General features: G+C 61.1%; 57 protein-coding genes and 1 pseudogene (1 of these 58 only partly in view). 20 read left to right on the top strand and 38 right to left on the bottom strand.

All coding sequences use genetic code 11. The annotated features are described in order from the left end of the window. On the top strand, positions 1-368 hold the end of the coding sequence (locus ACGYLX_RS07020) for a diacylglycerol/lipid kinase family protein (RefSeq protein ID WP_394448206.1). 550 nt of this gene lie to the left of the window's left edge; the window shows 368 of its 918 coding nt (coding positions 551-918); its start codon lies beyond the left edge, outside the window; the stop codon is at positions 366-368. Further along, positions 365-1,171: a metallophosphoesterase family protein gene (locus ACGYLX_RS07015; protein ID WP_394448204.1), complete on the top strand. Its 807-nt coding sequence runs from the start codon at positions 365-367 to the stop codon at positions 1,169-1,171. The genes ACGYLX_RS07020 and ACGYLX_RS07015 overlap by 4 nt, the downstream gene beginning before the upstream one ends. 9 nt (positions 1,172-1,180) lie before the next feature. Here the strand turns inward: ACGYLX_RS07015 and infB are convergent, their stop codons facing one another. The 6 genes from infB to pip all read right to left on the bottom strand — a co-directional run bounded on the left by infB (position 1,181) and on the right by pip (position 8,474). Next, on the bottom strand, positions 1,181-3,649 hold the full coding sequence (gene infB, locus ACGYLX_RS07010) for a translation initiation factor IF-2 (RefSeq protein WP_394448202.1): 2,469 nt from the start codon (positions 3,647-3,649) through the stop codon (positions 1,181-1,183). A 9-nt stretch (positions 3,650-3,658) separates the two neighbouring features. Further along, complete coding sequence (locus tag ACGYLX_RS07005) at positions 3,659-4,279, bottom strand: RNA-binding protein (RefSeq protein WP_394448200.1); 621 nt, start codon at positions 4,277-4,279, stop codon at positions 3,659-3,661. 20 nt (positions 4,280-4,299) lie between these two features. Then, positions 4,300-5,928, bottom strand: a complete 1,629-nt coding sequence (nusA, locus tag ACGYLX_RS07000) for a transcription termination factor NusA (protein WP_067265353.1) — start codon at positions 5,926-5,928, stop codon at positions 4,300-4,302. Then, complete coding sequence (rimP, locus tag ACGYLX_RS06995; RefSeq protein ID WP_067265355.1) at positions 5,928-6,506, bottom strand: ribosome maturation factor RimP; 579 nt, start codon at positions 6,504-6,506, stop codon at positions 5,928-5,930. The genes nusA and rimP overlap by 1 nt, the downstream gene beginning before the upstream one ends. A gap of 136 nt (positions 6,507-6,642) precedes the next feature. Next, positions 6,643-7,506, bottom strand: a complete 864-nt coding sequence (locus tag ACGYLX_RS06990; RefSeq protein ID WP_394448198.1) for an ABC transporter substrate-binding protein — start codon at positions 7,504-7,506, stop codon at positions 6,643-6,645. Then, positions 7,503-8,474 (bottom strand): prolyl aminopeptidase, encoded by a 972-nt coding sequence (gene pip / locus ACGYLX_RS06985; RefSeq protein WP_394448196.1) that lies wholly within the window; start codon positions 8,472-8,474, stop codon positions 7,503-7,505. Before pip ends, ACGYLX_RS06990 begins: the two co-directional genes overlap by 4 nt. 48 nt (positions 8,475-8,522) lie before the next feature. Between pip and ubiG the strand changes: the two genes are divergently transcribed. Continuing rightward, positions 8,523-9,293, top strand: coding sequence for a bifunctional 2-polyprenyl-6-hydroxyphenol methylase/3-demethylubiquinol 3-O-methyltransferase UbiG (gene ubiG / locus ACGYLX_RS06980; RefSeq protein WP_394448194.1), 771 nt, complete (start codon positions 8,523-8,525; stop codon positions 9,291-9,293). Here ubiG and ACGYLX_RS06975 read toward each other — a convergent pair. From ACGYLX_RS06975 to ACGYLX_RS06960, 4 genes are read right to left on the bottom strand one after another with little or no spacing between them, the layout of a single operon-like run. Beyond that, positions 9,268-9,708 carry a MarR family winged helix-turn-helix transcriptional regulator gene (locus tag ACGYLX_RS06975; RefSeq protein ID WP_067265366.1) on the bottom strand — a complete coding sequence of 147 codons (441 nt, stop codon included), beginning with the start codon at positions 9,706-9,708 and terminating at the stop codon, positions 9,268-9,270. The genes ubiG and ACGYLX_RS06975 overlap by 26 nt on opposite strands. 11 nt (positions 9,709-9,719) lie before the next feature. Next, positions 9,720-10,550 (bottom strand): carbon-nitrogen hydrolase family protein, encoded by an 831-nt coding sequence (locus ACGYLX_RS06970; RefSeq protein WP_394448192.1) that lies wholly within the window; start codon positions 10,548-10,550, stop codon positions 9,720-9,722. After that, positions 10,547-10,807 carry a glutaredoxin 3 gene (gene grxC / locus ACGYLX_RS06965; RefSeq protein WP_394448190.1) on the bottom strand — a complete coding sequence of 87 codons (261 nt, stop codon included), beginning with the start codon at positions 10,805-10,807 and terminating at the stop codon, positions 10,547-10,549. The genes ACGYLX_RS06970 and grxC overlap by 4 nt, the downstream gene beginning before the upstream one ends. Before the next feature lie 37 nt (positions 10,808-10,844). After that, positions 10,845-11,576 (bottom strand): ComF family protein, encoded by a 732-nt coding sequence (locus tag ACGYLX_RS06960; protein WP_394448188.1) that lies wholly within the window; start codon positions 11,574-11,576, stop codon positions 10,845-10,847. A gap of 14 nt (positions 11,577-11,590) precedes the next feature. On the opposite strand from ACGYLX_RS06960, the gene ACGYLX_RS06955 reads away from it, so the two are divergent. Both ACGYLX_RS06955 and hemH read left to right on the top strand, forming a co-directional pair. Further along, a complete protein-coding gene (locus ACGYLX_RS06955; RefSeq protein WP_394448186.1) occupies positions 11,591-12,409 on the top strand; it encodes a methyltransferase domain-containing protein in 819 nt (272 codons plus the stop codon). Between the two features lie 54 nt (positions 12,410-12,463). Beyond that, entirely contained in the window at positions 12,464-13,540 is a 1,077-nt protein-coding gene (hemH, locus tag ACGYLX_RS06950) for a ferrochelatase (protein ID WP_394448184.1), read from the top strand. 103 nt (positions 13,541-13,643) lie between these two features. On the opposite strand, the gene ACGYLX_RS06945 is transcribed toward hemH, so the two are convergent. Next, positions 13,644-13,826 carry a hypothetical protein gene (locus ACGYLX_RS06945; RefSeq protein ID WP_067261136.1) on the bottom strand — a complete coding sequence of 61 codons (183 nt, stop codon included), beginning with the start codon at positions 13,824-13,826 and terminating at the stop codon, positions 13,644-13,646. Positions 13,827-13,967: 141 nt separating this feature from the next. Then, positions 13,968-14,579: a L,D-transpeptidase gene (locus ACGYLX_RS06940; RefSeq protein ID WP_067261126.1), complete on the bottom strand. Its 612-nt coding sequence runs from the start codon at positions 14,577-14,579 to the stop codon at positions 13,968-13,970. 168 nt (positions 14,580-14,747) lie between these two features. On the opposite strand from ACGYLX_RS06940, the gene ACGYLX_RS06935 reads away from it, so the two are divergent. Continuing rightward, positions 14,748-15,245 carry a CAP domain-containing protein gene (locus ACGYLX_RS06935; RefSeq protein WP_394448182.1) on the top strand — a complete coding sequence of 166 codons (498 nt, stop codon included), beginning with the start codon at positions 14,748-14,750 and terminating at the stop codon, positions 15,243-15,245. Positions 15,246-15,307: 62 nt separating this feature from the next. Here ACGYLX_RS06935 and ACGYLX_RS06930 read toward each other — a convergent pair whose 3' ends face one another. From ACGYLX_RS06930 to ACGYLX_RS06900, 7 genes are all read right to left on the bottom strand, one after another. Continuing rightward, a complete protein-coding gene (locus ACGYLX_RS06930) occupies positions 15,308-15,805 on the bottom strand; it encodes a murein L,D-transpeptidase family protein (RefSeq protein WP_067261130.1) in 498 nt (165 codons plus the stop codon). A gap of 112 nt (positions 15,806-15,917) precedes the next feature. Continuing rightward, complete coding sequence (locus ACGYLX_RS06925; RefSeq protein ID WP_394448180.1) at positions 15,918-17,141, bottom strand: class I SAM-dependent RNA methyltransferase; 1,224 nt, start codon at positions 17,139-17,141, stop codon at positions 15,918-15,920. A gap of 37 nt (positions 17,142-17,178) precedes the next feature. Then, a complete protein-coding gene (locus ACGYLX_RS06920) occupies positions 17,179-19,011 on the bottom strand; it encodes an ABC transporter ATP-binding protein (protein ID WP_394448178.1) in 1,833 nt (610 codons plus the stop codon). After that, the gene (locus tag ACGYLX_RS06915) at positions 19,008-20,846 is read right to left on the bottom strand and encodes an ABC transporter ATP-binding protein (protein WP_394448176.1); all 1,839 of its coding nucleotides are present in this window, start codon (positions 20,844-20,846) and stop codon (positions 19,008-19,010) included. The genes ACGYLX_RS06920 and ACGYLX_RS06915 overlap by 4 nt, the downstream gene beginning before the upstream one ends. Before the next feature lie 166 nt (positions 20,847-21,012). Beyond that, positions 21,013-22,173 (bottom strand): CCA tRNA nucleotidyltransferase, encoded by a 1,161-nt coding sequence (locus tag ACGYLX_RS06910; RefSeq protein ID WP_394448649.1) that lies wholly within the window; start codon positions 22,171-22,173, stop codon positions 21,013-21,015. Continuing rightward, the gene (locus tag ACGYLX_RS06905; RefSeq protein WP_394448174.1) at positions 22,170-22,766 is read right to left on the bottom strand and encodes a CoA pyrophosphatase; all 597 of its coding nucleotides are present in this window, start codon (positions 22,764-22,766) and stop codon (positions 22,170-22,172) included. Before ACGYLX_RS06905 ends, ACGYLX_RS06910 begins: the two co-directional genes overlap by 4 nt. A gap of 1 nt (position 22,767) precedes the next feature. Then, on the bottom strand, positions 22,768-23,742 hold the full coding sequence (locus tag ACGYLX_RS06900) for an Hsp33 family molecular chaperone HslO (protein ID WP_394448172.1): 975 nt from the start codon (positions 23,740-23,742) through the stop codon (positions 22,768-22,770). A gap of 76 nt (positions 23,743-23,818) precedes the next feature. On the opposite strand from ACGYLX_RS06900, the gene ACGYLX_RS06895 reads away from it, so the two are divergent. Continuing rightward, positions 23,819-24,256, top strand: a complete 438-nt coding sequence (locus ACGYLX_RS06895) for an NUDIX domain-containing protein (protein ID WP_394448170.1) — start codon at positions 23,819-23,821, stop codon at positions 24,254-24,256. Here ACGYLX_RS06895 and ACGYLX_RS06890 read toward each other — a convergent pair. Continuing rightward, the gene (locus ACGYLX_RS06890; protein WP_394448168.1) at positions 24,253-25,509 is read right to left on the bottom strand and encodes a SpoIIE family protein phosphatase; all 1,257 of its coding nucleotides are present in this window, start codon (positions 25,507-25,509) and stop codon (positions 24,253-24,255) included. The genes ACGYLX_RS06895 and ACGYLX_RS06890 overlap by 4 nt on opposite strands. Positions 25,510-25,586: 77 nt before the next feature. Next, positions 25,587-26,819, bottom strand: a complete 1,233-nt coding sequence (ilvA, locus tag ACGYLX_RS06885; RefSeq protein ID WP_394448166.1) for a threonine ammonia-lyase IlvA — start codon at positions 26,817-26,819, stop codon at positions 25,587-25,589. A 124-nt stretch (positions 26,820-26,943) separates the two neighbouring features. On the opposite strand from ilvA, the gene ACGYLX_RS06880 reads away from it, so the two are divergent. Further along, the gene (locus ACGYLX_RS06880) at positions 26,944-28,170 is read left to right on the top strand and encodes an argininosuccinate synthase (RefSeq protein ID WP_394398224.1); all 1,227 of its coding nucleotides are present in this window, start codon (positions 26,944-26,946) and stop codon (positions 28,168-28,170) included. Positions 28,171-28,311: 141 nt separating this feature from the next. On the opposite strand, the gene ACGYLX_RS06875 is transcribed toward ACGYLX_RS06880, so the two are convergent. Together ACGYLX_RS06875 and ACGYLX_RS06870 are read right to left on the bottom strand one after the other, a co-directional pair. After that, positions 28,312-28,725, bottom strand: a complete 414-nt coding sequence (locus ACGYLX_RS06875; RefSeq protein ID WP_067267884.1) for a hypothetical protein — start codon at positions 28,723-28,725, stop codon at positions 28,312-28,314. A gap of 66 nt (positions 28,726-28,791) precedes the next feature. Next, entirely contained in the window at positions 28,792-29,490 is a 699-nt protein-coding gene (locus tag ACGYLX_RS06870) for an HAD family hydrolase (protein ID WP_394448164.1), read from the bottom strand. A gap of 155 nt (positions 29,491-29,645) precedes the next feature. On the opposite strand from ACGYLX_RS06870, the gene msrA reads away from it, so the two are divergent. Further along, entirely contained in the window at positions 29,646-30,311 is a 666-nt protein-coding gene (gene msrA, locus ACGYLX_RS06865) for a peptide-methionine (S)-S-oxide reductase MsrA (RefSeq protein WP_394430326.1), read from the top strand. Positions 30,312-30,326: 15 nt separating this feature from the next. Here the strand turns inward: msrA and ACGYLX_RS06860 are convergent, their stop codons facing one another. Next, positions 30,327-31,202, bottom strand: coding sequence for a ribokinase (locus tag ACGYLX_RS06860; RefSeq protein WP_394448162.1), 876 nt, complete (start codon positions 31,200-31,202; stop codon positions 30,327-30,329). Then, positions 31,202-33,460 (bottom strand): NADP-dependent malic enzyme, encoded by a 2,259-nt coding sequence (locus tag ACGYLX_RS06855; protein WP_394448160.1) that lies wholly within the window; start codon positions 33,458-33,460, stop codon positions 31,202-31,204. The genes ACGYLX_RS06860 and ACGYLX_RS06855 overlap by 1 nt, the downstream gene beginning before the upstream one ends. Before the next feature lie 192 nt (positions 33,461-33,652). Between ACGYLX_RS06855 and mutS the strand changes: the two genes are divergently transcribed. Next, entirely contained in the window at positions 33,653-36,274 is a 2,622-nt protein-coding gene (gene mutS, locus ACGYLX_RS06850) for a DNA mismatch repair protein MutS (protein WP_394448646.1), read from the top strand. Between the two features lie 31 nt (positions 36,275-36,305). On the opposite strand, the gene ACGYLX_RS06845 is transcribed toward mutS, so the two are convergent. Together ACGYLX_RS06845 and hrcA are read right to left on the bottom strand one after the other, a co-directional pair. Further along, positions 36,306-36,869, bottom strand: a complete 564-nt coding sequence (locus ACGYLX_RS06845; protein ID WP_067267873.1) for a nucleotide exchange factor GrpE — start codon at positions 36,867-36,869, stop codon at positions 36,306-36,308. Positions 36,870-36,878: 9 nt separating this feature from the next. Next, the gene (hrcA, locus tag ACGYLX_RS06840; protein ID WP_271688629.1) at positions 36,879-37,943 is read right to left on the bottom strand and encodes a heat-inducible transcriptional repressor HrcA; all 1,065 of its coding nucleotides are present in this window, start codon (positions 37,941-37,943) and stop codon (positions 36,879-36,881) included. Between the two features lie 110 nt (positions 37,944-38,053). On the opposite strand from hrcA, the gene rph reads away from it, so the two are divergent. The 3 genes from rph to hemW are packed head-to-tail and all read left to right on the top strand — an operon-like array spanning position 38,054 to position 40,522. Next, on the top strand, positions 38,054-38,767 hold the full coding sequence (rph, locus tag ACGYLX_RS06835) for a ribonuclease PH (protein WP_394448158.1): 714 nt from the start codon (positions 38,054-38,056) through the stop codon (positions 38,765-38,767). Then, a complete protein-coding gene (rdgB, locus tag ACGYLX_RS06830) occupies positions 38,764-39,375 on the top strand; it encodes an RdgB/HAM1 family non-canonical purine NTP pyrophosphatase (RefSeq protein ID WP_394448156.1) in 612 nt (203 codons plus the stop codon). The genes rph and rdgB overlap by 4 nt, the downstream gene beginning before the upstream one ends. Continuing rightward, positions 39,368-40,522 carry a radical SAM family heme chaperone HemW gene (hemW, locus tag ACGYLX_RS06825; protein WP_394448154.1) on the top strand — a complete coding sequence of 385 codons (1,155 nt, stop codon included), beginning with the start codon at positions 39,368-39,370 and terminating at the stop codon, positions 40,520-40,522. The genes rdgB and hemW overlap by 8 nt, the downstream gene beginning before the upstream one ends. Here the strand turns inward: hemW and ACGYLX_RS06820 are convergent. From ACGYLX_RS06820 to ACGYLX_RS06790, 7 genes are all read right to left on the bottom strand, one after another. Further along, positions 40,519-41,418 carry a ParB/RepB/Spo0J family partition protein gene (locus ACGYLX_RS06820; protein WP_394448153.1) on the bottom strand — a complete coding sequence of 300 codons (900 nt, stop codon included), beginning with the start codon at positions 41,416-41,418 and terminating at the stop codon, positions 40,519-40,521. The two genes, hemW and ACGYLX_RS06820, sit on opposite strands and share 4 nt — an antisense overlap. A gap of 12 nt (positions 41,419-41,430) precedes the next feature. Next, positions 41,431-42,228, bottom strand: coding sequence for a ParA family protein (locus ACGYLX_RS06815; RefSeq protein ID WP_394448151.1), 798 nt, complete (start codon positions 42,226-42,228; stop codon positions 41,431-41,433). Further along, on the bottom strand, positions 42,221-42,826 hold the full coding sequence (gene rsmG, locus ACGYLX_RS06810) for a 16S rRNA (guanine(527)-N(7))-methyltransferase RsmG (RefSeq protein ID WP_394448149.1): 606 nt from the start codon (positions 42,824-42,826) through the stop codon (positions 42,221-42,223). The genes ACGYLX_RS06815 and rsmG overlap by 8 nt, the downstream gene beginning before the upstream one ends. Then, on the bottom strand, positions 42,823-44,685 hold the full coding sequence (gene mnmG, locus ACGYLX_RS06805) for a tRNA uridine-5-carboxymethylaminomethyl(34) synthesis enzyme MnmG (RefSeq protein ID WP_394448147.1): 1,863 nt from the start codon (positions 44,683-44,685) through the stop codon (positions 42,823-42,825). Before mnmG ends, rsmG begins: the two co-directional genes overlap by 4 nt. A gap of 13 nt (positions 44,686-44,698) precedes the next feature. Further along, the gene (mnmE, locus tag ACGYLX_RS06800) at positions 44,699-45,985 is read right to left on the bottom strand and encodes a tRNA uridine-5-carboxymethylaminomethyl(34) synthesis GTPase MnmE (protein WP_394448145.1); all 1,287 of its coding nucleotides are present in this window, start codon (positions 45,983-45,985) and stop codon (positions 44,699-44,701) included. 32 nt (positions 45,986-46,017) lie between these two features. After that, entirely contained in the window at positions 46,018-47,289 is a 1,272-nt protein-coding gene (gene rho / locus ACGYLX_RS06795; RefSeq protein WP_067267859.1) for a transcription termination factor Rho, read from the bottom strand. A gap of 124 nt (positions 47,290-47,413) precedes the next feature. Next, entirely contained in the window at positions 47,414-47,863 is a 450-nt protein-coding gene (locus tag ACGYLX_RS06790; RefSeq protein WP_394448143.1) for a CopD family protein, read from the bottom strand. A 406-nt stretch (positions 47,864-48,269) separates the two neighbouring features. Here ACGYLX_RS06790 and ACGYLX_RS06785 point away from each other — a divergent pair, with 406 nt between their 5' ends. From ACGYLX_RS06785 to dnaQ, 4 genes are read left to right on the top strand one after another with little or no spacing between them, the layout of a single operon-like run. After that, complete coding sequence (locus ACGYLX_RS06785) at positions 48,270-48,869, top strand: Maf family protein (RefSeq protein WP_394448141.1); 600 nt, start codon at positions 48,270-48,272, stop codon at positions 48,867-48,869. After that, positions 48,866-49,699 carry a shikimate dehydrogenase gene (locus ACGYLX_RS06780; protein ID WP_394448139.1) on the top strand — a complete coding sequence of 278 codons (834 nt, stop codon included), beginning with the start codon at positions 48,866-48,868 and terminating at the stop codon, positions 49,697-49,699. Before ACGYLX_RS06785 ends, ACGYLX_RS06780 begins: the two co-directional genes overlap by 4 nt. Next, positions 49,696-50,289 carry a dephospho-CoA kinase gene (gene coaE / locus ACGYLX_RS06775; protein ID WP_394448642.1) on the top strand — a complete coding sequence of 198 codons (594 nt, stop codon included), beginning with the start codon at positions 49,696-49,698 and terminating at the stop codon, positions 50,287-50,289. Before ACGYLX_RS06780 ends, coaE begins: the two co-directional genes overlap by 4 nt. Further along, positions 50,282-50,971 (top strand): DNA polymerase III subunit epsilon, encoded by a 690-nt coding sequence (dnaQ, locus tag ACGYLX_RS06770; protein WP_394448137.1) that lies wholly within the window; start codon positions 50,282-50,284, stop codon positions 50,969-50,971. The genes coaE and dnaQ overlap by 8 nt, the downstream gene beginning before the upstream one ends. 3 nt (positions 50,972-50,974) lie before the next feature. On the opposite strand, the gene secB is transcribed toward dnaQ, so the two are convergent. Both secB and ACGYLX_RS06760 read right to left on the bottom strand, forming a co-directional pair. Further along, entirely contained in the window at positions 50,975-51,457 is a 483-nt protein-coding gene (secB, locus tag ACGYLX_RS06765; RefSeq protein ID WP_394448135.1) for a protein-export chaperone SecB, read from the bottom strand. Between the two features lie 65 nt (positions 51,458-51,522). Then, positions 51,523-52,020 carry an FxsA family protein gene (locus ACGYLX_RS06760; RefSeq protein WP_394448133.1) on the bottom strand — a complete coding sequence of 166 codons (498 nt, stop codon included), beginning with the start codon at positions 52,018-52,020 and terminating at the stop codon, positions 51,523-51,525. 104 nt (positions 52,021-52,124) lie between these two features. Between ACGYLX_RS06760 and ACGYLX_RS06755 the strand changes: the two genes are divergently transcribed. From ACGYLX_RS06755 to ACGYLX_RS06745, 3 genes are read left to right on the top strand one after another with little or no spacing between them, the layout of a single operon-like run. Further along, positions 52,125-52,784 (top strand): Tim44/TimA family putative adaptor protein, encoded by a 660-nt coding sequence (locus ACGYLX_RS06755; protein WP_394448132.1) that lies wholly within the window; start codon positions 52,125-52,127, stop codon positions 52,782-52,784. A gap of 41 nt (positions 52,785-52,825) precedes the next feature. Next, positions 52,826-53,818 (top strand): murein transglycosylase A, encoded by a 993-nt coding sequence (locus ACGYLX_RS06750; protein ID WP_209216913.1) that lies wholly within the window; start codon positions 52,826-52,828, stop codon positions 53,816-53,818. Next, a complete protein-coding gene (locus ACGYLX_RS06745) occupies positions 53,815-54,399 on the top strand; it encodes a Smr/MutS family protein (protein ID WP_394448130.1) in 585 nt (194 codons plus the stop codon). Before ACGYLX_RS06750 ends, ACGYLX_RS06745 begins: the two co-directional genes overlap by 4 nt. On the opposite strand, the pseudogene ACGYLX_RS06740 reads toward ACGYLX_RS06745, so the two are convergent. Beyond that, a pseudogene (locus ACGYLX_RS06740) lies at positions 54,396-54,710 on the bottom strand (MFS transporter); the annotation flags it as partial. The gene ACGYLX_RS06745 and the pseudogene ACGYLX_RS06740 overlap by 4 nt on opposite strands. Positions 54,711-54,776: 66 nt before the next feature. Further along, positions 54,777-55,161, bottom strand: a 385-nt coding sequence (locus tag ACGYLX_RS06735; RefSeq protein WP_394448128.1) for a transposase, incomplete at its 5' end; no start/stop codon positions are given.

Raw genomic sequence — 55,161 nt, 5'->3', positions numbered from 1 at the left:
ACGGGAAAGAGAGCCAGTTGCGCACCCCGCTGGTTTTCGCGGTGAACAACGCGTTTCAACTGGATCAAATGGGGCTTGATGGGCAGGACTGCATCGCGCGCGGCGATATGGTGCTGCTGGTCGCCCCTGACACCTATCGTTTCGGCCTGCTGCGCCATGCGGTGGCGTTGGCGACAGGCCGCGCGAAACACCACACGGACTACGAAATGCTCTGCGGGTCCGAGATTGAGATACGCATGAAACAGCGCAAACGCTATGTCGCGCGGGATGGAGAGATTGCGGTGATGCGCGGCCCGTATCGGCTCGCCCGCGCCGGTTCGCCCATTCATATCTTTGTGCCCTCCACGACTGGAAAGACCGTGCGATGAGCCGCTTGATCCACCTATCCGACCTACACTTCGGCAAGGACCGCCCCGACCTTTTGGTGCCGCTCCTAGAGGCGGTGAATGGTTATGACCCCGATCTGGTGATCATCTCGGGCGACCTGACCCAACGGGCGCGGGAAAAGGAATATCGTGCCGCGCGGGTCTTTATCGACCGAATCAACGCACCGGTGCTGAGCGTGCCGGGCAATCACGATATCCCGCTGCACCGCCCCTTCACCCGCTTCTTCGCCCCGTGGCGTTATTACCGGCGCTGGATCGACCCTGATCTGACCCCAGTGCATGAAGGGGCGGATTTTGTCGCCGTAGGGATCAACACCGTCGATCGCTTCAAATGGCAGACCGGCAAACTGGGCCTGCGTCGTTTGGGCCGCGCGTGCCGCGCCCTGTCACGGGGCGGAGAAAAGACACTGCGTATCGCGGTTTGTCATCACCCGTTGGATCACCCCAACGAGACCCACAAGAAGCCCATTCCCGGTGCACAACGTGCGCTCAGGCGGCTCTTGGACTGTGGTGCGGATTTGATCCTCTCGGGGCACCTACACATCTGGCACGCGGGCACCTTTGCCCATCCCGCGCCGGAGCATGACGGTCATCTGGCGATCCAACTGCACGCGGGCACTAGCCTGTCTTCGCGCCAGCGGGGGGAGCCGAATGACTTCAACCTGATCGATATTTCGCCCCTGCACGTCAATCTGGCGCGGATCAGTTTCGATGACAGCAAGAAGGCCTTCACAAAAGCAGAGGCCCGGCAATTCGACCGGGCCTCTGGGGAATTCATCTTGTAAGCGCTTGGCTTAGGCCAAGGTGCGGGTCACTTCTTCGCGTTCGAAAATCTCGATCACATCGCCGGGGCGGATGTCTTCGTAGTTCTCGAATGCCATGCCGCATTCCTGACCGGACTGAACCTCGGGCACTTCGTCTTTGAAGCGCTTGAGCGTTTTCAGCGTGCCTTCGTGGATCACGACGTTGTCGCGCAGCAAACGCACACCGGCGCTGCGGCGGGCGACGCCTTCGGTGACCAGACAGCCTGCGACTTTGCCCACACCGGTGACCTTGAAGACTTCTTTGATACTGGCGTAACCAATGAAGTTCTCTTTGATCTCGGCGCTCAGCAAGCCGCTTGCGGCCGCTTTCACATCATCCACGAGGTCATAGATGACCGAGTAGTAGCGGATTTCGACACCCTTCTGGTTCGCCGTGTTCCGAGCCGAGGCATTGGCACGCACGTTGAAGCCCATGATCGGCGCACCGGAAGCTTCGGCAAGGCCGACATCCGTCTCGGTGATCGCGCCCACACCGGAGTGTAGAACCCGAACGCGGACTTCGTCGTTGCCGATTTTCTCCATCGCCTGAACGATCGCTTCGGCAGAACCTTGCACGTCGGCTTTGACCAAGATCGGCAGCTCGCTGACGTTCTCGTCCGCCTTGGCGTTGGCCATCAGCTGTTCCAGCGTCGTGGCGGCACCGGCAGCGGCGCGTTTGTCCTTGGCGGCCTGCGCACGATACTCGGCAATCTCACGGGCCTGCGCTTCGGTCTCGGTCACGTTCAGCACGTCACCGGCCTCGGGCGTGCCGTTGATACCCAGCACCTCAACCGGCACCGAAGGCCCGGCTTCTTTGACGCGCTCGCCTTGGTCGTTGATCAGCGCACGAACCTTACCGTACTGCTCACCCACGACGAAGATATCGCCCTGACGCAGCGTGCCGTTCTGAACCAGCACAGTCGCCACGGGGCCGCGGCCCACGTCAAGCTGCGCTTCGATCACCGCACCCACGGCGGCCCGGTTCGGGTTCGCCTTGAGTTCGAGGATTTCCGACTGCAGCGCGATGGCTTCGAGCAGATCGTCCAGACCTTGGCCTGTCGCTGCCGAAACTTCGACGTCCTGCACATCGCCCGACATCTTCTCGACGATGACTTCGTGCTGAAGCAGATCGGTACGGACCTTGTCGGCATTGGCGGCGGGTTTGTCGATCTTGTTGATTGCCACGATCATCGGCACCTTGGCCGCTTTCGCGTGGGCAATCGCTTCGATCGTCTGCGGCATCACGGCGTCATCCGCTGCAACCACCAGAACCACGATATCCGTGACCTGAGCCCCGCGCGAGCGCATGGAGGTGAAGGCCGCGTGGCCCGGCGTGTCGAGGAAGGACAGCACGGTGCCGTTGTCGGTTTTCACCTGATAGGCGCCGATGTGCTGGGTGATGCCACCGGCTTCGCCCGCCACAACCTTGGCGTTGCGGATCGCGTCCAGAAGCGAGGTTTTGCCGTGGTCGACGTGGCCCATGATCGTGATGACCGGCGGACGCGATTCCAGATCCTTCGGATCGTCCTCGACCTCTTTAATCACATCTTCGACGTCGGCGTCGGAAACGCGCACCACTTTGTGACCGAATTCCTCAATGATCAGCTCGGCTGTATCAGCGTCGATGGTTTCGTTCTGGGTCACCATCAGGCCGTTTTGCATCAGCGCCTTGACCACCGCGCCGGTCTTCTCGGCCATACGGTTGGCGAGTTCAGAGACCACGATAGCGGGCGGAAGCTGCACGTCGCGCACGATCTTTTCACGCTCGACCTGGCCACCCATCGCTTTTTGACGCGCACGTTCTTGCTTGCGCTTCATCTGCGCCATGGAGCGCTGACGACCACCTTCACCACCGGCAAGCGCCTGATTGACGGTCAGCTTGCCCGCGCGGCGGCTGTCGCCACCTTTGCTGCGCTTCTTGCTGTCGTCGCGGTCACGGTCGGTGGTTTTGCGCGGTGTCGCGGCGGGCGCAGATTTGTTGCCCGGCTCGCGTGCAGCGGCAGGTTCAGGCGCGGGGGCAGCAGCAGCCGCTTCGGCCTCTGCCTTGCGACGGGCGTCTTCCTCGGCCTTGGCTTTAAGGCTTTCTTCGCGCTCACGCTCTTCGCGTTCCTTGGCCTCAATCTCGGCCCGGCGACGCTCACGCTCTTCGGCGCGGGCTTTTTCCTCGGCTTCACGCTGCGCGGCTTCCTCGGCCTCACGGGCCTTGGCGGCCTGAACGGCCTTCAGACGGCGCTCCATCTCGGCATCGGTGATGCCTGCGGGGCGCTTCTTGGGATCGCCAATCGGCCCGGCGCCCGGACCTGTTGATTTCTGGCCACCCGGTTTGGGCACCACAACACGCTTGCGCTTGGTTTCGACCACAACGTTTTTGGTACGCCCGTGGCTAAAGCTTTGCTTTACGTTCCCCGGACGTGCGCCACCGCGCAGACCCAATGTTTTCTTGCCGTCACTATCGCTCATGAAGCTCGTCTATCCTTTCGGATGGCCGTTGCCACCCTCGTTTACGCGCACGCCTTTAAGTCTACCGGCTTCCTCTACAACACGTTGCGTGAGTCCACCAGAGGCGAGCGCCCCATGTATCACAGTTTGGCGACCGAATGCCAAACCCAATTCATCGGCTGTCAACCAACCGATGTAATGACCATAGTGTGGGGTGCTCAGCTTGGATTTACCGCGCCCTGACCCATCTACGGCCTGTATCAATACTTCGGCCTCTTCGGTTTGCAACCAACCCTTGACCTTTTCGTAACCGGCGACCGCCTTGCCCGCCTTGCGCTGGAGCGAGATCAACTCGACCACCCGGCGCGCCAACTGCTGCTCGACCTCGTCGACCAGCCCGTCGGGCAGGGTGACCAGCTGTTTCGCCGAGCGGGAAAAGGCCTTTTTCTTGATGGCCAATTCCAGCGCCGCACGATCCGCCGCGACATAGATGCCCCGACCCGGCAGTTTACCCAGAATATCCGGGTAAACCTGATTGTCCGGGCCGACCACGAAACGGATCAACCCGTGTTTCGGCTGCACCTCGCCCGTGGCGATGCACTTGCGTTCCGCACCGTCTGAGCGGTCATTCGAGGCGCCACCGCGTCCCATGTGCAACCCCCGAGGCCCGCTCAGGCCTCGGCCTCCTCGGCGGTTTCGCCGTCTGTTTCTACGTCGTCTTCTTCCGCATCGTCCTCAAGCTCGGTCGGGTCGACCCAGCCCAGCATGACGCGGGCGGTCATGATCATGGCCTGCGCATCTTCGAGGCTAACATCGAAGGGCTCAAGCGCGCCGTCGTCTTTGACACGCTCGCCGTTGACCGTGGTCCAGCCGCCAGCCAGTTCCCAATCGGCACAGGTGGCGAAATCTTCCAGCGTTTTGACGTCGTCCTTGGCCAGCGCTTCTATCATTTGGGGGGTCAGCCCCTCAAATTCAACCAGGCTGTCTTCGACACCCAATGCGCGGGCGTTATCAAGCGCCGCTTTGTTCTGCGCTTCGAGCACGTCACGGGCGCGGGCCTGCAACTCACCCGCCGTGTCTTCGTCCACACCGTCGATGACCAGCAGCTCGTCGACTTCGACATAGGCCACTTCTTCGAGGTTGGTGAAACCTTCGGAGACCAGAAGCTGGGCAAAGAATTCGTCGAGATCGAGGTTGTCCATGAACAGCTTGGTGCGCAGTTCGAACTCGGCCTGACGGCGCTGGCTTTCCTGCTCTTCGGTCATGATGTCGATGTCGAGACCGGTCAACTGGCTAGCAAGACGCACGTTCTGACCACGGCGGCCAATGGCGAGCGACAGTTGCTCTTCGGGCACGACCACTTCGATCTTACCGGCTTCTTCGTCCAGAACCACTTTAGACACTTCCGCAGGCTGAAGCGCGTTCACAAGGAAGGTGGGCTGGTCTTCATTCCACGGAATGATGTCGATCTTCTCGCCCTGAAGCTCGTTCACGACGGCCTGCACGCGACTGCCGCGCATACCGACGCAGGCACCGACGGGGTCGATGGAACCGTCATGCGAGATCACGGCGATCTTGGCGCGCGAACCGGGGTCGCGGGCAACCGCTTTGATCTCAATGATGCCGTCGTAGATTTCCGGCACTTCCATTTTGAACAGCTCGGCCATGAATTCAGGCGCGGTGCGGCTCAGGAAAATCTGCGGGCCGCGCTGCTCGCGGCGCACGTCTTTGATGTAGACGCGGATGCGGTCGTTCGGGCGATAGCTTTCGCGGCCAATCTTCTCGTTCCGGCGCAGGATCGCTTCGCCCGCGCCCACGTCGACGATGACGTTGCCATATTCCTCGCGCTTGACCAGACCGTTGATGATGGTCCCCGCGCGGTCTTTGAATTCTTCGTACTGGCGGTCACGCTCAGCTTCGCGGACCTTTTGCAAGATCACCTGCTTGGCCGACTGCGCCGCGATGCGGCCCATTTCAACCGGGGGTACTTCTTCGACGAAAGTGTCACCAACCTTGGGGTCGGCCATGTACTGCTTGGCCTGCTCTACGGTGAACTCGGCCTGATAGTTCTCAAGCTCGTCATCCTCGACCACGGTGCGGACGCGGGTGAAGGTGGCCTTGCCGGTCTTGCGGTCGATGTCGACGCGGATGTCCATCTCGGCGCCATAGCGGGACTTTGCGGCACGGGCGAGGGATTCCTCCATCGCTTCGACGACCAGACCGGGGTCGATCATCTTTTCGCGCGCCACCGCCTCGGCGGTTTGCAACAGCTCAAGCTGGTTTGCAGATGTAATGGCCATTAGGTGTCTCCCTCAGCAGACTCTTCAGTCTCGATATCATCAAAATCGGTTTCGTCGATCGCACCAGACGCTTTGCGCTGGCGGAGCATTTCCTTGATCAGGTCGTCGGTCAGCACCAGCTTGGCATCGCTGAGCCAGTCGAACTGCAATCCGATGGTGCCTTCTTCGACGTTGATCAGCACCTCGCCACCCTCGACGCCAGCCAACTCACCCTTAAAGCGGCGGCGGCCGTCAATCAGTTCGGTCGTCTCGATCTTGGCCTCATAGCCTTCGAAGGCGTCAAAATCCTTAAGCCGCGTCAGCGGTCGGTCGATGCCGGGGCTCGACACTTCGAGCGAATACTCATCCAGGATCGGGTCTTCGACATCCAGCACGGCGCCGATGGCCTGCGAGATCTTGGCGCATTCATCCACTTCGATCCCGCCCTCGGGCCGGTCGGCCATGACTTGCAGGGTGGTGGACTTGCCCGACATCAGGCGCACGCGCACCAGTTCAAAACCCATATCCTCGATCACCGGGGTGATGATCTCGGCCAGGCGGCGGTCGATGGCGGCTTTGGCGATCAGGTCATTCGACATGAGACATCCATTTTCACTGGGCACAAAAAAACGGGCGCGCGGCCCGTTCACGAATTCGGTGGAGCCTTCGGTGTGGACCCGAAAGCGCCGCTGTTGAAGGGGATATAGGCCGAATGCGGCGAAACTGCAACCCCTCTCAGCCGAACCACCACCGCTCGGGCGCGCGCAGGTTGTCCATCGGCGCTTGCCGTCCGGGGTTCGGCGGCTGGCGCAGATCGCCTGACAGAGCGCTGACGCCACCGGCGCTATCGGCCTGAAGGGTCACATCCCCCCGGTCGCGGTAACGGGGCCGCGCCGGTAAATCCGCTGCATCAACAAGCCCTTCGCTCAGCGCCTGCGCCCGCACCTCACGGGCGGGGAGCGACACCAGTTCGACCGTATCGAACCACCCGGCGGTGCCGTCCTTGTAATGCGTCTCTACCCGTTCGGCCAAAACCTGACGTCCAGCGGAAAAGCGCCGCAGACGGTAAAGCCCCGTGCCAATCCCGGCCTCGGGCGCATGTTCGGGGCGGATCACATAGCGCGATTGCGCCAGCAAGAGCGGCAGGTCAGGATTCGCCGCCGCCAATATGACCTGCACTTGCAGATCGTCCTGAACGGCGACCTCGGCCCCGGCCAGCGGACCGCGCAGACTGGTCACCACATCGCGGGCGGTCAGGGGGCTGCCGTCGTGAAAACGCACATCGGGGCGCAGATCGAACTGCCACTGCCGGGCGCCATCGCTGGCCTGCCAACCGGTCGCCAACTCACCCTTTAGGATGCCATTGCCGGTGACTTCGGTCAGCGTGTCAAAGATCATCCCCTGCCGCGCGACCTGCATGAAGAGCCCATCGCCATGGACCCAAGTATCCTCTCGCGTGGCACCCGACAGCGCCAGCCGCAAACGGCCCCCGCGCCGGGGCGGCTCCCCCGCGCTGGCACCTGTTGCGGCCAACAGGGCCGCCGCCGCACCGGTGGTAAAAAGCGCCCGGCGATCCAGCAGAGAGTTACGCCCGCTCATCGCTGCCCGATCCTATCCATCGTGCGCACCAATTCCGCACTGATCCCCGGCTCCGACAAGGCGTGGCCCGCATCCCGGATCATCCGCAGGTCGGCATTAGGCCAGCGTTCGGCCAGCGCATAGGCCCCCGCAGGCGGGCAGATCATGTCATAGCGCCCCTGCACGATGACCCCCGGGATATGCGCAATCCGCCCCATATGTTCGAGGATCTGACCGTCGAACTCCAAAAAGCCATTGTTAGTGAAATAATGGTTCTCCAACCGCGAAAAGGCCCGCGCATAGGCCGATGGCCCGCCATGCGACACCCCATCAGAATGCACCGAGGCCAGCGCGTTTTCCCAAGCGGTCCATGCGCGGCCATAGTCCTGCTCGACCCGCAGATCGCCCGAGAACAGCCGCCGGTGATAGGCCGCGATCAGATCGTCCCGCTCATCTTCGGGGATCAGGTTCACGAAACGCGCCCACAGTTCGGGCCAGAACCGCCCGGCCCCGCCGCCGTAGAACCAATCTAGCTCGGCCTGCGTCATCAGAAAGACGCCGCGCAGGATCAGATGGCGCACCGCTTCTGGGTGTGCTTGGGCATAGATCAGCGAAAGCGTCGCGCCCCAAGAGCCGCCGAAAACCATCCATTTGTCGATGCCAAGCGTGGTGCGAATCAGTTCGATATCCGCGACCAGATGCCATGTCGTGTTGTCGGTGACCGAGGCATGCGGGGTGGAGCGCCCGCAGCCGCGCTGATCGAACAGCACCACGCGGTAAACCTTAGGGTCGAAATACCGCCGCATCGCCGGGCTGCAACCGCCACCGGGGCCGCCATGCAGCACCACGACGGGGATGCCCTCAGGGTTGCCGCATTGCTCGACATAGACCTGATGCCCCTGCCCTACGGACAGCATCCGCTGGTCGAAAGGCTCAACCGGCGGATAAAGATGCGGCATGCCGCGTTTTTGGTCGGGATACTTGTCCATTGCCGCCCTATATAGTCATTGAACCCAAAAGAGCACAGGGAGATCAGAATGCAAGCGGATCAATCAACCATCGACCCCGCCGAGATCGCCAAATTCGAAGCCATGGCCGCCGAATGGTGGGATCTGAACGGCAAGTTCAAGCCGCTGCACATGCTGAACCCCTGCCGGTTGGACTATATCACCAGCCAGATCGCGGGGGAGTTCGACCGCGATCTGACGGGCTCCGCCCCTTTTGCGGGGCTGCGCATCCTCGACATCGGCTGCGGCGGCGGGTTGCTGTCCGAACCGATGGCGCGGCTTGGGGCCGAAGTGGTGGGCGCGGATGCGGCGGCGGGGAATATCCCCGTGGCGCAGATCCACGCGCAGCAATCGGGGCTAGAGATCGACTACCGCCACACCACCGCCGAAGACATGGCCGATGCCGGTGAGAAATTCGACGTGGTCCTGAACATGGAGGTGGTCGAACATGTCGCCTCTCCAATCGACTATCTGATCGCTTGCCGTCGCCTGCTGAAACCCGGCGGGCTGCACATCTGTTCGACCCTGAACCGCAATCCAAAGTCCTTCATGATGGCGATTGTCGGGGCCGAGCATGTGATGCGCTGGCTGCCCAAGGGCACGCATGATTGGAACAAGTTCATCACCCCCGATGAGCTTTTCGACCTGCTGAGCCGCGCCGGGTTGGAGCCGGTGGATCGCAAAGGTTTCGTCTTTAACCCCGTCGCATGGTCGTGGCGGCTTTCGGATCGGGATTTAAGCGTGAACTACGTCACCGCCAGCCTTAGTCCGGGCCTCAACCCTGGCTCAACTGACGCCTGAGCGCGCGCAGGATCGGGAGCGTGGCGCGGACCTGTTCTTCGCCAAGCTCCCCCACCACGTTCGAGATCATCGGCGTGATCGCATTCACCGCCGCATCCCGCGCCTGCCGCCCTGCGGGGCTGATCGCGACCATCTTGCGCCGCGCGTCGTCCCAATCGGGGCGGATATGGACGTAACCGGCCCATTCGAGCTTGCTCAGAGTGTTGGTCATCGCCCCACGCGTGACGTTAAAGGTCTCGGCAAGTTGCGCGGGCGAGCGTTCGCCGCCGTGCCATGAAAGCGAGTTCAGCACCGAGAAATGCGAGATCTCCATCCCCCGCGGCAACACCCGTGTCAGGCGACTTCGCACCGATTGGTCCGCAGCCAGCAATTCTCCGAACAACATGATCGCAAGAGTGTTTTTATCGTCTGTCATTTTCGGTCCGGTCAGGGCGCGGCAAAGGGGCGGCGGTTGGCAAGGCTGGGCACTTTGGCGCGGACCTTGTCACATTCTTCCATGTCCATGTCACAAAAGTAAACGCCGGGGGCTGTGCCCGCATCCAACACCACCTCCCCCCAAGGCGCCACGACCAGCGAATGGCCATAGGTGTCGCGGGCCTTATGCGCGGCGCTGGCATGGGTGCCCGTCTGGGCCGGGGCCAGCACATAGCAGCCATTCTCAATCGCCCGGGCCCGCAGTAGACTGTGCCAATGCGCAGCCCCGGTGACCGGAGAGAAGGCCGCAGGCATCGTCAGGATGCGCGCGCCCGCCTCGGCCAACGCTTGATAGAGCGCCGGAAAACGCATGTCATAGCAGATCGACATGCCGATCTTGCCAAAAGGCGTCTCGGCCACCACGGCTTTGTCGCCGGGGCGATAGCCCGCGGACTCGCGGTAGCTTTCGGTCTCGTTGATATCCACGTCGAACATATGGATCTTGTCATAGCGCGCGACGATCTCTCCCTGCGGGGAAATCAGGAAAGACCGGTTGGCAAAGCGCCCGTCCCCCCCGCGCGTTTTTAGACCGAGCGAGCCGATCAGCAGCCAGATGCCCGCCTTCGCCGCCTCTTCGCGCAGGGCCGCGAGGGTGGCATCGTCTTCCTCATAGGCCAGCACCGACTGTTGATGGGATCGGCTGGTGCTGACGCAATTCGTCACCTCGGGAGTCAGGACAAACTCGGCCCCGCCCGCCACCGCCTCGCCCAGCAGAGCGCGGGTCTCGACCAGATTGGCGGCGGGGTCGTCCGAGACGTTGAGTTGCAGCAGCGCGATTTTCATCTGTCGCTCAGCAATGCATCCAGCTTGCCGGCACGGTCCAGCGCGTAAAGCTCATCACAGCCGCCCACATGCACGTCGCCGATGAAAATCTGCGGCACGGTGCGGGCACCGCTTGCCCGCTGGATCATCTCTTTCTTGCGCTCAGGCTCCGACAGCACGTCGACTTCGTCAAAGGCTGCGCCCTTCTGGGTGAGCAGACGTTTGGCGGAATGGCAAAAACCGCAGAGCGGCGACGTGTAGATTTCGACAGGTTGCATAGGATCACCCTTTGAACAGTTAACGTTGCACAGTGATCTAGGTCTCTTTGGCCACGCGCGCCAGTGCCAGCACGAAAACGGGGCCGGACCCGGCGGCCAGACAGGCCTGCGTGCAGGCGGTCAATGTGGCGCCGGAGGTAAAGACATCGTCCACCAAGATCACCGGTCGCGTTATGATACGGTGCCGCCGCCGCGGATGCACGCGGATCGCCTGTTCCAACACCCGATACCGGGCTGCACGGCCCAAACCCTCCAGCGATGGCGTATGCCGGACCCGCTGCAACAGATCGGGGCACCAGCGGTGCCCGGTTTCCGCCGACAGCGCTTTGGCCAGCAGAGCCGATTGATTGTAACGTCGTTTCAGCAAGCGCAGCCAATGCAGCGGCACTGGCGCGATCAGCGCCTCCTGCGGCAGAATGCCCTGCGCCGCTTGCGCCATCCAGCGCGCGGCGGGGCGGGCGATCTCTTGCCGGTCGCTATGTTTCAGCGCCAGAACCAGCCTGCGCCCCATATCGCGGTAGATGAGCGCCGTGCGCCCCTGCGCCCATGACCGCGGCGTGGCAAGACAGGCATCACAATGGGGTGAACCCACATCCCCGCCGCCCGGCAGGGGCACGCCGCAGGCATCGCAGACCGTTCCCCCGATGAAGGCCGTGTCGCGCCAGCAGGTGCCGCAGAGGCCGAAATCCGCATCGACAAGCCCGCCGCAGCCCAGACAGCGCGGCGGGTAGATAAGCGACACTGCTGTTTGAAGTCCCCGTGGCGGCATTCTATGTGTTCCCCATGACAGCACAGCCCAACCTGACCGACCCCAAGGCCCTCGCCCAGCACCGCGCCCGCGCGACGACACGGGGCATGTTCCTGCAACAAGCAGCCGCCGATGAGGTTCAGGATCGGCTGAGTTTGGTTAAGAAAACGTTTACCGCACCGGCCATCGTGACCGGCTTCCCCCAAGTCTGGGCAGAGGCGTTCCCCAAGGCCAAGATTGTTGCCGAGGCCGAGGTGCTCGCGCTGGAACCGCAGGCGCATGATCTGGTGATCCACGCCATGGGGCTGCATTGGGCGAATGACCCCATCGGCCAATTGATCCAATGTCGCCGCGCGCTGCGCCCCGACGGGCTGTTGCAGGCCGTGGCGCTTGGCGGGCAAACCCTGCATGAGTTGCGCGCCTGCCTTGGGCAGGCCGAAGCCGAAGTGACCGGCGGCCTGTCGCCCCGCATCGCCCCGATGGGAGAGCTGCGCGATCTCGGCGCGCTGCTGCAACGCGCGGGGCTGGCCCTGCCCGTGGCCGATAGCCAACCGCTGACCGTTGAATACCAAAACGCATGGGCCCTGATGCGCGACCTGCGCGAAATGGGAGAGACCAACGCCCTGCAAGCCCGCCTGCGTCGCCCCACGGGCCGCGCCGTGCTGACCCGCGCGACCGAGCTTTACGCCACGCATTTCACCGCCGCTTCGGGCCGGATCACGGCGACCTTCGACATGATCTTTCTCGCCGGTTGGGCACCGGACGAAAGCCAGCAGAAACCTTTGCGCCCTGGATCAGCGCAGCAACGGCTGGCAGATGCGCTGAATAGTCGCGAGGAACCCCTCCCCGATTGACCCAATCGGCAAAGCGGCTATCTCTGCGCGGATCACATGTGCGAGGAAACCCCCATGCAGGCAGCCCAGCCCCAATCCGCCCAAGCCGACGCCACCCAACCCGAACACGGCCCCACCGATCACCCGAAAGTCCCGCGTCCCAAGGTTGGTGTTCTGCTCGCCAACCTTGGCACGCCGGATGGCTATGACTATTGGTCGATGCGCCGTTACCTGAGCGAGTTCCTTTCGGACCGCCGGGTGATCGACTACAGCCCGTGGAAATGGCAACCGCTGTTGCAGACGGTGATCCTCACCAAACGCCCCTTTGCCAGCGGCGCGGCCTATAAATCCATCTGGAACGAGGCCGAGAACGAAAGCCCGCTGGCGACGATCACCAAATCGCAAACCGCCAAGATCAAAGCGGCGCTCGAAGCGCGCTACGGGGCCGATGTGATGGTCGATTACGCCATGCGCTATGGCAACCCATCGACTCGCTCCAAGGTCGAGGCGATGGTCGCCGCCGGATGCCAGAAGATCTTGTTTTTCCCGCTTTATCCGCAATATGCCGGGGCGACCACGGCAACGGCGAATGACGCTTTCTTTGCCGCTCTGGCGAAGGAAAAATGGCAACCCGCTTCGCGCACCGTGGCCCCCTATTTCGACCGGCCTGACTATATCGAAGCGCTGGCGCAATCGGTCGAGCGTTCCTATGCCGCGAAGGACAAGAAGCCCGATCTGCTGGTCTGCTCCTACCACGGCCTGCCGCAGCGCTATTTGATGGAGGGCGACCCCTACCACTGCCAATGTCAGAAAACGACGCGCCTGCTGAAAGAGCGTTTGGGCTGGCAGGACAGTGAGATCATCACGACCTTCCAGTCGCAGTTCGGCCCCGAGGAATGGCTGCAACCCTATACGGTCGAAGAGGTCGCGCGTCAGGCCAAGGCGGGCAAGAAAAGCATCGCCGTCTGCGCGCCTGCTTTCTCGGCCGATTGCATCGAAACGCTGGAAGAGATCAACGAAGAGATCAAGGAAAGCTTTGAAGAGGCAGGCGGCGAGGATTTCACCTATATTCCCTGCCTGAACGACGATGCGGCGCATATCGAAACGCTGACCACGATCATCACCGAGAACTTGGGCGGCTGGCTGGACTAAGCCCGCCTTGGGGTCGCTGCGGCGGCCCCTTTTCAGAACCTCGCGCAGAAAACAAAAAAGGCGGTGCAGTGCACCGCCTTTTCCGTTTGATCGTCAGTTCCGATTAGTCGGAAGCAACAGCTGCGGCAACCAGGGCCAGCAGGATCAGGGGAACCAGGATGCCCGAGGACGAACCTGTTGTTTCTTCCACGATGACCGGTGCTTCTACGATCGGCTCGGCCAGCGAACCAGCAAAAGCAGTCGATGCAGCAGCGGACAGAGCAGCGGCGAGAACGAGTTTCTTCATAACATAACCTCCAGAATAGGCGTGCTGTATCATATACATACACGCACCCAAGACTTACCTCGTAATCCTGTTCTAAACAGTATCGGCAAAAGTTTGCAAACCCGGAATCAGCTATTGCATCAAGGAATCAGGGGGATGTCGTCAAATAAGCAACACCTGTGTGCCGACCTTTGTCAGGGCAAAAAGTTCGGCGATATGTTCGTTATAGAGCCCGATGCAACCATTGGAAGACTTACGACCAATTTTTCTTGTGTCGTGGGTTCCGTGGATACGATAGTAGGTCCAGCTGAGGTACAGCGCATGGGTGCCCAGAGGGTTGTCCGGGCCGGGGCCGACATAGGGCGGCCATTCGGGATTGCGCTTGAGCATCGACGGCGTGGGACGCCAGCTTGGCCCCTCGACCTTTTTGATGACACGGGTCCGGCCACGGCGTGTGAGGTCTTCGGTCAGCGGCACCGAAGAGGGGTAGAGTTTGTAAACGCTCTGATCCTCGGACCAGTAGTGCACCGCCCGGCTGTCGATATCGACCAGCACCGCGCCATTGCGCGTGTTGCTGAAATAGGGGCGCCAATCCAGCATCCGGAAACTTGAGACATTGCGTTTGACCGCTTCGGTCAGATCGCGCTCCGTCTCGGTCGTGGCGGTGGAGTTGAAAGAAGAGGTGCTTTGCGCCAGCGCGGGTGTGGCGAGCATCGCGGCGCTGCCAGCAAGGAAGCCACGGCGGCTCTTGATCGAAAAACGGGGAGCGGACATGGAGCGTCTCCAAAACTGAAATTATGCTAATTAATGCCAGTTATATGGCTCGAAAGACGCAGTTTCAATTGAAACCGGGGCCGCACGGCAGAGTCATGCCTATGTGCGTTTGAACTGCAACGCGCCCCGATGTAAGGCAGAAAAAACTTCATTGCGTGGAGCGCTCATATGATCCGTATCCTGTCCATTCTACTGGCGCTGACGGTTGCGCTATCTGCCTGTACCCCGTCCAGCACGACCGGCGGCAAAGCCGGCGGCACCTACCGCATCAGCCGCTCCGACGCGGGTACGATCCAATTCCGCATGCTCGACTCCGTCAATGCGCTGCGCAGCTCTGCCGGGGTGACGCCGCTGGTGCTGGATGCCAAGCTGAACGCCGCCGCCGCCACCCATTCGCGCGATATGGCAGTGCAAAACCGCCCCTGGCATTTCGGCTCTGACGGGTCCTCGCCCATCGATCGCATTCAGCGCGTGGGCTATACCGGCGGTCTGGTCGGCGAGGTAATCTCGGAAACCTATGAGACCGAGCTTGAGACCCTCGCAGCATGGATGGAGCAACCTGACACGCGCCGCATCTTGATGGCCCCCGATGGCCGCCAGATGGGTTTCGCATGGCATCAGGAAAACGGTGGCAAGATCTGGTGGACGCTGGTCGTCGGCAACTGATCTTTGTCTGATTAACCGACCGATCCGGCCCCTACGGGGGCCGGTGTCGTATCAAGCGGTCCTTAGGGCGTGATCAGGATCGGCGTGCCGTCACGCACCATCGCGTAGACATCTTCGATTTCCTTGTTGGTGACCGCGATACAGCCCCAAGTCCAATCGTGCTTTTCCTTCTTCCGCGGGTCTTTCTGCCCGTGGATAAAGATATCGCCCCCCGGGCTTTTGCCCATGGCGCGCGCATTCTCGATATCGCGTGCGTTCGGGTAGTCGATCCCGACGGAAAGGTGGAAACGGCTGTTCGGATTGCGACGATCGATTCGGTACAGCCCTTCGGGCGTGCGGCCATCCCCCTCAAAGGCTTTGTGACCCACCGGAGCGAAGCCCAGCTTGATCCGGTAATCTTCGAGCACGCGGTTATGGTGCAACAGCATCATGCGGCGTTGGCTTTTGTTCACAACCACATAGGTCACTTCGGGACCGTTGTAGCGTTTGAACTTGCTGCTGCTGCACGCGCCAAGCGCCACCATAGCGGTGCCGCCAAGTATCATCGTCCTGCGTTTCATCACTGTGCCCTCAACGCCCCGGCCATTCCGGCCTTTTTTATCCCCGTTACCATAGAGAGGGATTAATTTCACTCAAAAAGCGGTGATCCGCGGCGTCATATGGGGCCGTGGATTAGCTTTCAGGCAAGGTCAGACAGGCGGCGAGTTCCACATGGGACGACCAGCGGAACTGGTCGACCACCTGCACCCAGTCCAGCCGATAGCCTGCCGCGACCATGTTCTGCACATCGCGGGCAAAGCTTACCGGATTGCAGGAGACATAGGCCACGCGCGGCACCTCGGCGCGGATGATCTCGGCCACCTGCGCTTCGGCCCCCGCGCGGGGCGGGTCGAGCACAACGGCGTCGATCTTGGCCAGTTCATCCGGAAGGAGCGGTCGGCGAAACAGATCGCGCGCCTCGGCGGTGAGCGGTTTTGCCCCCTTGGCCCGACGCCAGCCTCCTTCCAGCGCGGCGATCATCTCGGCATCGCCTTCCACCGCGTGCACCCGCGCCTGCTGCGCCAAGGGCAGGGCAAAGGTGCCGCAGCCCGCGAAAAGATCGGCCACAACCTCGGCCTCGCCCACCGCATCCCTGACCGTGTCGAGCAGGGACGATTCGCCATGACGGGTGGCCTGCAAGAAGGCGCCCGGCGGCGGCGTGACCGGCGCATCGCCAAAGCGCTGTACGGGCGGCGCGCGCATCGCAATTACCTCGCCATCCCATGTCAGCCGAGCCAGAGATAGAGCCTCACAAGCCTGCGCCAATTGCTGGCGCAGCGGCCCGTCGAGCGGTTTGCCATTGGCGACAGAGACGTCCAGCCCCTCTTCCGACAGGGTTACCGTGACGGCCAATTCGGCCTTTCGGCTGGTGCCGATCAGCGCCAGTTCTTCGGCGACCTTCAGCCCCGGCAGCAAGGCGGGATCGACCAACTGACAGCCCGGCACCTCGATCAGCACGTCAGAGGCGCGGCCATGAAAGCCCGCCATAGCGCCCTTTTTCGTCCGCCGCGCGGCAAAGGTCGCCCTGCGGCGCGATTGCGCGGGGGAGGTTTGGATGGGGCGAAATTCTGTCTCTAACCCATGAGCCGAAAGCGCATTGCGCACCACATCGACCTTCCAAGCCGCCACGAAATCATCCGTGGCATGCTGCAACTGGCAGCCGCCGCAGGATTTGAAATGGCGACAGGGCGGTGCGACCCGCTGGTCGGAGGGGGTGACGATCCGCACATCGCGAAGCTGCTGCCCGTCGACAACGCCGGTGACGGTTTCCCCCGGCAGGGTCATCGGGGCAAAGATCGGACCTTCGGCGATGCCATCGCCGTGGTGGCCGAGACGCAAGATTTCATGTTCTGTCATAGCCTGCCCATAGCGCGGCTAAGGCGACTGGGAAAGCCTATTCCGCCGCCTTCACATCCAGAAACCCGCCCGACTGCCGATGCCAATAGCGCGCATAAAGCCCGTCTTGGGCAAGCAAATCGGCATGGCTGCCAATCTCTGCAATGCGGCCCGCGTCCAGCACCATGATGCGGTCCATTTCGGTCAGGGTCGACAGACGGTGGGCGATGGCCAGCACGGTTTTGCCTTCCATCACACGGTCTAGGGTCTCCTGAATGGCGGCCTCCACCTCGCTATCAAGGGCGCTCGTCGCCTCGTCCAACACCAGTATCGGCGCGTCTTTCAGGATCGCCCGGGCCAAAGCGATGCGCTGGCGCTGGCCGCCGGAAAGCTTCACCCCACGCTCCCCCAGATGCGCGTCATAGCCGCAGCGACCTTTGTGATCTTCGAGTTGCTGAATGAACTCATGCGCCTCGGCGCGTTCGGCGGCGGCGATAACCTCGGCCTCGGTCGCGTCGGGGCGGCCATACAGGATGTTATCCCGCGCGGAGCGGTTGAACATCGCCGTCTCCTGCGTGACCATGCCGATATTGCGGCGCAGGCTTTCTTGGGTCACCGTCGTGGTATCCACCCCGTCGATCAATATCTTGCCCTGTTCCGGTTCATAGAGCCGCAACAGCAGCGCCACGAGGGTCGATTTCCCCGCCCCCGAAGCACCGACGATGCCCAGTTTCTCACCCGGCTGGATGGTCAGCGAAATGCGGTCGATCCCCCCAGTCTGGCGGCCATAGGCAAAGCCCAGATTGCGCAACTCGATTTGCCCGGCCTCGACCACCAATTCCTGCGCATCAGGCTCATCATCAAGGCGCACGCGCGGCGTCAGCGTGCGCATGCCGTCTTCGACCTCCCCGATATTGGAGTAGATCGCCATCAGCGTAAAAGAGACCCAGCCGGTCATCTGCGCGATGCGGATCGCGATGGCGCCGGAGGCGACGATATCGCCCTCGCTTGCCAATCCGCGCTGCCACAGCAGGATCGTCCCGCCCAAAAGCAGAACCGGCAAAAGCCCCGCAAGGCTCATCAGCGCCAGACGGAACCCGGCGGCGAGATAGCCGAACTCCAAGGCCCGGGCACGGAAGCTCTGCATCGCGGAAAGTGCCGCGCGGTCTTCGTGATCGGCATGGGCGAAAAGCTTCACCGTCTTGATGTTGGTGATCGTATCGACCACCTGCCCCGACACCATCGCCCGCGCCCCGGCCCGTCCCGCGGCCCGTTTGCGCACGCGCGGCAAGAACCAGTTGATCAGCGCCAGATACATCACCAGCCAGACGGAAAACCCAACCGCCACACGCCAGTCGATCGCCAAAAGTAGGGCCACCGACCCCACCAGAGAGGCAAGCGCAAAGGCCACCACGTTGATCACCTCGGCGGCCACATCCGTCACCGCCCGCGCGGCCTGCATCTGCTTTTGCGCGATGCGCCCGGCGAAGTCTTCGTCAAAAAAATTGACGTTCTGCCCCAGCGTCCAACGGTGCAGGCGCGACAGCACCAGCGGGTTCACATTAGGCTGCACCATGATCGCGTTGGAGGCCGAGGAGAGGCCAAACAGCACGGGACGCGCCACAAGGAAAAACGCAATCGCGCCCAAGACCAGAACCAGACTGCTGCCTTCAAAAAACCGCTCCGGCCCCGCGCTGACCGTGGCATCGATCACCTTGCCCAAAATCCACGCCGTGCCCGCCTCCATCGCGCCCGCGGCGGCAGATAGAAAGGCGGCGAGCCAGAGCACCGGCCAAGCGCCTGCAAGGCACCAGCGGATGAAGGCCCAAAGGGTCTGCGGTGGCGGCCCCTCGGCGGGGCGAAACGGGTTGATCCAGTTCGAAATGCTCACGTCTTGTCATCCAATGCGAGAAAACCGCCCGACTGACGGTGCCAGAAAGCTGCATATAGGCCAGCTTTTTGCAAAAGCGCGTCATGGCTGCCCTCTTCGACGATACGACCTTGATCCAGAACCAGAATTCGGTCCATCTCGGCAATCGTCGATAGCCTGTGCGCGATGGCGATGACGGTCTTGCCCGCCATCATGCCATAGAGTGTTTCCTGAATGACCGCTTCCACCTCACTGTCGAGCGCGCTCGTCGCCTCATCCAGCAACAAGATCGGCGCGTCCTTGAGGATCACCCGCGCCAGCGTGATCCGCTGCCGTTGCCCACCGGACAGTTTCACGCCCCGCTCACCCACACGCGCGTCATAGCCCGCGCGCCCTTCAGGATCGGTCAGATCGAGGATAAACTCATGCGCCTGCGCCTGTTTCGCCGCCGCGATCATCTCGGCCTCGCTGGCGTCAGGACGGCCATAAAGGATGTTCTCGCGCACCGAGCGATGCAGCAGCGAGGAATCCTGCTGCACCACACCGATATGCCGCCGCAAACTGTCTTGCCGGACCTGTGCGATGTCCTGCCCGTCGATCCGGATTTCGCCGGTTTCGGCGTCGTAGAACCGCAGTATCAGCTTCACGAGCGTCGATTTCCCCGCGCCCGAGCGGCCCACAAGGCCAATCCTCTCACCCGGCTGCACGGTGATATTGATGTCCTGAACCCCGCCGCTGTCGCGCCCATAGTGATGGCTCAGCCCCGCCATTTCGATCCGCCCTTCGGTGAGCTTTAGCGGCGGCGCATCGCGGCGGTCGGTGAGGGCGAGGGGCTGGGCAATGGTCTCCATCCCTTCGGCAACGACACCCAATTCGCGGAAAAAGCTCGACAGCGCCCACATGATCCAGCCGGTCATGGAGTTAAGCCGCAGCGCCAGCGCAGCGGCAGCGGCGACGACACCGACACTTGCCTCCGCCCCCATCCACAGCACCAAGGCCCAGCCGACGACGCCCACGATCAACATGCCGTTGAGAAGGGTGAGCACCACATCCATGATGGTGAAGATACGCATCTCACCTTGAAACGTGCGCCGCGCCTCTTCGATGGCTTCACCCGCGAAATCGACTTCCAGGTCATGATGCGCGAACATCTTGACCGAATGGATATTGGTATAGGCATCCACTACGCGCCCCGTCACCTGCGACCGCGCGTCCGACGCCGCTTTGGACGCAGGGCCGACCCGTTTGATCGTCCAAGCGACCAAGCCGCCATAGAGGATGAACCACCCCAAAAGCGGCACTAATAAACGGATATCCGAGGTAGAGAGCAGGATCGCCGCGCCGATCATATAAGCCAGCGAGTAAGAGATCGCATCAAAGACCTGAAAGACCACCTCCCCCGCCGCCGGTGGGGTCTGCATGATCCGGTTGGCGATACGCCCGGCAAAGTCATTCTCGAACCAGCCCACCGATTGCCGCAAGACATGGCGATGCGCCCGCCAACGGATTAACGTGCCGAAGTTCGGCAAGATCGCATTGTTCAAAAGCATCACATCGACCGCCTGCACCATGGGCCGCAGCAACAGCACGGCAAGAGCCACGAGGATCAACTCGGTCCCATGTTCCGCCCACATCTGCGCGGGATCGCTGCCCAGCAGATCGACGATGCGGCCCATGTAGTAGATCAGGCCAACCTCAATCGCGGCGACGAGGATTGCCATCAGCCCGGCGAGGGCAAATACCTTTTTGAACGGCTGCGCATAGTCCCGCAGGAAGGGCCAGAGCCCTTGTGGCGGCACGTCCTTCTCGCGATAGGAGACATAGGGATCGACGAGGTTTTCAAAAAAGCGAAACATGGGGAGACCTTGAAAAACAGACGTGCAAAATGTTCGGCACCGCCCAAGAGCAGAGCCGCAAAGGGGCAATGGTTATGCCAGCTTAGCTGAACCAGATCCCGAGGTACATTTCGCCCATCTCCCTTGTAATGGGCTTTGGATAGACGAATTTCCCCGCGATGTCGACCTAGCTGCGCCGCGCCAATAGGTCCGCCCGGGTCAAGGTGAAGCCGGAGTCGACCCAAAGCTGCTCCAGCCGGGCAAGCTCTTGGCCCAAGGCCGGGCCTTTGAACGCGGGCATCAGGTCTTTGGCCGTTACTGGAAACCGAGCCGCCGCGGCGGTTTTTATTGTCTTTAACATGGCGGTTTCGGGCATCTGTTCCGCCATACAGCCCCGCAGCAAAGCCGCGCCAATGGCCACATCCGCCCCATGACGATAGGCAAGCTCAGGCAATGGTGGCCCTGCGAAGCCCTGCTCTTGCAGCAGGGTGAGATGTTTGGCCTCTGCTTTGCTCAACCGCAGACGGTCGGTCAAACCCTCCCCGCCCAGCGCAGCCAGACGCACCAGCCAATCGGGATCAAGGCCAAGCTCTTGTTCGAAATGGACCAGCAAGGAAATCCAACGGTCATCACTCCCCGGTAAAAGCACGGGCAAAGCACCGGTTTGCCGCATCAGAGCCAGTGCCGGGGCAGGATCAGGCGCGCGGAGGAGTTTTTTGAACTCCTGCCCAATACGTTCCCCCGAGAGTGTCTCGAGCCCATCCAAATTCGACGCGATGGCATCCAGTGCCTCCGGCTCTGGCCCTACTTCTGCGTCACCATACCACGCCATGAAGCGGAAATAGCGCAGGGTGCGCAGGTAATCTTCGCGGATACGCTGACCTGCGTCCTCGATGAAACGCAACCGGCGCGCGCGCAAGTCGGGCAGCCCGCCCAAGGGGTCGATCACACGGCCCTCGGGCGTGGCATAGAGCGCGTTCATCGTGAAATCCCGACGACGCGCATCGTCGGCGATATCGGTGGAAAAGGCGACGACAGCCAGGCGGCCATCGGTCTCTACATCGCGGCGAAAGGTGGTGATCTCAAAGGGTTTGCCGCCCGAGACCAGCGTCACCGTGCCATGGTCGATCCCTGTCGGCACGGCCTTGACCCCGGCGGCCTTTGCCAGCGCCATCACCGTTTCAGGCGTCGCCTCGGTGGAGAGATCGACGTCGCTGTCTGGCAGTCCCAGCAGCGCATCGCGCACGCAGCCACCGACGAAATAGATAGGATGCCCGCCCTCCTGCACCACGCGGCAAACCCGCTGTGCGTCTTCGTCATGTAGCCAGCGCGTGCCGGTCGGAATCATTGGTTCATTCGTGTCGCCCATGCCCGCAACATACGCGCGGTCGCGCCCCAGATGTAATAGGGGCCGTAGGGCACGGCGTAATAATACCGCCGCTGGCCGCGCCAACGCCGTGAATGGACAAGGTAGTTGCTGGGGTTCAGCACATGGTCGAGCGGCACGCGAAACACCTCTTCGACCTCACCGGGCTCAGGCACCACGGTGAAATCGCGCGTCACATAGCCGATCACGGGCGTCACGCTAAAGCCGGTGACCGTCTCATGAGCCGGAAGCACGCCCAAGACATCCACGATATCGCTCGGCAGGCCGATCTCTTCGCGAGCTTCGCGCAGGGCGGCGGCGATGACATCCGCATCGCCGCCGTCTTGCTTGCCCCCCGGAAAGGCGATCTGCCCGGGGTGATGTTTCAGCGCCGAAGACCGTTTGGTCAGGATCAGCTCCAGCCGCGCACCGGTATCCACCACCGGGGCCAGCACCCCCGCAGGGCGCAGGACGCGCCCCTCGGGGAGGGTAACCTCTGGGTTCAGATCGAAATCAGAGGATTCCACCCCGGTCTGGGCAAGCGCCTTGCGAAAAGAATGGAACCGGTCGCTCACCTTAGGCCTTGGCGTCGAAACCGACCGTGTCCGGATCAAGGTCGTAATGCGCGCCGCAGAATTGGCAATCGGCGGTAACCCGACCTTCGTCCGTGGTCATCTTTTCGATATCGCGGGCCGAGTAGATCGACAAGCTTTGCCGCACGCGGTCTTCGGAACAGGTGCAGCCGAAACGCACCGGCTGGGGGTCATAGACCCGCGGTTGTTCCTCGTGAAACAATCGCAGCAGCAGATCGGTCGGCGGAACGCTGGGGCCGATCAGTTCCAAATCCTCAACGGTGCCGAGCAGGATGTTCACGCGGTTCCAATCCTCGGCCTCATCGCCCTCGACCAAGTCATCGGCCTTGAGGATGTCACCGCTCCCCTCGCCCGACGCCGCCAACGGCGAGGCTTTGGGCATATGCTGCAACATGATGCCACCGGCGCGCCAATGCTCCGGCTCATCCGGGCCGGACGATTTGCCAAAGCTCAGTGAAAAGCGGGTCGGCAACTGTTCGGACTGGGCGAAATAGGCCTCGGCACAGGCGGCCAGAGACCCACCGGCCAGCGGCGTGATGCCCTGATAGGGAGTCATGCCTTGGCCTTGGTCGATCATGATCGCGAAATAGCCTTCGCCGACCTGCTCGAACGGGGCGTCATCGGTCAGCCGGTCCGCATCATAGCTGGCATAGGCGCGGATGCGCGCAGGCTCGCCTTCCTTCTCGGGGCCGTAGTAATCGGTCGCGATCATCCGAACGGCACCTTTGGACTGCACCTGCAACGACAGCTTCCAACGCAGTTTGATCGTCTGACCGATCAAAGCGGTCAGCAAAGCCATTTCGGCCACCAAAGCTTCGACCTGCGGCGGGTAATCGTGCTGCTTCAGGATGCCTTCCAACACGCCATCAAGCCGCGCCACGCGGCCGCGCATGTCGACATCATCTAGCTGGAAGGGCAGAACGGTATCGTCCCACGCGATTTTAGTTCCTTGGGTCATCGGGTTTCCTTATCGGGGGCCGCTTGGCATACCGCGTCTATATAGGCGCAGCAACCCATGGAAAAAGGGGCAGCATATGATCCGACGTACAGGTGAGACACCAGAGCCCGGCCAACGCTACACGCCGCGCCCCGGCGTCTATGCTATTCTGCCGCTGCAACGCCGCTTTCTGATGACGCTGGAAATGGCTGAGGAGACTGAGGTGCAACTCCCCGGCGGCGGTATCGAAGCGGGAGAATCCCCGCTTCAAGCGCTGCACCGCGAGGTGCTGGAGGAAACCGGCTGGCGCATCGCCCGACCGCGCCGGTTGGGAGCCTTCCGCCGCTTCACCTATATGAAGGACTATGACCTCTGGGCGCAGAAGATCTGCCACGTCTATGTCGCCCATCCCGTGCGCCAGATCGCCGCCCCGACAGAACCGCATCACGCCACGCTGGTGCTATCGGCCAGCGAAGCGCTGGCAACCCTCGCCAATGAAGGCGACCGTCTGTTCCTGCAACGCTACCTGCGCTAACCCTCGCCCTGATACTCAAGCAATATCCCCGAGACATCATCGGGGAAACCGCGGCTACCAGCGAATTCCGAAAGCTTCCAAACCAGCGCACTTAGCAGCGCCGGGCCGCTGAACCGGCGCAATTCGCCCAACATGCGGGCCAAACCCTCTTCGCCCAACATCTCCCCCCCCGGATCGGGGCATTCCGTCACCCCATCGGATAGGATCAACAAACGATCCCCCGGCGCCATCTGAAGTTTATAGTCCTCGAACCCCACCCCAGAGAGCAGCCCGACAGGAAAACCCCCGGTGCCCGATTGTTCGACCCGCCCATCCGAGCGCAGCAAGTCAGGATGCGGATGCCCCGCCTGGGCGACAGTGACCTCCCCGGTCATAAGGTCCGCAATGGCGAGCATCAGGGTGAAATAATGCTCCGTCTCCATCTCATGAAGAACGAGGTCATTCAGTTCCGCGATCACTTCACCCGGAGGCCGCGCCGCGTAGGTCCCCCCGGGCAAAAGCGTGAGCGCAAGGTTCTGATCCGGCGTGGCCGCCGACAGATACCCCGCCAGCCGTGCTGTCATCAGGGCCGAACTGATCCCATGCCCAGACACATCCAAGCCAAACAGCCCCACGACACCCGGCCGCACCGGAAAGTACCCCACCAAATCCCCGCCAACATGCCCGGCAGAGCGCAGCATCATCGACAGATTGCCCCCCTCCATGGCGCGATAACGCTCCCGGAGCAGCGATTGCTGGAATTTCTTCGCCTCGACCAAATCCTTGTCGATCCGCGCATGCACCTGCCGCAGAATATCCAAAGTCTCGGTGATCAGCTGATTTTTCTGCGTCAGGTCCCGCTGCATGGCCAGAAAACGCGCCCCCGTCATGAGACGCGCGCGTAGCTCCGGCAAACCGGCGGGCCGTATCAAAACATCATTAGCCCCTGCATCAAGGGCGCAGTCCACCACCCCCTCCTGACTATCGGCCAACAGAATGAAATAACTGCGGCGCGCTTCCGAGAGCTCCCGAAAAGTCCGGCAAAAATCGAGCCCCGATATCGCCCCACTGCAAAGTACGATATCAGGCCACCCCTGCGCGCAAAGGGCCAACGCCTCGGCTTCCGAGGCGGCAGAGACCACCTCATACCCCCATCCCTTCAACGCGGTCGAAAGACAGGCCCGCCGGGTCTCATCCCCCTCGACCACCAAAACCAAAGACGCCACAGCAGGTGTCGCCACTGCTTCGGAAAGGCTGGGGATATCCAATTTCATGCGACACGATCCTGACAGACCCTGTCGAGTTAGCCCACAAAGCCTACCAGAAGGTGAATCCCTCTGGCCTTCCGCCCCTACAGAACGAACTGCGCCAAGGTTTCGTCGTTGGTGATATCCGTATAGGTAAAGCCCGATTGCCCCAATTGCTCAAGAAACGGTTTGAAATTTTCAGGCCGCCGCGTCTCGATCCCGATCAGAACCGAACCAAAGTTTCGCGCCGATTTTTTCAAATACTCAAAACGGCAAATGTCATCCTCCGGCCCCAGCAGCATCAGGAATTCCTTCAACGCCCCGGGCCGCTGCGGCATGCGCAGGATGAAATATTTCTTCACACCCGAATAGCGCTGCGCCCGCTCCTTGACCTCCGGCAAACGCTCGAAATCGAAATTACCCCCCGAGGCCACGCAAACCACCGTCTTGCCCACAATCTGATCGGCCACCTCGCCCAGCGCATCGATCGATAGCGCGCCTGCCGGCTCCAATACGATGCCTTCGACATTCAACATCTCGTTGATCGTCACGCAGATCCGGTCCTCAGGCAGATGCACCACATCCGCCGGGTTCACCCCGCGCAGACGCTCGAAAGTCCGCGCGCCGATCTTGGCCACCGCAGCGCCATCGACAAAGTTGTCGATCGGAGAGACATCGACCGGCGCCCCGGCCTCCAACGCCCGCGCAAGGCTCGGCGCACCGGCGGGTTCGACGAATGTATAATCGCAAGCTTCTCCGAAATAACTGACCACCCCCGAAGACAGCCCGCCGCCGCCCACCGGCAAGATCACCCGATCCGGCACCCGGCCCAACTGCGCGGCAATCTCCACGGCAACCGACGCCTGCCCCTCGATCACGTCGTCATCATCGAAGGGCGACAGAAAATGCGCGCCCTCCTCCCGACAGAAATCCTGCGCTGCGGCCAGCGTGGCGTCGAAATAATCCCCCACCAGCCGGATCTCGACATTCTCACCGCCGAACATGCGGGTCTTCTGCACCTTCTGCTGCGGCGTCGTCACCGACATGAAGATCACGCCGCGCACCCCGAAATGACTACAAGCAAAAGCCACCCCCTGCGCATGGTTCCCGGCAGAGGCACAGACGAAAACCCCCTGCCCCGGGATTACCTTGCGCATCGCATTGAAGGCCCCGCGCAGCTTGTAGGAGCGCACCGGGCTCAGATCCTCGCGTTTCAGCCAGATATCCGCGCCAAAGCGCTCCGACAGATGCTCATTGCGCAAAAGCGGTGTCGCCGGGAACAAGGCCCGCAGCGCTTCTGCCGCCGCCTGTGCTTTTCGTGCAAATTCATCCGCCATCTGTGCTCTCCTTGCTGCCATTCGTCGATAGGCGCGCAGCCAGCATAGGTCAACGCGGGCTTCAATCTTGCCCGCGCCCGCGAAAACCGCTACCTCGCAGGGCGAACTTGAAAGGAAACCCGTCATGTCCGCGCCCAAGAAAGTCGTGCTTGCCTATTCCGGCGGCCTCGATACCTCGATCATCCTCAAATGGCTGCAAACCGAATATGGCTGCGAGGTGGTGACCTTCACCGCCGATCTCGGCCAAGGCGAAGAGCTGGAACCGGCCCGCAAAAAGGCTGAGATGATGGGCATCGCGCCTGAGAACATCTACATCGAAGACGTGCGCGAGGAATTCGTCCGCGACTTCGTCTTCCCAATGTTCCGCGCCAACGCGGTCTATGAAGGTCTCTACCTCCTTGGCACCTCTATCGCCCGCCCGCTGATCTCCAAGCGTCTGGTCGAGATCGCCGAAGAAACCGGCGCCGATGCCGTCGCCCACGGCGCCACCGGCAAGGGCAACGATCAGGTCCGGTTTGAGCTCGCCGCCTATGCGCTGAACCCCGACATCAAGGTCATCGCCCCCTGGCGCGAATGGGACCTGTCGAGCCGCACCAAACTTCTGGCCTTCGCCGAGCAGAACCAGATCCCGATCGCCAAGGACAAGCGCGGCGAAGCGCCCTTCTCGGTCGACGCCAACCTGCTGCACACCTCTTCCGAAGGCAAAGTGCTCGAAGATCCGGCGGTCGACGCACCCGATTACGTCTACCAGCGCACCGTGAACCCCGAGGACGCCCCCGACACGCCCGAATACGTCGAAATCGGCTTCGAGCGCGGTGATGCGGTCAGCATCAACGGCGAAGCCATGTCTCCCGCAACGATCCTCACCAAACTGAACGAGCTCGGCGGCAAACACGGCTGCGGCCGCCTCGATCTGGTCGAGGGCCGTTTCGTCGGCATGAAGTCCCGCGGCATCTACGAGACCCCGGGCGGCACCCTCCTGCTCGAAGCGCACCGCGCCATCGAATCCATTACCCTCGACCGCGGCGCCATGCACCTCAAGGACGAGCTGATGCCGAAATACGCCGAGCTCATCTACAACGGCTTCTGGTACAGCCCCGAACGCACCATGCTGCAAGCCGCCATCGACGCGAGCCAAACTCATGTCACCGGCACCGTGCGCCTCAAGCTCTACAAGGGCCATGTCCGCACCGTTGGCCGCTGGTCCGATCATAGCCTCTATTCCGAGGCCCATGTGACCTTCGAAGATGACGCTGGCGCCTACGACCAGAAAGACGCCGCAGGCTTCATCCAACTAAACGCCCTGCGCCTCAAACTCCTCGCCGCACGCGATAAACGCAGCAAAGGCTGAAGCACGGGACCCCAATCCCCCTTCATCCTTTCTTAAATACCACGGGGGTCCGGGGGCAGCGCCCCCGGCGGCCAGCCCCAGATAAAAACGCAAAAGGCCCGGACGCTCCCGCCCGGGCCTTTCTCTGAGCCACCTACCGGATCAATCGGCAGTGACGACCGTCATCACCAGCTCCCCATTCGGTTTGATCGGCCCGTCTTCCTTGGCGCCCAACGTATATTCGAACACCCCGGTTTTCATGCCACCATCTTCGGAATGAACCATCAACATCAGCATGTCGCCCGAAGCCACGTCCTCTTGCAGGATCGCGACCACATCCATGTTCTCGCCCGCGCGCAGCGGGGCGTAGCCGACCACGGGGCCGGGCTTCATGTCGGCGTCGGTGCGGTGCACAACCAGCCAGCCATTCTCGCCCGCCATCACCTTATCGGCAGTGACGACGCCATTCGATACATCCTGACCCGAGGCTTCGACCATGGCCATGGCATGGGCATCCGCCCATGCGCCACCGGCGATCATGGACAGGGCGATTGCGGTGCTTGCAAATTTTTTCATCTGGTTTTCCCTCCGTTTGAAATAGCACCGTAGTCACGCCAGCCCCGCGAAATAGTTTCGCGGTCTTCAGGAATTTTTCAGACGTTCCGCAAACAGCCGCTCATAGTAGGGCATGGCGGCCTCCAGAACTTCCGCCTCTGCTCCTTTAAGCTCGGGCAGTTCCCCCTCCGGCCCGGCAAAACCGGTGCTGCGATGGATCGCCCCATACCAATGCGGCGCCCAAACCCCATCCTCGGCCCGCGGCCCGGCGGGCCAATGCAGCATTGCAGGATCGAAGGGCAGATCGATGGCGGCGCAAAGCGTACGCAGCATCCCCTCCGGATCCGCACGGATATCGCCGCTGTCGATGACGAGCCCGCCCAACCGCTCGAACAGCATGAGTTGCCGGTCAAACCCGATATCCGCCAAACGGGGTGCTTCGCGCTTCTCCGCATAGCTCGCGATCACCCGGGCCGGATGGCGGATCAGGTGGATGTTCACACAGTCCTCAGCCCAATCAAGCGGGAACCCGTCGATCATATGCTGCGCCATATGTTTCATATAAAGATGCCGCCCGCCGTCCTGCACAAAGCCAAGAGGCACCCGCGCGGGGTCTTGCTCCTGCGCCGCCAGTACTGCGTCGCGCATTGGATGATCCAGCGCTGTCGCCTTGAGATAGGCCGCGTAAAACGGCTCATCCATCGCGGTGAAATCCGCGCGCGCTCCGAAACTATACATCATCGCAGTGCTGAGATTGCGCGGCCCTGACCACATCGCAATACGCATGAAAGGCTTCTCCCATTGCCGTTTCACCCGGAACGCTAGAAAGAACGCGGCCGCGCGCCAAGTGGTAAATTGCCTTCACCAGAGCGTGACTTTCCCCGCCCCGGCCTTGCGCTATCTCCGCCCCAGCGGCAAGCCTAGGCCTGAGGAGGACCGAAATGTTCCAAAAATCAATGTTCAAACCCGCCATCCTGACCCTTGCGATCACTCTGGGCCTCGCCGCGCAGAACCGACCTGCGGCGGCGGCGGAGACCGAGGTGCTGACCGTAGCGGGCGGCTGCTTCTGGTGCGTCGAAGCCGATTTTGAATCCGTCAAAGGCGTGAAAGAGGCCATCTCGGGCTTTGCCGGGGGCCGCACCAAGAACCCGACCTACAAAGAAGTCACCGGCGGCAACACCGGCCATTACGAAGCGGTGCAGATCCAATTCGACCCGGATGTGGTCAGCCGCAAGACATTGCTTGATCTCTTCTTCCGCTCGATTGACCCAACAGATGCAGGCGGGCAATTCTGTGACCGGGGCGAAAGCTACCGGACCGCGATTTTCGCGGGCAGCCCCGCCCAGAAAAGCGCGGCAGAGGCTGCCAAGGCCGAAGCGCAGGCCGCCCTCGGGACCAAGGTCGTGACGCCGATCCTTGGCGATGCGCCCTTTTACCCGGCCGATGATTACCACCAGGACTACTACAAAAGCAGCGACCGGCTGGCGTTCAGCAGTGTCGGTGTGGCCGTAAAAAAGTCGGTCGCTTACAAACGCTACCGCAAGGGCTGTGGCCGTGACGCCCGCGTGAAACAGCTTTGGGGCAGTGCGGCCCCCTTCGTGAAGTAACCGCGCCCCGGTAGATTAGCTGCGAAAATCGTGATCCCGGATCTCTTTCAGATCGGGGATCACATCCGCCGTGCCATGACGCGTGACCATCAAGGCCCCGGCGCGCATGGCCAGATCAATCGCCTGCGGCATGGTCATCCCCCGGTCCAACCCGGCCAGCAGATAGCCGGTGAAAGTATCGCCCGCGCCGGTCGTATCCACCGCATCGACTTGATAGGCGGGGAAGCTTTCGACCAGATGTGCCTTGTTAGAGACCCATTCGCAGCCCCCCGCCCCCAGCGTCACCACGATGTCGTCGATCGGCAGCTGCCGCAGCTCGCCCCCCGTCGCGGCCCGTAGCTGCGCCGCCTCGACCTCGTTCAGCACCAATAGGTCGATCTGTTCGAGGATCGCCGTCACCGCATCCGCATCGAAAGGGGCTGCGGCATAGGCCAGTCGCAGGCCTAGAGTTTTCGCCGTTCGCGCCGCGAACCGCTGCCCGTTGGTTTCATTCTGCATCAACAGCCAATCGCCCGAGGAAGCCTCGCTCAGCGCGGCACCGATCATCTCATCGGTGATCTCGTGATTGGTGCCGGGGAAGATGACGATATTGTTCTCCACTTCCAGATCCACGGCGATATTGGCGTGACCGGTCACGCCCTCCATCAAGGTGATATGCGCCGTTTCGACCCCATATTCCAAAAGCCGTTCCAGCGCCCAACCGCCATCGGCGCCCAAAGCGCCGACATGCATCACCCGCGTCCCGGCCCGGGCGGCGGCGACAGACATATTGGCCCCCTTGCCGCCCAGCCCCTGCCGGAAATTCCGGGCTGAAATGGTCTCTCCCGGTCCCGGCAGATGGGCCAGCAGATAGAAGTTATCCGCGTTGATAGAGCCGAGGTTCCAGATCATCAGCCCACCTTACAGGCCGCGAGAATGGCCATGTTAAGGATGTCATTCGCCGTGGAGGTGGAAGAGCAGATCTGAATCGACTTATCGAGGCCCGTAAGGATCGGCCCGATCACCGTCGCCCCCGCCATCTCCTGCATCAGCTTGACCGAGATGCTGGCCGAGTGCCGCGCTGGCACCACGAGGATGTTCGCAGGCCCCGTCAGCCGCGAGAACGGATAATTCGCCTGACTGGCCGCGTTCAGCGCCACGTCGACGGTCATCTCACCCTCATATTCGAAATCCACCCCGCGCTGATCCAACACCTCTGGCGCGAGGTGCATTTTCTCGGCGCGTTCCGAAACGGGGTAGCCGAAGGTCGAGAAACTGACGAAGGCGACCCGCGGCTCCAGCCCCAGATGCCGCGCCACACGCGCGCCGCTTTCGGCGATATTTGCCAGATCGTTCTCATCAGGCCATTCATGCACCAGCGTATCGGCAATGAAGACGATCCGCCCTTTGTGCAGCAGCGCCGTGATGCCCGCCGCGCCTGCTTCGGCATTTGCGTCGAAGACGTGGTTGAGCCGTTCCAAGACATGCGCCGACTTGCGGGTAGCCCCGGTCACCAGACCGTCGCCGTGCCCATGGGCCAGCATTAGCGCTGCAAAGACATGGCGGTCGCGCGAGGCGAGACGGTGGATATCCTTCCGGTCAAAGCCCTTGCGCTGCAAGCGGCCATAAAGGAAGTCCTTATAGGTCGTCAGATGCTGGGTATTGGCGGCGTTCACCACCTCCAACTCGCGCACCGCGTCGGCCATGCCCGCTTCTTCGAGCTTAGCGCGCACGTCGTCCTCGCGGCCCACGACCAGTGCTTTGCCCAAGCCCGCGCGCTGGTACATGACCGCCGCGCGCAGCACCTTGGGATCGTCCCCCTCGGCAAAGATCATCCGGGCCTGATTGGCCCGGGCGCGGGCGTTGATGCCGCGCAGGATGCTCGCCGTCGGATCCATCCGCGACTTCAGCCCGACCTCATAGGCGTCCATGTCGATGATCGGGCGCCGCGCGGCCCCGGTGTCCATGCCCGCCTTGGCCACGGCGGGCGGAATGCGGTGGATGAGGCGCGGGTCGAAAGGCGTGGGAATGATGTAGTCGCGGCCAAAGCTCAGCGTGCGGCCATAGGCCAGCGCCACCTCGTCTGGCACATCCTCGCGCGCCAGTTGCGCCAGCGCATGGGCGCAGGCGATCTTCATCTCGTCGTTGATGGCCCGGGCATGGATGTCGAGCGCGCCGCGGAAAAGATAGGGAAAGCCCAGCACGTTGTTAACCTGGTTCGGGTAGTCCGAGCGCCCGGTGGCGACGATGGCATCCATGCGGACTTCATGGGCCTCTTCGGGCGTGATCTCCGGGTCCGGGTTGGCCATGGCGAAGATCACCGGGTTGTCGGCCATGGAGGCCACCATCGCAGGCGTCACCGCCCCCTTGACCGAGACGCCAAGGAAGACATCCGCGCCCTGCATCGCCTCTTCGAGCGTGCGCAGCTCGGTATTAGCGGCATGGGCCGATTTCCACTGGTTCATGCCCTCGGTGCGGCCTTGGTAGATCACGCCCTTGGTGTCGCACATAATGCAATTGTCGTGTTTCGCGCCCATCGCCTTGAGCAGTTCCAGACAAGCGATGCCCGCGGCCCCCGCGCCGTTAAGCACGATCTTCACGTCCTCGATCTTCTTGCCCGAGAGGTGCAACGCGTTGATCAGCCCGGCGGCACAGATCACCGCCGTGCCGTGCTGGTCGTCGTGGAAGACGGGAATGTCCATCTCTTCCTTCAGGCGCTGCTCAATGATGAAACACTCGGGCGCCTTGATGTCTTCGAGGTTGATGCCGCCGAAGGTCGGCCCCATCAGCTTGCAGGCGTTGATGAAAGCCTCCGTGTCCTCGGTATCGAGCTCGATGTCGATGGAGTTCACGTCAGCGAAACGCTTGAACAGAACCGCTTTGCCTTCCATCACCGGTTTGGAGGCCAGCGCGCCGAGGTTGCCGAGCCCCAACACCGCCGTCCCGTTCGAGATCACGGCGACCAGATTGCCCTTGTTGGTGTAGTCATAGGCTGTCTCGGGGCTTTCGGCGATGGCCTCACAAGGGACGGCCACACCGGGCGAATAGGCAAGGCTCAGGTCGCGCTGTGTGGTCATCGGCACGGTGGCCGAGATCTCGAACTTGCCGGGGGTCGGTTCGAGGTGAAAGGCAAGCGCCTCTTCAGAGGTGATACGGTTCTTTCTCGTCACGACATTACCCTTCTTCTGCTTTGGGATCTTCTTAGCCACGATCCGAGTTCAGCACAACGCAAGCCCCACGTCAGTGTAAATCGCATGACAAAGACCGCCCAAGGCCCCGCACCCCCTTTCGCTGCGCCGGGGGGTTTTGTAGGGTCCGCGCGGCAACAGGGGGCAGCCGTGCAGACAGAAAAAGTAACGCCAATGATGGCGCAATATCTCGAGCTTAAAGCGGACCATCAGGACGCGTTGCTGTTCTACCGCATGGGCGATTTTTACGAGATGTTCTTTGACGATGCCATCGCCGCGGCAGAGGCGTTGGACATCGCGCTCACCAAACGCGGCAAGCATCAGGGCAAAGATATCGCCATGTGCGGCGTGCCGGTGCATGCCGCCGAAGGCTACCTGCTGACGCTGATCCGCAAGGGGTTTCGCGTGGCGGTCTGCGAGCAGATGGAAAGCCCCGCGGAGGCCAAGAAACGCGGCTACAAAGCGGTCGTGAAACGCGACGTGGTGCGGCTGGTCACCCCCGGCACGCTGACCGAAGAAAGCCTGCTGGAAGCCCGCCGTCACAATTACCTCGCGGCCTTTGCCGAGGTGCGCGATGCCTGCGCGATGGCTTGGGTCGATATCTCGACCGGCGCGTTTCATGTGATGCCACTGGCGCAGGTTCGGCTGGGGCCGGAATTGGCGCGGCTGTCCCCGTCGGAACTGATCGTCTCAGAGGCGAAAGAGACGGATTTGCACGAGGTCGTCTCTGATTTTGGGATTGCACTGACGGGTCTGGCCCGTTCGGCCTTTGACAGCACCAGTGCGGAAAAACGGGTCTGCGACCTGTTTGATATCGCCACGCTAGAGGCTTTCGGCAGCTTCACCCGCGCCGAAGTCTCGGCTATGGGAGCGGTAATAGAATACCTCACTATCACTCAACGCGGCAAGCTGCCCCTGCTCCGCCCGCCCCAGAAAGAGGCAGAGGCCCGCACCGTTCAGATTGACGCGGCAACCCGGCGCAATCTGGAACTCACCCACTCCCTAAATGGTGGCCGCGCCGGGTCTTTGCTGTCGATCATGGATAATACCGTCACCGCCGGGGGCGCGCGGCTGTTAGAGCGGCGAATCTCAAGCCCCTCGCGGGTCGTCGATGTGGTGAGCAACCGCGCCGATGCGGTGAGCTTTGCCTATGATAACGCCCGGCTCGCGGACGACATCCGCCAGCGTCTGCGCAATGTGCCTGATCTCGACCGCGCGCTATCGCGCCTGTCGCTTGACCGCGGCGGCCCCCGCGACCTTGCCGCGATCCGCAACGGTTTGATCGAAGCTGAGGCTTTGCACCAGACCCTGACGCAGCAGGATCTGCCCGACCTGCTGCGCGAAGCCGCCGAAGGGTTGCAGGGTCATGGCGACCTCATCGACCTGTTGGATCACGCCTTGGTGGCCGAGCCCCCGCTGATGGTGCGCGACGGCGGTTTCATCGCCCCCGGCCATGACGCCGACCTCGACGCCGCGCGCGAGCTGCGCGACGAAGGCCGCAGCGTGATTGCCGGTATGCAGCAGCAATTTGTCTCTGACACGGGGATTTCGTCGCTGAAGATCAAGCACAACAACGTGCTGGGATACTTCGTCGAATGCACCGCGACCCATGCCGAGAAGATGCTGAACCCGCCGCTGTCAGAGACCTTTATCCACCGGCAGACCACGGCGAACCAAGTGCGCTTTACCACTGTCGAACTGTCCGAGTTGGAGACGAAAATCCTCAACGCGGGCAACCACGCGCAGGAGATCGAAAAGCGGCTCTATGAGAGCCTTCGGAGTGCTATTCTAGAGCATGCGGCAGAGATCGGCCAAGCCTCCGCCGGGCTGGCCGAGGTCGATCTGGCCACAGGTCTGGCCGACCTCGCCCGGAGTGAGAATTGGACCCGCCCCCGCGTGGATATGTCCCGCGCCTTCGACATCCAAGGCGGGCGGCATCCAGTCGTGGAACGCGCTCTGACCCAGCAATCGGGCGAGCCTTTCATCGCCAATGACTGTGACTTGAGTGCCGAAGGCGAGGCCGCGAACATCTGGCTCCTCACCGGCCCAAACATGGCCGGTAAATCGACCTTTTTGCGCCAGAACGCGCTGATCGCTCTGATGGCGCAGATGGGCAGTTTCGTGCCTGCGAGTTCGGCGCATATCGGCGTTGTTAGCCAGCTCTTCAGCCGCGTCGGCGCCTCAGACGATCTGGCGCGGGGCCGCTCGACCTTCATGGTCGAAATGGTCGAAACCGCCGCGATCTTGAACCAAGCCGATGACCGCGCGCTGGTGATCCTCGACGAGATCGGGCGCGGCACGGCCACCTATGACGGCCTCTCGATCGCTTGGGCCACGCTGGAACATCTGCATGACGTGAACCGGACCCGGGCGCTCTTCGCCACCCATTACCACGAGATGACGGCGCTGGCCGGCAAGCTGCCGGGGGTCGACAATGCCACGGTGGCGGTCAAGGAATGGGAGGGCGAGGTCGTCTTCCTGCACGAAGTGCGCAATGGCGCCGCGGACCGGTCTTATGGCGTGCAGGTGGCGCAGCTGGCGGGCCTGCCCGCCCCGGTGATCGCCCGCGCCCGCGTGGTGCTGGAGGCATTGGAGAAAGGCGAACGCGAAGGCGGCGCGACACAAAAGACGCTGATCGACGATCTGCCGCTCTTCGCGGCCAGCCCGCCCCCGCAACCAGCCCCTGCGAAAACCTCGGCGGTCGAAGAGAAGCTGGCAGAGATCATCCCCGATGAACTCTCCCCACGTGAAGCGCTTGAGTTGATCTATAAACTGAAAGAGGCGGCCAAATCCTGACCGCCTCTTTTGAAAGTGACTGATTGCGCGCTTAGCTCGCCGGGGTCGAAGACACCCCAACCTGCGCCGGGCGCAACAGACGGTCGTGCAGCATGAAGCCTTCGGCGGCGACCTGAATGATCTCGCCCGCCACGGTGCCGGGCACCGGCGCTTCGAACATCGCTTCGTGATGCTTGGGGTCGAACTTGTCGCCAACCTCGGGCGCGATCACTTCGATGCCGTGCTTTTTAAAGACATTCAGCAGCTCGCGCATCGTCAGTTCCACACCTTCCAGCAGCGGGCCAAAGGCCTCTTTCTGCTCATCGGTGGTGGTTTCCAGCGCGCGTTTCATGTTGTCATAAACAGGCAGCATGTCTCGGGCCAGCTTGGAGCCGCCATAGTTCTCGGCCTCGCGACGGTCCTTGTCGGAGCGTTTGCGCGCATTCTCGGCATCGGCGAGCGCGCGCATGAAACGGTCGCGGTACTGGTCACGCTCGGCGCGCAACTCTTCCACCGCAAGGGCTTCTTCGTCGATCTCGGCCATGTCTTCGGCGTATTCTTCAGCTTCGGCGCTGTCGATCTCGTCCAAAAAGTCGTTTTCTTTCGGCTCTGCCATGTTCCACCTCTAGTTCCGGTCGGAAATCAGCTTTCCCACCAGTTGTGCCGTGTAGTTCACAATCGGCACGATACGTCCATAATTTAAGCGTGTCGGGCCAATGACACCCACAGCGCCGATCACCTTACGATCAGCGTTCATATAAGGGGAAACGACCAGAGAGGAACCCGAAAGTGAGAAAAGTTTGTTTTCCGAGCCGATAAAAATGCGCACACCGTCCCCATCTTCGGCCAGTTCGAGGAATTCGGCGATGTCCCGCTTGCGCTCAAGATCATCGAAAAGGCTGCGGATACGGTCAAGGTCTTCGGCCTCCGCCTCTCCGCCCAGCAGATTCGACCGACCGCGCACGATCAAACGCTCTGAATGCTCCCCTTCCGCGTCCCACAGCACCGCCCCGCTTTCGACAAGCTGCTGCGCCAGCACGTCGATCTCCTGACGGCGTTTGGCGATCTCTTGCTTTATGCTGCGCTGCAACTCGCTGAGGGTTTTGCCTTCGACGAAAGCATTCAGGAAATTCGCCGCCTCGCGCATCGAACTGGGGGTCTGCCCGGGTGGCGGCGTGAACAGCCGGTTCTCCACATGGCCGTCTGAGAACACAAGCACCACCAAGGCTCTATCAGGCGAGAGAGAGACGAATTCGATATGTTTGATCGGCGCTTCGTGCTTTGGCGTCAACACGAGGGAGGCACCATGCGTGACGCCCGACAGGGCCGATCCGATCCGGTCCAACAGTCCGCCGACATCGGAGGAATTATTCCCCAAGGTCGCGTCGATCTTCTCCCGGTCAAGCTCCGTCGGATCGCCAATCTCGATCATCCCATCGACGAACATCCGCAGCCCTAACTGCGTCGGAATGCGCCCGGCTGAGACATGGGGGCTATCCAACAGGCCCATATATTCAAGATCCTGCATCACATTGCGGATCGTCGCCGCCGAGACCTTTTCGCTGAAGTCCCGCGTCAGGGTGCGCGACCCCACCGGATCGCCACTTTCCAGATAGCCCTCAACCACCCGGCGAAACACTTCGCGGGATCGGTCATTCATGTCTTTCAGCAATTCAGGCGTGTTTTTCATCGGTGCTCGCTCTCTTGTCTAATAAAGGTACAAGCCGGGCAAACGTCAATCGGGGTTGCATCAAAGCCTTGTGGGGCGGTATCCCCGGACAACATCAAAAAGGATATGTCATGCGTCCCTCTGGCCGGAAACTCGATGAAATGCGCGCCGTCTCGATCGAGACAGGTTTCACCAAACATGCCGAAGGGTCGGCCCTGATCAAGATGGGCGATACCCATGTGCTCTGCACCGCGACGATCGAAGACCGCGTGCCGCCCTTCATCAAAGGCTCCGGTCTGGGGTGGGTCACTGCCGAATACGGCATGCTGCCCCGCGCCACCAACACGCGGATGCGCCGCGAAGCCGCCTCGGGCAAACAAGGCGGTCGCACGGTCGAAATTCAGCGCCTGATCGGCCGCGCCCTGCGCGCCGGGGTCGACCGCTCTGCCTTGGGCGAGCGTCAGATCACCGTCGATTGTGACGTGCTGCAAGCCGATGGCGGCACCCGCTGCGCGTCCATCACCGGCGGTTGGATTGCCCTGCGTCTGGCCGTGAACAAACTGATGAAAGCGGGCGATGTCGTTTCTGACCCGCTGGTCGATCCGGTCGCGGCGATAAGCTGTGGCATCTACGCGGGCCAGCCGGTGCTCGATCTCGATTACCCTGAGGATTCCGAGGCGGGCGTCGATGGCAACTTCATCATGACCGGATCCGGCAAGCTGATCGAAGTGCAGATGAGCGCCGAGGGCTCGACCTATACCCGCGACCAGATGAACCAGCTGATGGACCTGGCCGAGAAAGGCGTCGGCGAACTGGCCACCATCCAAAAATCGGTTACCGCATGACCCGCAAGTTTACCGAAAATCGCATTCTCATCGCCACCCATAACGCGGGCAAACTGGCTGAAATGCGCCAGCTCTTCGCCCCCCACGGGGTCGAGGTGGTCGGCGCGGCAGAGGTGAACCTGCCCGAGCCGGAAGAAACCGAGACGACCTTCGTCGGCAATGCCCGGATCAAAGCGCATGCCGCCGCCAAGGCGACCGGCTTGCCCGCATTGGCCGACGATTCCGGCATCGAAGTCGAAGCGCTTAACAATGCGCCCGGCGTCTATACCGCCGATTGGGCCGAAACAGAGAATGGCCGCGACTTCGTCATGGCCATGACCAAGACGCGCAACCTGCTGGAAGAAAAGAACGCCCCCCACCCCCGCCGCGCGCGTTTCTGCGCGACGCTGGTGCTGGCATGGCCCGACGGCCATGATGAGGTTTTCGCGGGCAAGGTGAACGGCACGCTGGTTTGGCCGATGCGCGGCGAACAGGGTCACGGCTATGATCCGATGTTTCAACCTGACGGCCATGAGGTCACCTTTGCCGAAATGGACGCCGAGCAAAAGAACAGCATCAGCCACCGCGCCGATGCCTTTGCGAAACTGATTGCGGGCTGTTTTGGCTGAAGATTGGCAACAGGGCGGCTTCGGCCTCTATATCCATTGGCCATTTTGCGAGGCGAAATGTCCCTATTGCGACTTTAACAGCCACGTTAGCCGCCGGATCGACCAAGCCGCTTGGCGGGATGCCTATCTCGCCGAGCTTCAGCGCGCTGCGGATGAGACACCGGGGCGCGTGCTCAATGCGGTCTTTTTCGGCGGCGGCACGCCCAGTTTGATGGACCCCGATGTCGTCGCAGACATCATCAGCGCCATCCGGCGCCACTGGCCTACGGCGAACGATCTGGAAATCACCCTCGAAGCCAATCCCGGCTCGGTCGAAGCGGGCCGCTTTGCCGCCTATCGACAGGCCGGGGTGACGCGCGTTTCCATGGGCATTCAGGCACTGAACGATCCGGATCTCACACGTTTGGGCCGCCTGCATACGGCAAAAGAAGCGATGACCGCCTTCGACATCGCCCGTAATACCTTTGACCGTGTGAGCTTCGATCTAATCTATGGGCGGCAAGACCAATCCGCCACGGCATGGGAAGCCGAGTTGAAACAGGCTCTATCCCTCGCGATAGACCACATTTCGCTCTATCAACTCACGATCGAACAAGGCACCGCCTTTGGCGACCGTTACGCCCGCGGAAAACTTCGCGGCCTGCCGGACGAAGATCTCGGCGCGGATATGTTTACCCTGACCCAAGACATCTGCAACGAAATGGGCATGCCTGCCTACGAGGTGTCAAACCACGCCCGGGATAGCGCCCAATCGCGTCACAACCTGATCTATTGGCGCTATGGGGACTATATCGGCATCGGCCCCGGCGCTCATGGGCGGCTAACGCTGGACGGACAGAAATTCCCGACGGTTGCTTATAGCAATCCACAGCGGTGGCTCGACGGTGTCGCAAAAGGCGAAACGGAGAAACCCCGGACCGCCCTGAGCCGAAGAGAACAGGCGACCGAGTTTCTCCTGATGGGCCTGCGCCTGAAAGAAGGCGTCGACCTTAACCGTTACACCGAGATTGCCGGGCATGAGATCGACGAAAAGGCCGTCAATCACCTGCAAGACATCGGCATGGCAACACGCGAGAAGGAAAGGTTAATCGTTTCAGATCAAGGCGTTATCGTCCTAAACGCCGTGATCGAAACGCTTCTGCCTTAAGAGCTGCCCAACAGGCGGCAGATCTCATCCAACTGGTCAAGCGTGGTATAGTGCAACGTCACCTTACCCGCTTCCTGACCCGGTTTATGGTCCAAACTAACCTTCATACCTAGGTTGGCTGACAGGTCGCCTTCAAGCGCCTGAGTATCGGCATCCTTCTCTGGCCGCTGCGAGAGACGCTCTTTATTTACCATATTACCGCGCTCGCCAGCTTGATCTTTCTTGACCAAAGCCTCGGTCGCGCGCACGGAAAGGCCGCCTTTGATGACCTGCTGCGCCAGTTTCAGCGGATCCTTCGCCGGAATTAGCGCCCGCGCATGGCCCGCGCTTAGTTCATTCTGGCGCACCATCTCTTGCACCGGATCTGGCAGGTTCAGCAGACGCAATAGATTGGCAATATGGCTTCGGCTTTTCCCAAGGGCTTCGGCCATCTTCTCCTGAGTATGGCCGAACTTATCCATCAACTGACGATAACCCGCCGCTTCTTCGACCGAATTCAGATCTGCCCGCTGGATGTTCTCGATGATCGCGACTTCCAGGACTTCGACATCAGTGAACTCGCGCACGATCACCGGAAGGCTATGGACCTTCGCGATCTGCGAGGCCCGCCAGCGCCGTTCACCCGCGACGATCTCGAAGTTTCCGTCGGCCAAAGCGCGGACGATCAGAGGCTGAATGACCCCCTTTTCTTTGATTGAGGCCGCGAGATCATCAAGATGCTCTTGCTCAAACCGCTTACGAGGCTGATCCGGGTTCGGTTTGATCCGCTCGATCGGAACGAACTGCTCCGCCGCCGCGGCCCCCTTGGCGGCCACGCTCTCGGTCTCCGCTACATCCGCCATCAGTGCCGAAAGCCCCCGGCCAAGGCCCCGTTTGCGCTCTTGTTTGTCTGCCATACTGCCACCTTATTAACCATTGTTTCTTGTCAGCTCCGCCGCCAAATCGCGGTAGGCTTGTGCCCCTTTCGATGTGGGATCATAACTCAATACGGGCATGGCAAAGCTCGGTGCTTCGCTCACCCGAACATTACGCGGAATAACGGTTTGGAACACCAGTTCACCAAGATTCGCCCGTGCGTCATTCTCAACCTGTTGTGACAGATTATTGCGGCGATCGTACATGGTCAGTAGAACGCCCTCAATCCGCAGGTCTTTGTTCCCACTTTGCCGAACCTCTCTTATCGTCAACATAAGCTGGGATAGCCCTTCCAGTGCGAAAAATTCGCTCTGCAAAGGCACCAGGACCGAATGCGCCGCGATCATCGCATTCACCGTCAATAGGTTGAGTGAAGGCGGGCAATCGATCAAGATATAGTCGAACTTGAACTGATCCATCTGCGTCTGCCTGAGCGCGTCGTGCAAAAGGAAACTTCTCTTCTCATTCGAAAAGAGTTCGATGTCCGCTGAGCTGAGGTCAACCGTCGCCGGAACGATAAGTAACCTGTCCGTTTCGGTGCGCTGGATAACATCCTTCGGAAGGCTATCGTCCAGCAAAAGATCATATGTCGTAAACTCGCGATCTTCGACTTCGATCCCGAGCCCCGTAGAGGCGTTGCCCTGCGGATCCAGATCAACCACCAGAATACGCTTTCCAGACTCCGCAAGCGCAGCGGCAAGATTGATCGTCGTCGTCGTTTTTCCAACGCCGCCCTTCTGGTTTGCAATGGCAATGATTTTCGGTCCATTTGGACGAGAAAGGTCAGACACGGGCGATTTCCTTAATCTTTAGAATGGCAGCGTCCAAATTGGTCTTGCTGGTTACCGTCTCTAGGTCGTAAGTCCAATCCTGCCGCGCCTCTAGGTCTTCGCGCTGCCAGCTTTGACCTTTAGGGAAAAGTGCAATGCCTCCGCGTTTAAGATGCAACTCGGCGAACCCTAACAACTTCGTCAGATCGGCTAAAGCGCGGGCAGACAGCACGTCTGCTTCGAGACATTCGAGTTCTTCAATTCTCTCAGTTTTCACCTTTGCCGAAAGATCAAGTTCTCGAATGGCCGTCCGCAGGAAAGCTGATTTCCTTTGATCACTTTCAACCATGACTACATCGAAATTGCGTTCTTCTTGATTGAGGATCGAAATAACAATGCCCGGGAAACCTCCGCCGCTACCGAGGTCTATCCATTTCCCTCGGCCCGTAGCAAGCTCAAAGATTTGGACGGAATCCAGAATATGGCGAGACCACAGGTCGTCCAAGCTGCTCTTGGAAACCAAGTTAATCTTCGGATTCCATTTCCTCACGAGTTCGGCAAAGGCTTTCAGCTTTTCCAATGTTTCACGTGAAACATCGAGGTCATTTTCGGTGCTCATGCTGACTTCTTTCCGGCCCCGCGCTTCACACGAGCAAGTATCAAAGTCAGCGCGGCTGGTGTCATTCCATCAATGCGCGCCGCCTGTGCCATTGTCTCCGGACGCGCGGAAGATACCTTCGACTTCAGCTCGTTAGAAAGGCCTGCAAGATCATCGAAGGAAAAATCAGACGGTATACGAACGTTCTCGTCTTTCTTAAGCACATCGATCTCTTTCTGTTGTCGAGCGATGTAGGTTGCGTAAAGCGCGTCCCGCTCAATCTGTCGACGTATTTCGAATGGAGTTTCTTCTAGGCTGGGATCAAGTGGCAGCAAGTCTTCAAACTCCACATCGGGAAACGCGAGAACCTGATAGCCGCTACGCTTTGCACCATCTTGGTTGATTTTGATACCGGCGCTCGCAAGCGCTTTCGGCGTATACTCCGTACCTTCCAGCTTCGCTTTTGTCTCCTCTAGGGAGGAAACTTTCTCCTCGAATCTATCTCGGCGCGCGTCAGAAATACATCCTAATTGGATCGCCAAAGGGGTTAGCCGCTGATCCGCATTGTCTGCCCGTAGCGACAGGCGGAACTCGGCCCGAGATGTGAACATTCGGTAGGGTTCCGTAACGCCCCGGGTCGTCAGATCATCGACCATAACCCCAATATAGCTTTCGGAACGGGTAAATTTCACCGCATCCCGGCCTTGGGCGCTAAGAGCGGCATTCAAGCCTGCTACCAGTCCCTGCGCGGCCGCTTCCTCATAGCCAGTCGTACCATTGATCTGTCCGGCGAGATAAAGGCCGGGTACGGTACGGACCGCAAGCGTTGATGAAAGAGCGCGCGGATCGACGTAGTCGTACTCGATGGCGTAACCGGGTTGCAGAATAGTTGCGTTTTCGAGACCAACCATGCTCCGGACATAGGCTTCCTGCACATCCGCCGGGAGAGAGGTCGAAATGCCGTTTGGATAGACGGTATGATCATCCGCGCCCTCGGGCTCTAGGAAAACCTGATGCGACTCTTTATCGGAAAAACGGACGACCTTATCTTCGATCGAAGGGCAATAGCGCGGGCCTACGCCATCGATATGCCCGCCATACATTGCGGACCTATCGAGATTCTCCCTGATGATCTGATGAGTTTTCTCGTTCGTATGGGTAATACCGCAGGCGACCTGAGGGGCTGAAACCTTATCGGAGAGAAAGGAAAACAGGACGGGGTCATCGTCCCCGGGCTGCGCTTCCAATATATCCCAGTTGATCGTGCGGCCATCCAGACGGGGCGGCGTCCCCGTCTTTAGTCGGCCCATCGGGAGATTAAAGGAATCGATCCGTTCGGCCAGTTTGACCGACGCTTTGTCCCCCATGCGGCCGCCTTCGTGCGATACCTCTCCGATATGAATGACACCTCGGAGGAAGGTCCCAGTTGTGAGAATTACAGACGCCGCTTTGATGGTCGTTCCGTCGGCCAAGACTACGCCGGCAACGGCTTCTCCATCCATCACGAAGTCGGTAACCTCTCCTTCAATGATGTCGAGATTCTCTTGCGCTTCGATCTCGCGCAGCATTTCTGTCCGGTAGATTTTCCGATCAGCCTGAGCGCGGGGGCCCTGAACCGCGGGGCCTTTCCGGCGGTTTAGCAGACGGAATTGAATGCCGGCCTTATCGGCAACGCGGCCCATGACGCCGTCCATCGCGTCAATTTCTCGTACCAGATGGCCCTTCCCCAATCCGCCGATGGCCGGATTACAGGACATGACGCCGATCCCATCGCGGCTCATCGTGACGAGCGCTGTTTGTGCGCCGAGCCGTGCCGAAGCGTGCGCTGCTTCCGCGCCCGCGTGGCCACCACCGATCGCGATCACATCAAAATGTTTCACGTGAAACACTCCATCATTTACCTACGCAAAAGCTGGTGAAAATCTCATCCAGCAGGTTCTCGACGTCTATGCGGCCCACTAGGGTTTCCAGCGCGCGGATCGCGAACCGAAGCTCCGCAGCAGCCAAATCATAGAAATCAGGTCCGCGAGTCAGGATAACATCTACTTCAGCCAAACACGAGACGGCTTGCTGCAAAGCGACTCGATGCCGCTCATGGGTCGCAAGTCCGATGCTTGAGCTGCGTTCCGAGAGCGTAGATTGAATGCGGTCGATGAGCTCTGACACGCCCTGCCCGGTCTTCCCTGAGATACCGTTCGCCTCAATACGAACGAGATCTGCCTTGGGGTGGAGAACAATATCCTCTTCCTCCGGCGTAAGGGCCAAGGCCTCACCCGGCGCCGCGAGAAACACCCGCAGATCCGCCGCCCCGGCGCGTTCGATTGCGCGTTCAATCCCGATGGTTTCAACTTTATCTTCGCTCTCGCGGAGACCCGCCGTATCCAACAGGGTAACCGGCAGCCCGCCGAGGTCCATTCGAACTTCGATCACGTCGCGGGTGGTGCCTGCGACTTCGGAGGTGATTGCGGCGTCACGTCCGGCTAGCGCATTCAAGAGGGTCGACTTACCCGCATTTGGCGCGCCGATAATCGCGACTTCGAAGCCGTTTCGAACCCGTTCAGCGACATAAGTGCCCTTCGCTTCGGCCTGCAGTTCCTTGCCGACTTTCGAGAGCAGCGCCTCCACCTCGGGGGTGACATCGACGGGCACTTCTTCGTCCGCGAAGTCGATCGTGGCTTCCAGTAGCGCAGCGGCGCGGATCAAGTCTTTTCGCCAATCTTCGACCCGTGCGCCGAGGTGGCCCGACAAAACGCGAAGCGCCTGCTTCCGCTGCGCTTCCGTTTCGGCTTCGATGAGATCCGCCAGCCCTTCGACCTGCGCGAGATCCAGCTTTTCATTCTCTAACGCACGGCGGGTGAATTCCCCCGCTTCAGCCATCCGAGTTTCGGGGAAGGTCGAGAGCAGGGAAAGCATCGCCCGGACCACGGCGATGGAGCCATGAAGTTGAAATTCGACCACATCCTCGCCAGTGAAGGAGTTCGGCCCGGGGAAGCTCAGGACCAGAGCTTGGTCGATAACCTCTCCGCCCGTGCCGCGGAGGTTTCGCAACACGCTTTCGCGTCCTTCAGGACGTTTGCCGGAAATCTCCTGCGCGATCGCGAAGGACTGTGGGCCGGAAATGCGTATCACCGCAACCCCGGCACGGCCCGGCGCTGACGCTTGGGCGAATATCGTGTCCATATTTCACTAACCTATTGTTATTACGAAATAACTCAGGTGTTCATGGAGTCGAAGAAGTCAGAGTTCGACTTGGTTTGCTTGAGCTTGCCGAGCAGGAACTCGATGGCGTCAGTGGTGCCCATCGGGTTGAGGATACGGCGCAGGACGAAGGTTTTCTGCAGGTCCACCTTGTCGACCAGAAGATCCTCCTTCCGGGTGCCGGACTTGAGGATGTCGATCGCCGGGAAGACGCGTTTGTCGGCGATCTTGCGGTCCAGCACGATCTCGGAGTTGCCGGTGCCTTTGAACTCTTCAAAGATCACCTCGTCCATGCGGCTGCCGGTGTCGATCAGCGCGGTGGCGATAATGGTGAGCGAGCCGCCCTCTTCGATGTTCCGCGCAGCGCCGAAGAAACGCTTCGGCCGTTGCAGGGCATTAGCGTCGACACCACCGGTCAGGACCTTTCCCGAGGACGGCACCACGGTATTGAAGGCGCGACCCAGACGGGTGATCGAATCGAGCAGGATGACAACGTCGCGCTTGTGCTCGACGAGGCGCTTGGCCTTTTCGATGACCATCTCGGAGACGGCGACGTGGCGCGTGGCCGGCTCGTCGAAGGTGGAGGAGACGACCTCCCCTTTCACCGAACGCTGCATGTCGGTGACTTCCTCGGGCCGTTCATCGATCAGCAGGACGATCAGGTAGCACTCCGGGTGATTTTTCTCGATGCTGTTGGCGATGTTTTGCAGCAGCACGGTCTTACCGGTGCGCGGCGGGGCGACGATCAGCGAGCGCTGGCCCTTACCGATAGGCGAGACCAGATCGATGATCCGCGCCGAGCGGTCCTTGATCGTGGGGTCGTCGACCTCCATCGTCAGGCGCTCGTCGGGGTAAAGCGGCGTGAGATTCTCGAAGGCGACCTTGTGGCGCGCCTTCTCGGGCGCCTCGAAGTTGATCTTGGTGACCTCGGTCAGCGCGAAATAGCGTTCGGTGTCATCGGGCGCCTTGATTAGCCCCTCGATAGTGTCCCCGGTGCGCAGCGACCATTTGCGGATCATGTCGGGCGAGACGTAGATGTCATCGGGGCCCGGCAGGTAGTTCGCTTCGGGAGAGCGCAGGAAACCGAATCCGTCTTGCAGCACTTCCAACACGCCGTCGCCCGAGATCTCCCAACCGTCATCCGCGCGCTCGCGGAGAATCTGGAACATCATCTCGCCTTTACGCATGGTCGAGGCGTTTTCGATCTCCAGCTCTTCGGCCATGGCGAGCAGGTTTTTCGGCGTCTGCGCCTTGAGATCAGCGAGGTTCAGCGTTTCGGTTGTCATGGAGCATCCTGTTCAGCCGCAGCAGAATGCGGGCTGGTCGATCATTTGAATGTGGCAAGCAGAAACCGCCCCGGACGGGACAGTGGCGCAGATATAGGCGGCAGCGCGGCTTGAGTCAATTGCCTCAGAATTTCACGACCACCGAGAAGACGATCACGATCATCAGCAGCGTCGGCACTTCGTTTAAAAGCCGGAACTGACGGCCCGTGACGGTACTGTCGCCGCTTTTGACGGATTTGACCTGTTTTTTCAGCCAAACATGGAAAACCGTCATGGCGATGACACTGGCCCCCTTGGTCCATGGCCAGATCATCGTCCAATCCACGATTCCGGGCGTCAGAACGAGGGCGAGGCCGAATAGCCATGTCGCCATCATCGCGGGCCGCATGATGAACTGAGCGAGCTTGAATTCCATCATCGCGAAAGTCTCATGCATCCGCCCGGCTGAGCCCGCCTGTTCGACATGATGCACGAAGAGCCGCGGCAGGTAGAAGAGCGCCGCCATCCAACTGATGACCGACACGATATGGAGCGCTTTGATCCATGGATAAGCGAGGCTGAGAAGATCAAACATGGGGAAGGCTCCGGTGTGCGTGCTTCTTTCTTAATAAATAAGAAAAGAGAAAAGATGTAGTTGATTGTAGGGCGCCTGAATCCTGTGGATTAATGATTTATACCGCCGCTTATCAACAGGTGAACAAACTTCGCGGCCCCCTGTGGATAAGCTGGCCCCGATTCGCGAATATTAAATTTTCTCAGGATCTTGCTAGCGTATTTTCCGGGGGACAAAATGTATCAAAGCGGGGATAACCGGTGAAGTCTCGTGGTTATACGCACAAGCGGCTTATCCCTATTCATCGGGGTGGGAATCGGCGACAAAAACCGCGACTCGGGGCGAGATCTGCGGGCTTGTGCTGTCAACTTTTATCTCGCAGAACAAATCCTCAAGATTTGCGCCAGATCATCACAGGGTTATCCACATGCCGCAGAAAATCATCCTCGCCTCCGGCTCGGAGATCCGGGCGCAGCTTTTGGCGCAGGCCGCGATCCTGCATGAGGTGATCCCAGCCAAGATCGACGAAGAGATGATAACCGCCGCCCTGCGGGCCGAGGAGGCCAAGCCGCGCGACATCGCCGATACCTTGGCCGAGATGAAAGCCCGTAAAGTGAGCGAAAAGCACTTTGGCGCGTTGGTTCTGGGCTGCGATCAGGTGTTGGACCATCGCGGCGAGATGCTGCACAAGCCGCGTGATAAGGGTGAAGCCATCGCGCAGCTTCACCGTCTGCGCGGGGATCGGCATTCCCTGCTCTCCGCCGCGGTGCTTTATGAAGACGGTAAACCCCTGTGGCGGCACGTCGGTCAGGTGCGGCTGCGGATGCGTGACGCAAGCGACGCTTATATAGAAGACTACGTCGCGCGAAACTGGGACAGCATTCGCCATGCGGTCGGCTGCTATAAGCTGGAAGAAGAAGGTGTCCGGCTCTTCACGCAGATTGAGGGGGATTACTTTCACGTCCTCGGTATGCCATTTCTTGAACTGCTGAATTACCTGACGCTGCGCGGAGACCTCACGACATGAGCCTGCCCAAAATCCCCCTCGCCGGTGTGATCGGATCGCCCATTGCGCATTCCAAATCCCCGCAAATGCACCGCCACTGGCTAGAGACCTACGGGATCGCCGGTCACTATGTGCCGCTTGATGTGGCGTCTGGTGATCTGGAAGAGGTGTTGAGAGCGCTGCCCAAAATGGGCTTTGTTGGGGTGAACCTGACGATCCCCCATAAAGAAGCGGTGATGGAGATTGCGGATCTTATCACCGACAGGGCCACTCTGATCGGCGCGGCCAATACTTTGATCTTTCGCGCCGATGGCAAAATTCACGCGGATAATACGGATGGCTACGGCTTCATCGAAAACCTCAAAGCCGGTGCGCCGGATTGGGATCCGAAGGCCGGACCGGCGGCGGTCTTGGGCGCGGGGGGCGCGGCGCGGGCGGTTGTCTCGTCGCTGTTGGATGCTGGTGTGCCTGAGATCTGCCTGTCAAACCGTACCCGCGTGCGGGCGGAGCAGTTGCAGCGCGATTTCGGCGGCAGAGTGAAAGTCGTCGATTGGGTGCAAGCGGGCAATATGATCGATCACGCCAGTTTGTTGGTGAACACCACATCGCTTGGCATGATCGGCAAAGGCGCCTTGCGGGTGCCGCTGGATGGGCTGCGTCCCGGCACCGTGGTGACGGATCTCGTTTACGCTCCGCTGCGCACCCATCTGCTTGAAACAGCTGAGAATATGGGCTGCGTCACGGTCGACGGGCTGGGCATGTTGTTGCATCAGGCGGTCCCAGCGTTCGAGCGTTGGTTCGGCCAGCGGCCCGAGGTCGACCGCGCCACGCGAACGGCGGTGCTGCGCTGATGTTCCACCTCGGGCTCACCGGTTCCATCGGCATGGGTAAATCGACCACGGCAAAGATGTTCGCCGAGGAAGGCTGCGCCGTTTGGGATGCCGACGCGGCGGTGCACCGGCTTTATGCCCCGGGCGGGGCCGCCGTGGCGCCGATGCAGGCGGCTTTCCCGGAGGCCATTGAGGGCGGCGGCGTCTCTCGTGCCGCGTTGAAAGAGATCATCACCGCCGATCCGACCGCCCTGCCCCGGATCGAAGCCATCGTGCATCCGCTGGTGGCCGAAGACCGGGCGACGTTTCTGGCGCAGGCGGTTAGCGACATTGCCGTTCTGGACATTCCGCTGCTGTTCGAAACCGGCGGCGAGGCTGCGATAGACGCGGTGGCCTGCGTGTCGATCCCGGCAGAGGTGCAGCGCGACCGGGTACTGGCGCGCGGCACAATGACAGAGACGCAATTCGACGCCATCCGCGCCAAGCAAATGCCCGCCGAAGAGAAGTGCGCCCGCTCGGACTATGTGATAGTGACCGACACGCTCGACCATGCCCGCGCGCAGGTGCGGGCGGTGATCCGCGACATCAGGGAAAGACTGCGCCATGCGTGAAATTGTGCTCGATACCGAAACCACCGGCTTTGACCCCGAAAGCGGCGACCGCATCGTCGAGATCGGCGCGGTCGAGCTGATGAACCACATGGCCACGGGCGAGACCTATCACCAATACATCAACCCCGAACGCTCGATGCCCGAGGAAGCCTTTCAGGTGCACGGGCTGGGCGATGATTTCCTGCGCGACAAGCCCAAGTTCGCGCAGATCGGGCGGCAGTTTCTGGATTTTATTGGCGATTCCAAGCTGATCATCCACAACGCGGCCTTCGACATCAAATTCCTGAACGCCGAACTGCGCTGGATGGGCCTGCCGCAAATCCCGTGGGAACAGGCGCTCGACACGCTTGAGATCGCGCGCAAACGCTTCCCCGGCTCGCCTGCTTCGCTTGATGCGCTCTGCCGCCGCTTTGGCATCGACAATACCTCGCGCACGCTGCACGGCGCCCTGCTCGACAGTGAAATTCTGGCCGAAGTCTATCTGGAATTGATCGGCGGGCGGCAGCCCGACTTTGCGCTGTCCTCCGGACCCGAACGGAAAACGGGGGAGCCGGACACGCGCTGGACCCCGAAACCGCGGCCCAATCCCCTGCCCTCACGTCTGACAGAGGCCGAAGCCGCCGCCCATGCCGAATTTGTCGGCAAACTGGGCGACGACGCGCTGTGGAAACAGCTGGGCTAACGCTTAGGCGTCGGCTTTTGGCGAGTTTTCGGCCTGACGGCGGGCAACTTCGTTGCGGTACAGCGACAGGAAGTCGATGTTCTCAAGGTTCAGCGGCGGGAAGCCACCGTCACGCGTCACGTCGCTGACGATGCGGCGCAGGAAGGGGAAGATCATGCGCGGGCATTCGATCAGCAGATAGGGGTGCATCTGCTCTTCCGGCACGTTTTCGACTTGGAAGATACCGACATAGTCGATCTCCAACACGAAGAGCGTCGCGTCGCCGTCTTTCGCTTTGGAGGTGATGTTCAGCTTGATCGCGGTTTCATACTGGTTCTCGCCCGAACGCTTTTTCGCGTCGAGGTTGACCTGAACCTGCACGTCGGGCTGCACATCCGCCGGGGCACCCTTTTGCGCCATGATGTTTTCGAACGACATGTCGCGGATGAACTGGCCCAGCACGCGCATCTGCGGTTGCTTGGGTTGTGCGGTTTCGTTTTCTGCCATTTTCTGTGTCCTGTTGTGGTGAATTTCTTAAATCTACCCGGACTTAACAGGTCGGCACGGGCCGCTCAATCCTTAGTCCAGCCCGAGGGCCCCTTGGTCTGGCGCGGCTGTTCGGGGATCTCATGGAAATCGCCGTCGATCACATCGCCGCGCGGATCGCCGCGGCGTTGCGGCCCGGGCCGCTGCCCCATGCCGCCGGGGGTGCCAAAGCTTTGGACCTTCACCCGGTCGCGGATCGCGCGATAGGCGGCGGCGCGGAAGCGCGGCACCAGAAAGGCAAAGCCGACAGCATCGGTGAAGAACCCCGGCGTCAGCAGCAGCGCGCCGGAAAACAAAATCATCGCGCCATGCACCAAAGGCTCGGTCGGGTCGCGCAAATCATTGAAGGAACTGCGCAACTGCCCAAGCGCCAGCGCGCCCTGAGACCGCACCAACCATGTGCCCAAAAGGGCGGTCAAAACCACCACGGCCAGCGTCCAGCCAAGGCCGATGACGCCACCGACTTGGATGAAAAGCGTGATCTCGATCAGAGGCACGGCGATAAATGCGATCAATAGCCACATGCGGCGGAGTCCTTTCGCTGGGGGCAGAGTGGACTTGCCCCGGTCGAACACCTACATAAGAGCTTAACTCGCATGTTTCCATGCCACCCCTGAATGAGGTTTCGATGAATTCTCCCCTGATACAGCTTCTGGTGCTTGCCGGTATCGCCGTATTCCTGATCCTGCGGCTGAAAAACGTGCTTGGCACGCGTGAGGGTTTTGAAAAGCCCCCGGTTACCGATCAAACGCCAAGCCCGCGCAGCGGCCCCGCGTTTGAAGTGATCGAAGGTGGCCCGGATCTCGATATCACTGACCACGTTCCCGAAGACAGCCCCTCGGGCAAGGCCTTGGCCGAGATGAAGCGGGTCGAGCCGTCCTTTGGCGTTAACGATTTCCTGCAAGGCGCGCGCGGCGCTTATGAGATGATCGTCATGGGCTATGAGCGGGGCGATTTGGCCGAAATTCAGCCGTTTCTGGCTGATGACGTCTATGAAAGCTTTGTTGACGGCGTCGCCGCGCGGGAGGACCAAGGTCTAACGATCGAGGCGACTTTCATCGGCGTGCGCGAGATGGAACTGATCGACGCCAAGATGGACGAGACCACGAAAGAAGCCGAACTCACCATCCGCTTCGTCGGCGAGCTGACCTCGGAGGTTCGCAACCCCGAGGGCGAGATTGTCGAGGGCAGTAGCACCGAAATCAAACGCCAAAAAGATACATGGGTCTTCGCCCGTGTCATGGGCTCGGACGATCCGAATTGGCTGTTGGTTTCCACAGACGGGTAGCGCGTGCGCTTGGCGCACTGGCGCTGTTGGGCGGTGTGTCGATGAACACGCCGTCCGCAGCAGAGGTGCATTATACCGTCATGGATTTCGACCAGCTTGACGGCTGGGCCGAAGATGACCACGCCGCTGCCTTTGAGGTTTTCACCAGCACCTGCGGCGACATGAAAGATGTCGATTGGCGCGCGCTTTGCAAGCTGGCCAAAGATGGCCCCGACGCACGGCAGTTTTTCGAATTGTTCTTTCGGCCTGTGTTGATGGAAGACGGGAAAGACGCGCTTTTTACGGGCTATTTCGAGCCCGAATTGGACGGTGATCTCTACCCCTCTGCCCGGTTTCAATATCCCATCTACGCCATGCCCCCCGAGGCCGAGCAGATCCGCCCCTGGCTCACCAGGCGCGAGATCCTAGATGGCGACGTGATGCGCGACCGCGGGCTCGAGATCGCTTGGGTCGATGACCCGGTTGAGCTTTTCTTTCTGCAAATTCAGGGCTCTGGCCGTATTCGCCTGCCCGATGGCAGCTATCTGCGGGTGGGCTATCGCGGCGCGAATGGCCATGATTACCGCTCAGTCGGGGTCGAATTGGTGCGGCGCGGGGTCTATGAGGCGCATCAGGTCAGCGCCGATGTCATCAAGAATTGGGTGCGCCGCAACCCCGAAGATGGCCGCGAATTGCTCTACCATAACCCGTCTTACGTCTTTTTCCGCGAAGTCAGCCGCGTGCCCGCCGATAAGGGGCCGCTGGGGGCGATGAACCGGTCCATCACCGCCATGCGCAGCATCGCGGTCGACCCATCGCATGTGCCTCTCGGCGCGCCGGTCTGGATTGAGAAGGACGGGAAGGAGCCTCTGCGCCGTCTAATGGTCGCGCAGGATACAGGCTCGGCCATCAAGGGGGCGCAGCGGGCGGATGTATTCTTTGGCACCGGTGACAAAGCGGGCCGCGCTGCGGGCCGTCTGCGTGATCCGGGGCGGATGATGGTCTTGATGCCCATCCAACGCGCCTATGCTTTCCTGCCGGAGAGCGCGATATGAAACGGCGTCGCTTGAACGAAGACGATCTTGAACTCTGGCGCCGGGTGACCGAGCGGACGGAGAAGCTGGAGCTGAACAAGCTTTTCACGCCCGAGATCGACGCGCCCCCCCCTGCCCCGCCACAAGTTCGGCGGGCCAAGATCGCCTTGCAGGGCAACAAACCGCAGCCATCCATGAAAAAGCGGGGCAACGACCTGCGCCCGACATTGGCCGAGCAGATGAAGGCCGCGCCGGTTCAGATGGACAACAAGGCCTATAGCAAGCTCAAACGCGGCAAACTGCGCCCCGAAGGCCGGATCGATTTGCATGGCATGACGCTTGATCGGGCGCATCCTGCCCTGAACGGCTTCATCATGGATGCCCATGCCCGGGGCAAACGGCTGGTGCTGGTGATCACCGGCAAGGGCAAGCGCCGCGACGACGGCGGCCCGATCCCTGTGCGCGATGGCGTGCTGCGCCATCAGGTGCCGCAGTGGCTGTCTATGCCACCGCTCAGCAGTCTCGTGCTACAGGTCGCGCAGGCCCATGTCAGCCACGGCGGCGGCGGGGCCTATTACGTCTACCTGCGGCGCAACCGCTAGCTGTGCAGCAGCGGTTTGTAGCGCGCAATCGCCCATGCGGCCAAGCCTGCGGCGATCAGATAATAAAGCGCGATCGGCAACATTTGCTGCGGGAAATCGACGCCCAAGTCGATGAACAGCCCCGTCACCCCCGGCCCGATGGCCGAGCCAAAGACCATCAGCGCGGCGGCGACCGCTTTAATCGACCCCACATGGCGGGTGCCGAAATACTCGGCCCAGAAGGCCGCCGGCGCGGTGGATTGCATCCCCTGCCCCATGCCGAAAATCAGCAAGCCGATCCCGGCCATCCAGAGCGTGTCGGCATAGGCGAGGTAGTGTCCCGGGATGTGGTGTAGGAACTGGCATCCACCTGCTTCTTCATAGCTGGTGTCGCTCGTTCACTGAGCGGCGATCATTGCCGTCTCCTCATCATGGTTGCACACGGCGGTTAGCTTTTCTACCGGCATGTAGCGGCGAGAGACGGCCCACTCATCATTTTGCTCCAGCATGAGCGCCCCGACGAGCCGAATGACGGCCTCTCGATTGGGGAAGATGCCGACGACGTTGGTGCGCCGCTTGATCTCCTTGTTAACGCGCTCCAAGGGGTTGGTGCTGTGCAACTTCGAGCGCAGGCTCTCGTCGAACGCCATGTAGGCCAGCACATCGTGCTCGGCCTCGTCCATTAGCTCGGCTACATCGCGGTACCGGTCACGCAGGTTGTCGGCGACCTCGCGCCAGCGCAGATGAGCCTGATTGCGGTCCTTTTCGGCGAAGACGGTCTTC

The organism is Sulfitobacter sp. 1A13496 (assembly GCF_043557225.1).
GTDB lineage: Bacteria > Pseudomonadota > Alphaproteobacteria > Rhodobacterales > Rhodobacteraceae > Sulfitobacter > Sulfitobacter faviae.
Note: the sequence above shows the minus strand (reverse complement) of the source record. Positions and strands in the feature narration are given on the sequence as shown.

Bases quoted from the DNA above. Each gene is read 5' to 3' on its own strand.
- rsmG (WP_394448149.1), bottom strand. From the start codon at position 42,826: ATGAGCACCGAAAATGACCTCGATGTTTCACGTGAAACATTGGAAAAG.
- ACGYLX_RS07015 (WP_394448204.1), top strand. From the start codon at position 365: ATGAGCCGCTTGATCCACCTATCCGACCTACACTTCGGCAAGGACCGC.
- ACGYLX_RS06955 (WP_394448186.1), top strand. From the start codon at position 11,591: ATGACAGCACAGCCCAACCTGACCGACCCCAAGGCCCTCGCCCAGCAC.
- mnmE (WP_394448145.1), bottom strand. From the start codon at position 45,985: ATGGACACGATATTCGCCCAAGCGTCAGCGCCGGGCCGTGCCGGGGTT.
- ACGYLX_RS06930 (WP_067261130.1), bottom strand. From the start codon at position 15,805: ATGAAACGCAGGACGATGATACTTGGCGGCACCGCTATGGTGGCGCTT.
- mutS (WP_394448646.1), top strand. From the start codon at position 33,653: ATGATGGCGCAATATCTCGAGCTTAAAGCGGACCATCAGGACGCGTTG.
- hemH (WP_394448184.1), top strand. From the start codon at position 12,464: ATGCAGGCAGCCCAGCCCCAATCCGCCCAAGCCGACGCCACCCAACCC.
- nusA (WP_067265353.1), bottom strand. From the start codon at position 5,928: ATGGCCATTACATCTGCAAACCAGCTTGAGCTGTTGCAAACCGCCGAG.
- infB (WP_394448202.1), bottom strand. From the start codon at position 3,649: ATGAGCGATAGTGACGGCAAGAAAACATTGGGTCTGCGCGGTGGCGCA.
- pip (WP_394448196.1), bottom strand. From the start codon at position 8,474: ATGGACAAGTATCCCGACCAAAAACGCGGCATGCCGCATCTTTATCCG.
- ACGYLX_RS06780 (WP_394448139.1), top strand. From the start codon at position 48,866: ATGAGCCTGCCCAAAATCCCCCTCGCCGGTGTGATCGGATCGCCCATT.
- ubiG (WP_394448194.1), top strand. From the start codon at position 8,523: ATGCAAGCGGATCAATCAACCATCGACCCCGCCGAGATCGCCAAATTC.
- ACGYLX_RS06935 (WP_394448182.1), top strand. From the start codon at position 14,748: ATGATCCGTATCCTGTCCATTCTACTGGCGCTGACGGTTGCGCTATCT.
- ACGYLX_RS06975 (WP_067265366.1), bottom strand. From the start codon at position 9,708: ATGACAGACGATAAAAACACTCTTGCGATCATGTTGTTCGGAGAATTG.
- ACGYLX_RS06895 (WP_394448170.1), top strand. From the start codon at position 23,819: ATGATCCGACGTACAGGTGAGACACCAGAGCCCGGCCAACGCTACACG.
- hrcA (WP_271688629.1), bottom strand. From the start codon at position 37,943: ATGAAAAACACGCCTGAATTGCTGAAAGACATGAATGACCGATCCCGC.
- ACGYLX_RS06945 (WP_067261136.1), bottom strand. From the start codon at position 13,826: ATGAAGAAACTCGTTCTCGCCGCTGCTCTGTCCGCTGCTGCATCGACT.
- ACGYLX_RS06910 (WP_394448649.1), bottom strand. From the start codon at position 22,173: ATGATTCCGACCGGCACGCGCTGGCTACATGACGAAGACGCACAGCGG.
- ACGYLX_RS06925 (WP_394448180.1), bottom strand. From the start codon at position 17,141: ATGACAGAACATGAAATCTTGCGTCTCGGCCACCACGGCGATGGCATC.
- ACGYLX_RS06820 (WP_394448153.1), bottom strand. From the start codon at position 41,418: ATGGCAGACAAACAAGAGCGCAAACGGGGCCTTGGCCGGGGGCTTTCG.
- ACGYLX_RS06745 (WP_394448130.1), top strand. From the start codon at position 53,815: ATGAAACGGCGTCGCTTGAACGAAGACGATCTTGAACTCTGGCGCCGG.
- ACGYLX_RS06875 (WP_067267884.1), bottom strand. From the start codon at position 28,725: ATGAAAAAATTTGCAAGCACCGCAATCGCCCTGTCCATGATCGCCGGT.
- ACGYLX_RS06915 (WP_394448176.1), bottom strand. From the start codon at position 20,846: ATGTTTCGCTTTTTTGAAAACCTCGTCGATCCCTATGTCTCCTATCGC.
- ACGYLX_RS06890 (WP_394448168.1), bottom strand. From the start codon at position 25,509: ATGAAATTGGATATCCCCAGCCTTTCCGAAGCAGTGGCGACACCTGCT.
- ACGYLX_RS06900 (WP_394448172.1), bottom strand. From the start codon at position 23,742: ATGACCCAAGGAACTAAAATCGCGTGGGACGATACCGTTCTGCCCTTC.
- ACGYLX_RS06880 (WP_394398224.1), top strand. From the start codon at position 26,944: ATGTCCGCGCCCAAGAAAGTCGTGCTTGCCTATTCCGGCGGCCTCGAT.
- rimP (WP_067265355.1), bottom strand. From the start codon at position 6,506: ATGTCGAATGACCTGATCGCCAAAGCCGCCATCGACCGCCGCCTGGCC.
- ACGYLX_RS06750 (WP_209216913.1), top strand. From the start codon at position 52,826: ATGAACACGCCGTCCGCAGCAGAGGTGCATTATACCGTCATGGATTTC.
- ACGYLX_RS06785 (WP_394448141.1), top strand. From the start codon at position 48,270: ATGCCGCAGAAAATCATCCTCGCCTCCGGCTCGGAGATCCGGGCGCAG.
- ACGYLX_RS06960 (WP_394448188.1), bottom strand. From the start codon at position 11,576: ATGCCGCCACGGGGACTTCAAACAGCAGTGTCGCTTATCTACCCGCCG.
- ACGYLX_RS06760 (WP_394448133.1), bottom strand. From the start codon at position 52,020: ATGTGGCTATTGATCGCATTTATCGCCGTGCCTCTGATCGAGATCACG.
- ACGYLX_RS06870 (WP_394448164.1), bottom strand. From the start codon at position 29,490: ATGCGTATTGCGATGTGGTCAGGGCCGCGCAATCTCAGCACTGCGATG.
- rdgB (WP_394448156.1), top strand. From the start codon at position 38,764: ATGACCCGCAAGTTTACCGAAAATCGCATTCTCATCGCCACCCATAAC.
- dnaQ (WP_394448137.1), top strand. From the start codon at position 50,282: ATGCGTGAAATTGTGCTCGATACCGAAACCACCGGCTTTGACCCCGAA.
- grxC (WP_394448190.1), bottom strand. From the start codon at position 10,807: ATGCAACCTGTCGAAATCTACACGTCGCCGCTCTGCGGTTTTTGCCAT.
- ACGYLX_RS06845 (WP_067267873.1), bottom strand. From the start codon at position 36,869: ATGGCAGAGCCGAAAGAAAACGACTTTTTGGACGAGATCGACAGCGCC.
- ACGYLX_RS06790 (WP_394448143.1), bottom strand. From the start codon at position 47,863: ATGTTTGATCTTCTCAGCCTCGCTTATCCATGGATCAAAGCGCTCCAT.
- ACGYLX_RS06940 (WP_067261126.1), bottom strand. From the start codon at position 14,579: ATGTCCGCTCCCCGTTTTTCGATCAAGAGCCGCCGTGGCTTCCTTGCT.
- ACGYLX_RS06860 (WP_394448162.1), bottom strand. From the start codon at position 31,202: ATGATCTGGAACCTCGGCTCTATCAACGCGGATAACTTCTATCTGCTG.
- ACGYLX_RS07005 (WP_394448200.1), bottom strand. From the start codon at position 4,279: ATGGGACGCGGTGGCGCCTCGAATGACCGCTCAGACGGTGCGGAACGC.
- secB (WP_394448135.1), bottom strand. From the start codon at position 51,457: ATGGCAGAAAACGAAACCGCACAACCCAAGCAACCGCAGATGCGCGTG.
- ACGYLX_RS06990 (WP_394448198.1), bottom strand. From the start codon at position 7,506: ATGAGCGGGCGTAACTCTCTGCTGGATCGCCGGGCGCTTTTTACCACC.
- ACGYLX_RS06755 (WP_394448132.1), top strand. From the start codon at position 52,125: ATGAATTCTCCCCTGATACAGCTTCTGGTGCTTGCCGGTATCGCCGTA.
- rph (WP_394448158.1), top strand. From the start codon at position 38,054: ATGCGTCCCTCTGGCCGGAAACTCGATGAAATGCGCGCCGTCTCGATC.
- msrA (WP_394430326.1), top strand. From the start codon at position 29,646: ATGTTCCAAAAATCAATGTTCAAACCCGCCATCCTGACCCTTGCGATC.
- ACGYLX_RS06970 (WP_394448192.1), bottom strand. From the start codon at position 10,550: ATGAAAATCGCGCTGCTGCAACTCAACGTCTCGGACGACCCCGCCGCC.
- rho (WP_067267859.1), bottom strand. From the start codon at position 47,289: ATGACAACCGAAACGCTGAACCTCGCTGATCTCAAGGCGCAGACGCCG.
- ilvA (WP_394448166.1), bottom strand. From the start codon at position 26,819: ATGGCGGATGAATTTGCACGAAAAGCACAGGCGGCGGCAGAAGCGCTG.